This window comes from Serratia sp. HNCC26DJ206, from assembly GCF_057180605.1.
Genome location: NZ_JBXUGP010000011.1, coordinates 1 through 56,283, shown reverse-complemented (window position 1 = coordinate 56,283; position 56,283 = coordinate 1). Strand labels below are relative to the sequence as shown.

Annotated in this window: 57 protein-coding genes and 1 pseudogene (1 of these 58 only partly in view); 42 read left to right on the top strand and 16 right to left on the bottom strand. The window is 52.6% G+C overall.

What is annotated here, in order from left to right; genetic code table 11:
* Nucleotides 1–110, bottom strand: partial view of an FAD:protein FMN transferase ApbE gene (gene apbE, locus AC2A1E_RS09315; RefSeq protein WP_484383502.1) — the 5' end (the start) only. 916 nt of this gene lie to the left of the window's left edge; 110 of the gene's 1,026 nt are visible here — the first part of the coding sequence; it begins with the start codon at nt 108–110; the stop codon falls past the left edge of the window.
* A gap of 139 nt (nt 111–249) precedes the next feature.
* Between apbE and AC2A1E_RS09310 the strand changes: the two genes are divergently transcribed.
* Nucleotides 250–1,353: an SLC13 family permease gene (locus AC2A1E_RS09310; RefSeq protein WP_484383501.1), complete on the top strand. Its 1,104-nt coding sequence runs from the start codon at nt 250–252 to the stop codon at nt 1,351–1,353.
* Nucleotides 1,354–1,381: 28 nt separating this feature from the next.
* On the opposite strand, the gene pepT is transcribed toward AC2A1E_RS09310, so the two are convergent.
* Together pepT and pdxR are read right to left on the bottom strand one after the other, a co-directional pair.
* A complete protein-coding gene (gene pepT, locus AC2A1E_RS09305; RefSeq protein ID WP_484383500.1) occupies nt 1,382–2,614 on the bottom strand; it encodes a peptidase T in 1,233 nt (410 codons plus the stop codon).
* Nucleotides 2,615–2,684: 70 nt separating this feature from the next.
* Entirely contained in the window at nt 2,685–4,118 is a 1,434-nt protein-coding gene (gene pdxR, locus AC2A1E_RS09300; protein ID WP_484383499.1) for a MocR-like pyridoxine biosynthesis transcription factor PdxR, read from the bottom strand.
* Nucleotides 4,119–4,211: 93 nt separating this feature from the next.
* On the opposite strand from pdxR, the gene AC2A1E_RS09295 reads away from it, so the two are divergent.
* A complete protein-coding gene (locus AC2A1E_RS09295) occupies nt 4,212–4,664 on the top strand; it encodes a rhodanese-like domain-containing protein (protein WP_484383498.1) in 453 nt (150 codons plus the stop codon).
* Here the strand turns inward: AC2A1E_RS09295 and flk are convergent.
* Nucleotides 4,661–5,683: a flagella biosynthesis regulator Flk gene (gene flk / locus AC2A1E_RS09290; RefSeq protein WP_484383497.1), complete on the bottom strand. Its 1,023-nt coding sequence runs from the start codon at nt 5,681–5,683 to the stop codon at nt 4,661–4,663. The genes AC2A1E_RS09295 and flk overlap by 4 nt on opposite strands.
* 181 nt (nt 5,684–5,864) lie before the next feature.
* On the opposite strand from flk, the gene AC2A1E_RS09285 reads away from it, so the two are divergent.
* The 4 genes from AC2A1E_RS09285 to AC2A1E_RS09270 are packed head-to-tail and all read left to right on the top strand — an operon-like array spanning nt 5,865 to nt 9,495.
* A complete protein-coding gene (locus AC2A1E_RS09285) occupies nt 5,865–6,230 on the top strand; it encodes a copper resistance protein (protein ID WP_484383496.1) in 366 nt (121 codons plus the stop codon).
* Nucleotides 6,231–6,279: 49 nt separating this feature from the next.
* Complete coding sequence (locus AC2A1E_RS09280) at nt 6,280–8,301, top strand: protein-disulfide reductase DsbD family protein (RefSeq protein WP_484383495.1); 2,022 nt, start codon at nt 6,280–6,282, stop codon at nt 8,299–8,301.
* On the top strand, nt 8,298–9,002 hold the full coding sequence (locus AC2A1E_RS09275; protein WP_484383494.1) for a DsbA family protein: 705 nt from the start codon (nt 8,298–8,300) through the stop codon (nt 9,000–9,002). Before AC2A1E_RS09280 ends, AC2A1E_RS09275 begins: the two co-directional genes overlap by 4 nt.
* On the top strand, nt 8,995–9,495 hold the full coding sequence (locus AC2A1E_RS09270) for a protein disulfide oxidoreductase (protein WP_484383493.1): 501 nt from the start codon (nt 8,995–8,997) through the stop codon (nt 9,493–9,495). Before AC2A1E_RS09275 ends, AC2A1E_RS09270 begins: the two co-directional genes overlap by 8 nt.
* A gap of 276 nt (nt 9,496–9,771) precedes the next feature.
* Here the strand turns inward: AC2A1E_RS09270 and AC2A1E_RS09265 are convergent, their stop codons facing one another.
* Complete coding sequence (locus AC2A1E_RS09265) at nt 9,772–9,903, bottom strand: hypothetical protein (RefSeq protein ID WP_484383492.1); 132 nt, start codon at nt 9,901–9,903, stop codon at nt 9,772–9,774.
* Between the two features lie 11 nt (nt 9,904–9,914).
* On the opposite strand from AC2A1E_RS09265, the gene AC2A1E_RS09260 reads away from it, so the two are divergent.
* A complete protein-coding gene (locus AC2A1E_RS09260; protein WP_484383491.1) occupies nt 9,915–10,751 on the top strand; it encodes a DUF2971 domain-containing protein in 837 nt (278 codons plus the stop codon).
* Between the two features lie 87 nt (nt 10,752–10,838).
* On the opposite strand, the pseudogene AC2A1E_RS09255 reads toward AC2A1E_RS09260, so the two are convergent.
* From AC2A1E_RS09255 to AC2A1E_RS09240, 4 genes and pseudogenes are all read right to left on the bottom strand, one after another.
* Nucleotides 10,839–11,055: pseudogene (locus tag AC2A1E_RS09255) on the bottom strand (transposase); the annotation flags it as partial.
* A 120-nt stretch (nt 11,056–11,175) separates the two neighbouring features.
* Nucleotides 11,176–12,696 (bottom strand): tripartite tricarboxylate transporter permease, encoded by a 1,521-nt coding sequence (locus tag AC2A1E_RS09250; protein WP_484383490.1) that lies wholly within the window; start codon nt 12,694–12,696, stop codon nt 11,176–11,178.
* 11 nt (nt 12,697–12,707) lie between these two features.
* On the bottom strand, nt 12,708–13,139 hold the full coding sequence (locus AC2A1E_RS09245) for a tripartite tricarboxylate transporter TctB family protein (protein ID WP_484383489.1): 432 nt from the start codon (nt 13,137–13,139) through the stop codon (nt 12,708–12,710).
* Between the two features lie 14 nt (nt 13,140–13,153).
* Nucleotides 13,154–14,134, bottom strand: a complete 981-nt coding sequence (locus AC2A1E_RS09240; protein ID WP_484383488.1) for a Bug family tripartite tricarboxylate transporter substrate binding protein — start codon at nt 14,132–14,134, stop codon at nt 13,154–13,156.
* 122 nt (nt 14,135–14,256) lie between these two features.
* On the opposite strand from AC2A1E_RS09240, the gene tctD reads away from it, so the two are divergent.
* Complete coding sequence (tctD, locus tag AC2A1E_RS09235) at nt 14,257–14,931, top strand: transcriptional regulator TctD (RefSeq protein WP_484383487.1); 675 nt, start codon at nt 14,257–14,259, stop codon at nt 14,929–14,931.
* A complete protein-coding gene (locus tag AC2A1E_RS09230) occupies nt 14,918–16,330 on the top strand; it encodes a sensor histidine kinase (protein WP_484383486.1) in 1,413 nt (470 codons plus the stop codon). Before tctD ends, AC2A1E_RS09230 begins: the two co-directional genes overlap by 14 nt.
* Nucleotides 16,331–16,345: 15 nt before the next feature.
* Here AC2A1E_RS09230 and AC2A1E_RS09225 read toward each other — a convergent pair whose 3' ends face one another.
* Entirely contained in the window at nt 16,346–17,245 is a 900-nt protein-coding gene (locus AC2A1E_RS09225; protein ID WP_484383485.1) for a DMT family transporter, read from the bottom strand.
* A 108-nt stretch (nt 17,246–17,353) separates the two neighbouring features.
* On the opposite strand from AC2A1E_RS09225, the gene AC2A1E_RS09220 reads away from it, so the two are divergent.
* The 15 genes from AC2A1E_RS09220 (at nt 17,354) to hisP (ending at nt 31,805) form a co-directional block, all read left to right on the top strand.
* The gene (locus AC2A1E_RS09220; RefSeq protein WP_484383484.1) at nt 17,354–18,127 is read left to right on the top strand and encodes an AraC family transcriptional regulator; all 774 of its coding nucleotides are present in this window, start codon (nt 17,354–17,356) and stop codon (nt 18,125–18,127) included.
* A gap of 199 nt (nt 18,128–18,326) precedes the next feature.
* Nucleotides 18,327–19,448 (top strand): DUF3410 domain-containing protein, encoded by a 1,122-nt coding sequence (locus tag AC2A1E_RS09215; RefSeq protein ID WP_484383483.1) that lies wholly within the window; start codon nt 18,327–18,329, stop codon nt 19,446–19,448.
* Nucleotides 19,449–19,537: 89 nt separating this feature from the next.
* Complete coding sequence (locus AC2A1E_RS09210; protein ID WP_484383482.1) at nt 19,538–20,548, top strand: aspartate-semialdehyde dehydrogenase; 1,011 nt, start codon at nt 19,538–19,540, stop codon at nt 20,546–20,548.
* The gene (truA, locus tag AC2A1E_RS09205) at nt 20,548–21,369 is read left to right on the top strand and encodes a tRNA pseudouridine(38-40) synthase TruA (protein WP_459401977.1); all 822 of its coding nucleotides are present in this window, start codon (nt 20,548–20,550) and stop codon (nt 21,367–21,369) included. Before AC2A1E_RS09210 ends, truA begins: the two co-directional genes overlap by 1 nt.
* A gap of 80 nt (nt 21,370–21,449) precedes the next feature.
* Nucleotides 21,450–22,112: a DedA family protein gene (locus AC2A1E_RS09200; protein WP_484383481.1), complete on the top strand. Its 663-nt coding sequence runs from the start codon at nt 21,450–21,452 to the stop codon at nt 22,110–22,112.
* Between the two features lie 233 nt (nt 22,113–22,345).
* Complete coding sequence (accD, locus tag AC2A1E_RS09195) at nt 22,346–23,254, top strand: acetyl-CoA carboxylase, carboxyltransferase subunit beta (protein WP_484383480.1); 909 nt, start codon at nt 22,346–22,348, stop codon at nt 23,252–23,254.
* A 120-nt stretch (nt 23,255–23,374) separates the two neighbouring features.
* Nucleotides 23,375–24,640 carry a bifunctional tetrahydrofolate synthase/dihydrofolate synthase gene (gene folC, locus AC2A1E_RS09190; protein ID WP_484383479.1) on the top strand — a complete coding sequence of 422 codons (1,266 nt, stop codon included), beginning with the start codon at nt 23,375–23,377 and terminating at the stop codon, nt 24,638–24,640.
* The gene (gene dedD, locus AC2A1E_RS09185) at nt 24,641–25,366 is read left to right on the top strand and encodes a cell division protein DedD (RefSeq protein ID WP_484383478.1); all 726 of its coding nucleotides are present in this window, start codon (nt 24,641–24,643) and stop codon (nt 25,364–25,366) included.
* A gap of 291 nt (nt 25,367–25,657) precedes the next feature.
* Nucleotides 25,658–26,158, top strand: a complete 501-nt coding sequence (cvpA, locus tag AC2A1E_RS09180; RefSeq protein ID WP_459401982.1) for a colicin V production protein — start codon at nt 25,658–25,660, stop codon at nt 26,156–26,158.
* A 21-nt stretch (nt 26,159–26,179) separates the two neighbouring features.
* Nucleotides 26,180–27,697 carry an amidophosphoribosyltransferase gene (purF, locus tag AC2A1E_RS09175; RefSeq protein ID WP_484383477.1) on the top strand — a complete coding sequence of 506 codons (1,518 nt, stop codon included), beginning with the start codon at nt 26,180–26,182 and terminating at the stop codon, nt 27,695–27,697.
* Nucleotides 27,698–27,863: 166 nt separating this feature from the next.
* Nucleotides 27,864–28,436 carry a UbiX family flavin prenyltransferase gene (locus AC2A1E_RS09170; RefSeq protein WP_484383476.1) on the top strand — a complete coding sequence of 191 codons (573 nt, stop codon included), beginning with the start codon at nt 27,864–27,866 and terminating at the stop codon, nt 28,434–28,436.
* 308 nt (nt 28,437–28,744) lie between these two features.
* Nucleotides 28,745–29,527 carry a histidine ABC transporter substrate-binding protein HisJ gene (gene hisJ / locus AC2A1E_RS09165; RefSeq protein ID WP_473187827.1) on the top strand — a complete coding sequence of 261 codons (783 nt, stop codon included), beginning with the start codon at nt 28,745–28,747 and terminating at the stop codon, nt 29,525–29,527.
* 96 nt (nt 29,528–29,623) lie between these two features.
* Nucleotides 29,624–30,310, top strand: a complete 687-nt coding sequence (locus AC2A1E_RS09160; RefSeq protein ID WP_459401986.1) for a histidine ABC transporter permease HisQ — start codon at nt 29,624–29,626, stop codon at nt 30,308–30,310.
* Nucleotides 30,307–31,014: an ABC transporter permease gene (locus AC2A1E_RS09155; RefSeq protein WP_459401987.1), complete on the top strand. Its 708-nt coding sequence runs from the start codon at nt 30,307–30,309 to the stop codon at nt 31,012–31,014. Before AC2A1E_RS09160 ends, AC2A1E_RS09155 begins: the two co-directional genes overlap by 4 nt.
* Before the next feature lie 17 nt (nt 31,015–31,031).
* Entirely contained in the window at nt 31,032–31,805 is a 774-nt protein-coding gene (hisP, locus tag AC2A1E_RS09150; RefSeq protein ID WP_459401988.1) for a histidine ABC transporter ATP-binding protein HisP, read from the top strand.
* A gap of 17 nt (nt 31,806–31,822) precedes the next feature.
* Here hisP and AC2A1E_RS09145 read toward each other — a convergent pair whose 3' ends face one another.
* The 5 genes from AC2A1E_RS09145 to AC2A1E_RS09125 form a co-directional block, all read right to left on the bottom strand.
* Entirely contained in the window at nt 31,823–32,728 is a 906-nt protein-coding gene (locus tag AC2A1E_RS09145; protein WP_484383475.1) for a TIGR01777 family oxidoreductase, read from the bottom strand.
* A gap of 27 nt (nt 32,729–32,755) precedes the next feature.
* Entirely contained in the window at nt 32,756–33,133 is a 378-nt protein-coding gene (gene folX, locus AC2A1E_RS09140; RefSeq protein ID WP_459401990.1) for a dihydroneopterin triphosphate 2'-epimerase, read from the bottom strand.
* 115 nt (nt 33,134–33,248) lie between these two features.
* Nucleotides 33,249–33,878 carry a GSH-dependent disulfide bond oxidoreductase gene (gene yfcG / locus AC2A1E_RS09135; protein ID WP_484383474.1) on the bottom strand — a complete coding sequence of 210 codons (630 nt, stop codon included), beginning with the start codon at nt 33,876–33,878 and terminating at the stop codon, nt 33,249–33,251.
* 194 nt (nt 33,879–34,072) lie between these two features.
* Nucleotides 34,073–34,396 carry a cupin domain-containing protein gene (locus tag AC2A1E_RS09130; RefSeq protein ID WP_459401992.1) on the bottom strand — a complete coding sequence of 108 codons (324 nt, stop codon included), beginning with the start codon at nt 34,394–34,396 and terminating at the stop codon, nt 34,073–34,075.
* Between the two features lie 26 nt (nt 34,397–34,422).
* Nucleotides 34,423–35,589, bottom strand: coding sequence for an oligogalacturonate lyase family protein (locus AC2A1E_RS09125; protein ID WP_473187821.1), 1,167 nt, complete (start codon nt 35,587–35,589; stop codon nt 34,423–34,425).
* 449 nt (nt 35,590–36,038) lie between these two features.
* Here AC2A1E_RS09125 and AC2A1E_RS09120 point away from each other — a divergent pair, with 449 nt between their 5' ends.
* The 12 genes from AC2A1E_RS09120 to AC2A1E_RS09065 all read left to right on the top strand — a co-directional run bounded on the left by AC2A1E_RS09120 (nt 36,039) and on the right by AC2A1E_RS09065 (nt 49,130).
* The gene (locus AC2A1E_RS09120) at nt 36,039–37,610 is read left to right on the top strand and encodes an MFS transporter (protein WP_484383473.1); all 1,572 of its coding nucleotides are present in this window, start codon (nt 36,039–36,041) and stop codon (nt 37,608–37,610) included.
* 67 nt (nt 37,611–37,677) lie between these two features.
* Nucleotides 37,678–39,741, top strand: coding sequence for a right-handed parallel beta-helix repeat-containing protein (locus AC2A1E_RS09115; RefSeq protein ID WP_484383472.1), 2,064 nt, complete (start codon nt 37,678–37,680; stop codon nt 39,739–39,741).
* A gap of 323 nt (nt 39,742–40,064) precedes the next feature.
* Entirely contained in the window at nt 40,065–40,826 is a 762-nt protein-coding gene (gene kduD / locus AC2A1E_RS09110; protein ID WP_473187818.1) for a 2-dehydro-3-deoxy-D-gluconate 5-dehydrogenase KduD, read from the top strand.
* A gap of 43 nt (nt 40,827–40,869) precedes the next feature.
* Entirely contained in the window at nt 40,870–41,514 is a 645-nt protein-coding gene (locus tag AC2A1E_RS09105) for an RpiB/LacA/LacB family sugar-phosphate isomerase (RefSeq protein WP_484383471.1), read from the top strand.
* A 94-nt stretch (nt 41,515–41,608) separates the two neighbouring features.
* Nucleotides 41,609–42,160, top strand: coding sequence for a phosphodiesterase (gene yfcE / locus AC2A1E_RS09100; RefSeq protein ID WP_484383470.1), 552 nt, complete (start codon nt 41,609–41,611; stop codon nt 42,158–42,160).
* Nucleotides 42,161–42,320: 160 nt separating this feature from the next.
* Nucleotides 42,321–42,896, top strand: coding sequence for an NUDIX hydrolase YfcD (gene yfcD / locus AC2A1E_RS09095; RefSeq protein WP_484383469.1), 576 nt, complete (start codon nt 42,321–42,323; stop codon nt 42,894–42,896).
* Between the two features lie 408 nt (nt 42,897–43,304).
* Nucleotides 43,305–43,673 carry a hypothetical protein gene (locus AC2A1E_RS09090; RefSeq protein ID WP_484383468.1) on the top strand — a complete coding sequence of 123 codons (369 nt, stop codon included), beginning with the start codon at nt 43,305–43,307 and terminating at the stop codon, nt 43,671–43,673.
* 74 nt (nt 43,674–43,747) lie between these two features.
* A complete protein-coding gene (locus AC2A1E_RS09085) occupies nt 43,748–44,638 on the top strand; it encodes a carbohydrate ABC transporter permease (RefSeq protein ID WP_484383467.1) in 891 nt (296 codons plus the stop codon).
* On the top strand, nt 44,631–45,545 hold the full coding sequence (locus AC2A1E_RS09080; RefSeq protein WP_459402002.1) for a carbohydrate ABC transporter permease: 915 nt from the start codon (nt 44,631–44,633) through the stop codon (nt 45,543–45,545). The genes AC2A1E_RS09085 and AC2A1E_RS09080 overlap by 8 nt, the downstream gene beginning before the upstream one ends.
* 13 nt (nt 45,546–45,558) lie before the next feature.
* On the top strand, nt 45,559–46,686 hold the full coding sequence (locus AC2A1E_RS09075) for an ABC transporter ATP-binding protein (protein WP_459402003.1): 1,128 nt from the start codon (nt 45,559–45,561) through the stop codon (nt 46,684–46,686).
* A 15-nt stretch (nt 46,687–46,701) separates the two neighbouring features.
* The gene (locus AC2A1E_RS09070) at nt 46,702–47,991 is read left to right on the top strand and encodes an ABC transporter substrate-binding protein (protein ID WP_484383466.1); all 1,290 of its coding nucleotides are present in this window, start codon (nt 46,702–46,704) and stop codon (nt 47,989–47,991) included.
* Nucleotides 47,992–48,434: 443 nt separating this feature from the next.
* Nucleotides 48,435–49,130 (top strand): oligogalacturonate-specific porin KdgM family protein, encoded by a 696-nt coding sequence (locus tag AC2A1E_RS09065; protein WP_484383465.1) that lies wholly within the window; start codon nt 48,435–48,437, stop codon nt 49,128–49,130.
* Between the two features lie 142 nt (nt 49,131–49,272).
* Here AC2A1E_RS09065 and AC2A1E_RS09060 read toward each other — a convergent pair whose 3' ends face one another.
* The gene (locus AC2A1E_RS09060; RefSeq protein ID WP_484383464.1) at nt 49,273–50,292 is read right to left on the bottom strand and encodes a LacI family DNA-binding transcriptional regulator; all 1,020 of its coding nucleotides are present in this window, start codon (nt 50,290–50,292) and stop codon (nt 49,273–49,275) included.
* Between the two features lie 301 nt (nt 50,293–50,593).
* Here AC2A1E_RS09060 and AC2A1E_RS09055 point away from each other — a divergent pair, with 301 nt between their 5' ends.
* The 6 genes from AC2A1E_RS09055 to AC2A1E_RS09030 all read left to right on the top strand — a co-directional run bounded on the left by AC2A1E_RS09055 (nt 50,594) and on the right by AC2A1E_RS09030 (nt 56,049).
* Nucleotides 50,594–51,037, top strand: a complete 444-nt coding sequence (locus tag AC2A1E_RS09055) for a PTS sugar transporter subunit IIA (RefSeq protein ID WP_484383463.1) — start codon at nt 50,594–50,596, stop codon at nt 51,035–51,037.
* Between the two features lie 218 nt (nt 51,038–51,255).
* Nucleotides 51,256–51,537 carry a PTS sugar transporter subunit IIB gene (locus AC2A1E_RS09050; RefSeq protein ID WP_076941594.1) on the top strand — a complete coding sequence of 94 codons (282 nt, stop codon included), beginning with the start codon at nt 51,256–51,258 and terminating at the stop codon, nt 51,535–51,537.
* A 23-nt stretch (nt 51,538–51,560) separates the two neighbouring features.
* Nucleotides 51,561–52,940 (top strand): PTS ascorbate transporter subunit IIC, encoded by a 1,380-nt coding sequence (locus tag AC2A1E_RS09045; RefSeq protein WP_484383462.1) that lies wholly within the window; start codon nt 51,561–51,563, stop codon nt 52,938–52,940.
* 14 nt (nt 52,941–52,954) lie between these two features.
* Nucleotides 52,955–53,800, top strand: coding sequence for a transketolase (locus tag AC2A1E_RS09040; RefSeq protein ID WP_484383461.1), 846 nt, complete (start codon nt 52,955–52,957; stop codon nt 53,798–53,800).
* A complete protein-coding gene (locus AC2A1E_RS09035; protein WP_484383460.1) occupies nt 53,793–54,758 on the top strand; it encodes a transketolase family protein in 966 nt (321 codons plus the stop codon). The genes AC2A1E_RS09040 and AC2A1E_RS09035 overlap by 8 nt, the downstream gene beginning before the upstream one ends.
* Nucleotides 54,759–55,524: 766 nt before the next feature.
* On the top strand, nt 55,525–56,049 hold the full coding sequence (locus AC2A1E_RS09030) for a fimbrial protein (protein ID WP_484383459.1): 525 nt from the start codon (nt 55,525–55,527) through the stop codon (nt 56,047–56,049).
* Nucleotides 56,050–56,283: the final 234 nt, after the last annotated feature.

Below are 56,283 nucleotides of genomic sequence, written 5' to 3'. Positions count from 1 at the left end.
GTGCCCATGGTTTTGCCTTCAAGGTCGATTTGCGGGCGTGTCTCGGTGTCATTACAGGCGGCAAGCAGGGTGAGTGCTGCGGCCAGCAGTAACCGGTTGGCAAAAGTCATGGGCGGATCCTTAAAAGTAAATAGAGATGATGGATATAGAACAAAGCATGGCAAATGAAAAGCTTTTTAAGTGGCGTAATTTGCGCGCTTCGGCTAACGTCTTTGGCCTGCATTCTGGCTGTTTTGATAAGCGAAAAATATGAGTTCAAATGCTGTAACCCGCCTGTTGAGGCCGTTTCTTTACGATCGCTTTTTGCACGCGTTGCTGCTGATCGGCGTAGTGCTGTTTGCTATCAAACCGCAGCCGCTGGTGCAGTTTATCGACTGGCGCACCATTATCACTCTGCTAGGTCTAATGCTGCTGACCAAGGGCGTGGAGGTGAGCGGCTATTTCGATTTTATTGGCCGCCAGATCGTCAACAGGCTGCGCAGTGAGCGCTGGTTGGCGCTGTTTCTGGTGTTTTCCGCCGCGTTGCTGTCATCATTTCTGACCAACGATGTGGCGCTGTTTATCGTGATTCCCCTGACCATCACGCTGAAAAAACTCTCTTCGTTGCCGGTTAATCGGCTGATTATCTTCCAGGCGTTGGCGGTGAATGCGGGTTCATTGCTGACGCCGATCGGCAATCCGCAAAACATCCTGCTGTGGAGCAAGTCATCACTGTCATTCCTCGGGTTTATCGGCCAGATGGCTCCTTTCGGCGCGGTGATGATGCTCAGCTTGCTGGTGGTGACCTGGTTCAGTTTCCCGGCGCGCGATATTGTTAAAAAGGCCCAAGCCCAGAGTTACCCTTACCAAAAGCACCTGTTGCTCAGTTGTGTGGGGTTGTATGGGGTGTTCCTGGCCTGTCTGGATTTTGCGCTACCGCTTTACGGGCTGTTGGCGGTGTTTGTCGGTTTCCTGCTGTTGGCCCGGCGGGTACTGCTGCAAATCGATTGGAGCCTGATTTTTGTATTTATCGCCATGTTTATCGATGTCGGGTTGTTCACCCGGTTGCCGGTGATGCAGCCGTGGTTTAACCACATCGCCGCGCTGCCAGAGGGGGCAGTCTATGCGTTGGGCATTGGCCTGTCACAAATCATCAGTAATGTGCCCGCCACCATTTTGCTGCTCAACTATGTGCCTTCCAGCGCCTTGGTGGCCTACGCGGTGAACGCCGGGGGCTTCGGGTTGGCGATCGGTTCCTTGGCCAACCTGATTGCGCTGCGTATGGCGGGGGATCGGCGGATCTGGCTGCGTTTCCATTATTATTCGCTGCCGTTTCTGGCATGGGCGGCGTTGGTCGGCTGGTTACTGTTGTGACGCCGCGGGTGGCCCCGCGGCTTGAGGGTTAACCGCGTGCGGCCAGCAGGCAGATGCTGCGGGTAACCTGATAAGACTTCACAAAGGAGCTGATTGGCAGGAACTCGAAGCGCGAATGGAAGTTGTGCGCGCCGGTAAAGTAGTTCGGCGTGATCAGGCCACGGCTGGAAAGCGCCGCACCGTCGGTACCACCGCGCATTGGGATCACTTTCGGCGTAATGCCATGGGCGGCCAGTGCACCAAAAATCAGCTCGATGGCGCGTTTGTCCTCGCCGATGGAGTTGCTGATATTGCTGTAAATATCCTGCACCGTGCAACTGACCTTGGCGCGCGGATAGTTGGCTGCCACCTGCTGCACCACTTCTTGCAAACGCGCCTTACGCTGGTTGAAGGCGGCCAGATCAAAATCGCGGATCGACACTTTCAGCGTGGCATTATTCGAATTAGCCACCATATCGTTGAACCAGAAATAACCTTCGCGCCCTTCGGTGTGCTCTGGCGTATCCTGAATATCAAACTGGTTGATGATATCGGTGGCGATGCGGATTGGGTTAATCAGCACGTTTTTTGCCGACATCGGGTGCGCCGTCACGCCCTCAATGCGGATTTCCGCCCCGGCGGCGTTGAAGTTTTCATACACCACTTCGCCCAGTTCGCAGCAGTCGATGGTATAGGCGAAATCAACGTCAAAGCGCGCCAGATCCAGCGCTTTAGCCCCGCGCAGGCCGACTTCTTCGTCCGGCACGAAAGCCACCACGATATCGCCGTGGCGATCGGTAGCGCTCAGATTCGCCAGCAGCGTCATCACCACGGTCACCGCCGCTTTATTGTCGGCACCGAGCACGCTGGTGCCATCGCTGAAAATAATCTCTTCATTAGGATAAGCCAGAATTTCCGGGTGCTCGGTGGTGCGCAGCCAGATATCCTGCTCAGCGTTCAGGCACAGATCTTCGCCGGTAAAGCGCAGGCGCTGTGGGTGGATCTCGGCGGCCAAACCTACGTCAACGGTATCAATATGGGTGATAAAACCGATGCGTGGCGCGCCGGGCTGATTGCCGGGCTTGCGGGCGGTGACGGTGGCGTGTTCGTCGACCAGCACGTCCTCCAGCCCAAGCTGACGCAGCTCAGTGGCTAACAGTTGCGCCATATCATGCTGACCCGCCGTGGTGGGCAGTGTAGTGGCCGCGGCATCACTTTGGCTGGTGACCGCCAGATAACGGAAAAAACGTTCGGTAAGTTGTTCGGCAATAGCGTTGCTCATTAAGGTTCCTCGTGATCGGCAATACAAAGGTTTTAAAGCCAAATCAGTCGGTTGTCCAATGCAATAATGGTTAGCCACGGGCAATTTTGCTCAGTTGCTCAACGGCTGCGCTGATTTCTCCCGGCGTCAGGGCCGAGAAGCCCAGTAGCCAACCGTCGCGCCTGGCCTGTGGCGTCATAAACAGTGCTGTCAAGCCGGGGGTGATCACCCCCAACTGTTGTGCTTGCCGGGTTAAGCTAGCTTCCTGGCCGGGCGGCAGCCAAAGGGTCAGTTGCAAGCCACCGCTTGCCGGTTGTGGTGTGGCGAAGTTCTTCAGCCGCTGTTCTACCTGCGTCAGCAGCCAGTCGCGGCGGCTGCGATAGAGCTGGCGCATGTAACGGATATGCGCCGCAAAATGCCCCTGCTGGATAAACTCTGCCGTCACCGCCTGCATCAGTTGGGCACTGTGGCCGTCGTACAGCGTGCGGGCGGTAGTGAATGCGGTGACCAGCTCTGGCGGCACAATCAGATAGGCCAGCCGTAGCGAAGGGAACAGCGTTTTGGAAAAGGTGCCGAGATACAGCACATTGCCGTGGCGATCCTGGCTCTGCATGGCGGGCATCGGCTGGCCGTCGTAGTGAAACTCGCTGTCGTAATCATCCTCAATAATCCAACTTTGCTCACGCCGCGCCATCTCCAGCAGGGCCAAACGTCGCGGCAAGCTGAGCGCCACCCCGGTAGGGTAATGATGAGCGGGAGTCAGATAGATCAGGCGTGGAATGGGCAATGCGCTATCGGGCCGCAGGCCTGCCTCATCGACATTGACCGGGATCAGATGGGCTCCAGCGCTGGTAAAAGCGTTTCTGGCCCCGAGGTAACCGGGTTCTTCCATCCATACCTTGTCGCCATGATCGAGTAACAGAGTGGCGATCAACTGCAATGCCTGCTGTGAACTGGTTAACACGATGACCTGCTGCGCATCACAGTTCACCCCGCGAGTTTGAGCAACGTAACCGGCAATGGCTTCACGCAGTGGCAGGTAACCTTGCGGGTCGCCGTAGCGCAGCAGCTTTTCACCGCGCACGCGCAGTTGCTGAGCGGTGAGCTGTTTCCACAGTTTCAACGGGAATGCCCGCAGATCTGGTGAACCGGCGGCAAATGGCAAGGGTTGCTGCGGATCGTGGCAGCCACCGGTTTGCAGAATCGATGTGCCACGCTGCGACAGCCGCAACTGGCCAGTCATTTTGCGTACTGCTACCGGCTTGACGATTTGGATAGCGACAAAGGTGCCTTTGCCCACCCGACGCTGTAGATAGCCTTCGGCTTCCAGTTGTGCATACGCTGCTTCGGCGGTAACACGCGAAACTCGCAGGTCTGCGGCTAACAGGCGTGAAGAGGGCAACCGTTGGCCTGCGCTTAACGCACCGCTGTGGATCGCGCTGCGCAAGGTGCTACAAACCCGTTCGCGTAGCGTAGCGGCAGCGTTTTCCGGCTGTTGAAACAGGGTCAGCAACACCTGATGCATGATCGGTCTTATCATTGAGTGAGAATTGGTATCAATGATAAGACCAAAATCGGGCATGATTGTCACTCGTCTTTCTGCACAGGAACCTTCGCTATGACCACTGTATCACTCGTTCTGGCTTTCCCCCCCGCTAGCGCCGCACAAAGCCTGGATTATCTGGCGGCCAAGCTCAGTTATTACGCCGATTCATCGGATGTGGCAGAGGATTTACGCAACGGCATCAGCGGCATAGTGGTGATCGATACCCGCGCCGAAGCGCTGTATGCCGCCGGGCATATTCCCGGGGCAGTCAGCTTCCCGCACCGCCTGATGGATGAACAGAGCACTGCCGCACTGGATCGGGGCAAGGTTTATGTCACCTACTGCGACGGCATCGGTTGCAACGGTTCCACCAAAGGCGCTTATAAACTGGCAAAACTGGGGTTTCGGGTGAAGGAACTGATCGGCGGGCTGGACTTCTGGCAACGCGATGGCCATCCGCTGACCATCGGTGTTGAAACAGGAAGTATGCAAGGGCAGAGCAACGTCGCGGAGTGCGGCTGCTAAAACAGCCAGATCAGTAGCAGGGCCAGCACCAGGAGGATGGCAATCAGCACCAGGGGTTTACTGAACGTGGCTTGCAGTGGCTGTGGCAGTGCAGCAATCAGCGAATGGATCAGCGGTTGCGGCGGCACGTTTTCATTGGTTAACGGCTGACCATGGCTTTTCTCCAGGCGGCGGGTAAACAACTGCTGAATAACATCGTTGATCTGCGTATGGGTCAGCGGTGTATTCAGGCCGCTGCTGAAACGCGTCTGGCAATAGTCGCTGAGCTGTTGCTGTTCCTGCTGGTCTGCCGGTTGTTTCAATACCACCAACAGGTTGTGCAACGTGGGGGCACTTTGTGGGCTGAGCGCTACTTTCACCTGCAAGAATTGGCTGAGTAGCTGGAAATGGCGCGCGGGCAGCGGATCGTTGGTGTTTACCCCCACCAGGTCGAACAGCGCCTGCCAGATTTTGAGCGGCGCTTCACCGGTAGCGGCGCTGAGTTTGGTCACCTGCTGTTGCAGATGCTGGTGTTCCGCAGGCAGTAATGGGCGATCGCTGGTGATGGTTTGCTGTGGATGAGGGATGGCCAGGCCGCCGGTTTGCAGCAGGTTCAGCACCTGTTGCAACTGCGGGGTGCTTAACTGGCTCAACACCGTGTGGCCAAACTGCTGACGGATAAAATCACTCACCGCCAAGCGGTTATTACCCTGCGGTAACAGATCGGTCAATTGTTGCAGTAATTGACGGCTGGCATGGCTTTGCTGCGCTAGGGTAAGACGGTTCTGTAACAACTGTTCAGCCGGTTGGAAATGGCGTGCCAGCAGTTCGCTGCTGTTGTCTGCCCCCAGTTCATGACGCAGGGTGGCCCAGATTTCTGCCGATTTGGCCGGGCTGAGCGCCATGATTTTTACGATCAGTTTTTCAAGCTGAGTACGCTGCGCCGGAGAGAGCGGGAGATCGTCGGAGTGCGGAACGTTGCCCTGGGCCGGAGGGTGATTAGGGGCGTTGGGGGCACCTGGCCCACTCAAAGGTTGCATATCACCAGTCCTTCGCGGCAAAGAGAATCAGTATACCCGGCGAGAAGCACAGGTTGAATCGGTCATGATACCTGTAATTCGGTGCTATCAATACCGCCATCAAGACATTTCTTTACAGGCCAATCGTTGCGTATCTGGTTTACGCCGCTAAGATAAGCGCAGATACGGGATTGGGAAGGTTATGATTAATCGTCAGCGGATTGCAAAATGGTTTTTATGCCTGGCTTGCCTGGTAATGCTCACCTGCATTACACAGCGCATGGCGGGTTTGCATGCGTTGCAATTGGCGATGGGGTTTTCCTCCGCGAGCGCCAGCCCAACACAACTGACGGATGAGGCTGAAACGGCAACCACTCCCTGTGAGTTGAGCGCCAAGTCGTTGCTGGCGGCACCGCCGGTGATGTTTGAAGCCCTGCTGTTTGGCCTCGGTATGTTGCTGGTATTACTGGCGCCCATCATTGCTCCGCGCTTGCGCATCCCACCGCCTCGGGTTATTTCCCCCACCACCCTTAGGGTCCATCTTCGATTATGCGTGTTCCATGAATGAGTTAATCCCCCGTCATATTCGGTGATTAATTAATTTATGGAGAAAAAACATGTTGAATATCATCAGGCTGGCCTTTTCCTGCCTGCTATTACTGTGGCAACCTGCGTTACAGGCGGCGGACAGCGGCTGGCTGCAAAGCCCGCAAAACCATCACGCTAAAGTCAGGCTGCGTGCCGATACCAGCAACGGCGCTGAAACCCGCGTATTGCTGTCTGTGGAACTGGAAAAAGGCTGGAAAACCTACTGGCGATCGCCGGGGGAAGGCGGTATTGCGCCCGCGATCGTCTGGCAGGGCGATCCCCCTGCGGCAACCTGGTTCTGGCCGGTTCCCCAACGTTTTGACGTGGCAGGGATTTCCACCCAAGGCTATCACGATCGGGTGACCTTGCCGATGGTGCTGAAAGGGAGCGCCCCTCAGCAACTCGCGGGCACGCTGACGCTCTCGACCTGTAACAACGTCTGTATTCTGACCGATTACCCGTTCAGTCTGGACCTTGGTGCGCCGAACGATGCGCAGTTCAACCACGATTTCGCCCAAGCGATGGGGCAGGTGCCGATTGCCAGCGGGCTGATCGACAGTATTCGTGCCGGTTATCAGCACGGCGAGCTGCAAATCAGCGCTGAACGTGCGGCGGGCTGGCAACAGCCGGAGCTGTTTTTCGACACTCTAGAGGATGCCGCTCTGGGTAAACCTAAGGTGAGCCATGATGGCGAGAACCTACAGGCGCGCATCCCGGTCAGCGACGGCTGGGGTGACGCGGCCCCCGATCTGCGCGGTAAAACGCTGCGGTTGGTGGTCAGCGATGGCGGAGTGGCGCAGGAAGCGATGGTAACCATCGGTGAGCCGCTCGGATTGTCTCCTTTAACCAGTTTCTCATTATGGCAGGCGGTGCTGATGGCGCTGGCCGGTGGCTTTATCCTTAACCTGATGCCCTGCGTGCTGCCGGTATTGGGGATGAAGCTGGGCTCGATTTTGCAGGTAGAGCACCGCGATCGGCGCAGCGTGCGTTTGCAGTTCCTGGCATCATCCGGCGGTATTGTGGCGTCGTTTATGGCGCTGGCGTTGCTGATGACGCTGTTACGGCTGAGCAATCACGCGCTCGGCTGGGGCATTCAGTTCCAGAATCCGTGGTTTATCGGCTTTATGGTGTTAGTCACCTTGCTGTTTAGCGCCAACCTGTTCGGCCTGTTCCATCTGCAACTCTCTTCCTCGCTCAATACCCGGCTGGCGACTCATAACGGCCATGGCCTGAGTGGGCATTTCTGGCAAGGGGCTTTTGCCACGCTGCTGGCGACACCGTGTTCCGCCCCCTTCCTGGGAACGGCGGTGGCGTTTGCCTTGGCGGCACCGCTGCCGGTGCTGTGGGGCATGTTTGTCGCGCTGGGGATCGGCATGAGTTTGCCGTGGCTGTTCATCGCCGCCTGGCCCGCATTGGCGCTGCGCTTGCCGCGTCCGGGCCGTTGGATGAACGGTATGCGCCTGGTGCTTGGCCTGCTGATGTTGCTGTCTTCGCTGTGGCTGCTCAGCCTGCTGAGTAATCATATTGGCATGTTACCGACTCTGATTACTGGTGCGGTGTTGATGCTGGGTCTGCTGCTGGCGGTCTGGCAACGGTTGGGATGGCGTACCGCGGCCAGCGTGGTGGTGGCAGGACTGGCACTGCTTATCGGTTCGTTCAGCGCTGGCCTGTGGCGGCAACCGCTGCATGACAATATTGCTTGGCAGCCGTTGTCTGAGCAGGCCATCACTCAGGCACTGGCGCAACACAAACGGGTGTTTATCGATGTGACCGCCGACTGGTGTGTCACCTGCAAAGTTAACAAGCTCAACGTACTGATGCGCGAGGACGTGCAACAAGCCCTCAGTGCCGAGGATGTGGTGGCGCTGCGCGGTGATTGGAGCCGCCCATCAGCGACGATCTCCGCCTTCCTGCAACAGCGCGGTAGCGCCGGGATCCCGTTCAACCAAATCTATGGCCCCGGCAGCCCTCATGGGGAGGTGATGTCACCGCTGTTAAGCCGTGACGCCGTGCTGAAAGCTCTCGCTACTGCCAAAGGAACCGAACAATGAAAGCATTACTGATTTTGCTGATACTGATAATCACCCCAACCTGGGCCGCTGAACCCTTTACTGCCGAGCAGGAGGCGCGGATTAAGGTGCTGATCCGCGAAACGCTGATTGCCAACCCGCAGATTCTGGCGGAAGCGGCTGATGCCTGGCAGCAGCAAACCAGCAATCAGGTGATCAAACAACAGGAAAAAAACCTGTTTAACGATCCAGCCAGCCCGCGTTTGGGAGCCAAAAATGCCAAACTGACGCTGGTAGTGTTTACCGACTACAACTGCCCGTACTGCAAACAGTTTGATCCGTTGCTGGAGAAGATCGTCAAGCAATATCCCGAGGTGGCGCTGGTGATGAAACTGGTGCCCTTCAAGGGCGAAAGCTCGATCGCCTCGGCCCGCGTTGCGCTAACCACCTGGCAACAGCACCCGGAACAGTTTTGGCCGCTGCATGAGCGTTTGATGGCCAAAAAAGGCTTTCACGATAATGCCAGTATTGCGGCGGCTCAGCAGAAAACCAGCGTTACGCCGGTTTCACCCAGCGAGCAGAGCATGACCACGTTGCGTGCCAACATGCAACTGGCAGAACAGTTGGGGGTGCAGGGCACGCCCGCGACCCTGATTGGCGACCAGATCTTGCCGGGCGCGGTATCCTATGAGGATCTGGAGGCACTCGTGAAGCAGCAATTGGCAAAGGTGAAAAATGGCTAAGCTAACGCGTTGGGCGCGTGAGTTGCTGGTACTTGCGATGATTGTGTGGGCTGTGATGCTGGCCATGGATTGGCTGCGTGCGCCGCAGGCTCCCCCGGCTTTCAATAACCAGATGCTGGAAACGCTCGACGGTGTGCCGGTATCACTGGCACAGCTCAGCCAAAGCAAACCGCTGCTGGTTTACTTCTGGGCCAGTTGGTGCGGCGTTTGCCGCTTTACAACGCCAAACGTCGCCAGACTGGCGGCCAACGGCGGCAATGTGCTGACCGTGGCGCTGCGTTCCGGTGATGATCGGCAGGTTGAGCAGTTTCTGGCTCACAAACAGTTACGGCTACCGGTGGTTAACGATCGGCACGGCGAGCTGTCGGCACAGTGGCAGGTGGGCGTGACGCCAACCTTTGTGGTGATTTCACAGGGCAGGGTGGTGCAGAGCACCACCGGCTGGACCAGCTACTGGGGCATGAAACTACGGCTGTGGTGGGCAGCGGTTTAATTGCTCTGCACCTCGGTGATTGCCCGGCATAGCCGGGCGATCCCTTCCTCGATTAACTCTGGCGGCAAGGTTAATACTGAGAAGGCGTGAAGGGCGAGGTAACAGCAACCATAGCCTAAGTTTTAATTATCAATGTTCTAATAACATTTTGTTTTATAATAAAAAACTGGTTTCCAGGGATTGAAAAATAAATAATCATCTATTTTGAAAATGTTACTTTATGAAGGATTGTCAGAGACTATTGATAAGGCTAAAATGGTAGCATTATGCGGGTTATTAAATTAATATTGAATTTGCATTTGCATTTGCATTTGCATTTGCATTTGCATTTGCATTTGCATTTGCATTTGCATTTGCATTTGCATTTGCATTTGCATTTGCATAATACAATTTATCATAAGCAAACATGGATACAAATTATGTCTATCATTGATAAAGAAAATGGACGATGGATTCAAAGAGGAGTGGCAAAAAGTAAGTTTCTTTATAAGTATATGGATTCTAAAAAAGAATATCATATGAATAGTTTAAAGGAAAGGAGAGTGTTTCTTAGTGCTAGGGGAAGTCTCAACGATAAATCTGAATTTTTCACGCAAGAAATAACACAAAAGAATGTTTCAAAATATCTTTCTCAATGTATTAATGTGAATGCGGATGCTATTTATAACAACTTAATTTATAGAGATATGTTAAATAGGATGTATTATGATCTTTGTTGTATGAAAAAAATACAGGAGTCGTATGGTATATATTCCATGACATCAGAACCTCGCTCGGAGAGTATGTGGGCGCATTATGGAAATCATCACAAGGGTTTCTGTCTTATAATAATCTGCAACCCAATTTGGGATGGGGTTTTTAAGGTGAGATACTCTAATTATCCACCAAGTATTAATGACATGTCAGATCGGAAACATCCATTAAAGGATACTGACGGTTTTCTTTTTCAAGGGCTGATCACAAAAAGGTTGTCATGGGAGTACGAGAAAGAATACAGACTGATAAATACGAAAATTGGTTCCGGTGGTAAATTAATACCAATTGAAAGCGTTTCTATCACTTCAAATCCAATGCGTATATGTGGTGTTATTTTAGGATGTGATATGGATAAAAATGATGAAGAAAAGGTTATTTCTTATATGGGGGAGCATGACTTGATATTTAAATGTCATCTACCATCAGGGAGAAGTGGACGATTGAGGATTTATAAATATGACAAGAGTAAAAGAATCCTTAACAAAGTCGCAATGTACTAATAATTAGTGTTAATTCATAATGTATACTAGGGGTTTTCAAAAATATAGTTTTTAGTATCTGTAGGTTATTGTAATTCCGGATGCCAGCTAACCTGCTATTTTTGGCATGATTATCGTAAATTTTTTTTGGAAATTACATCCGGAAAGTGATTTTTGTTGGTGAGGTAGCGGTTGTTCGTGTGTGTTTATTCATTATTTTCCACAATAGTTCAATCGTCGGGTTATACGGTGGTAGGTAATGCAGTTCGATATTGCTCGCATACGCCCAGTTCTTCACTAACTCAACTTTGTTATAACTCGCTCCATAAAGGCGTCCTCATTAGTAGACTTATCTCTGGATAAGAAATTAAAGCAATGCGACAAAGACGGTGAGTTGTTTTTTTATATGGGATAAAAAAGGGGCCGATTGCGGCCCCTGAGTCCATCACTCTACCTTGGCGGCCTCCACGGTAATGCTGCGGCGCTTGCGGAATTTACGCAGCACCGGCGGCAGCACCAAAACGGCAACGGCCAGCACCAGCAGGCATTGCGCAATCGTGCTGCTCCACAGGATGCCGAATTCGCCGTTGCTGATCGACAGCGCGCGACGCAGGTTCTGCTCCAACATTTCTCCCAGCACAAAACCGAGGATCAGCGGCGACATCGGGAAATGCATCTTCCGCAGCAGATAGCCAAATACCCCAAGCCCGACCATCAGCAGCAGATCGAAGGTAGTGCTGTGCACGGCATAAACCCCGACCGCAGAGATGGCGGCAATGGCGGGCACCAGGAACCACAGCGGCACGGTCAGCATGCGGGTGAACAGACCAATCAGCGGGATGTTCATGATCAGCAGCATCACGTTGGCGATCAGCAGTGCGGCGATCAGCCCCCAGACAATGTCCGGTTGCTCGGTGAACATCGCCGGACCTGGGGTGATGTTATACAGCGTCAACGCCCCCATCATCACCGCCGTGGTGCCGGAACCCGGCACCCCCAGCGTCAGCATCGGGATAAACGAACCGCAGGCCGACGCGTTGTTGGCGGCTTCCGGCGCGGCCACGCCACGAATATCCCCTTTACCAAAGGAGTCGCTGTTGCCGCTGATCCTTTTCTCGGTCATATAGGTCAGCGCACTGGCAATGGTGGCCCCAGCGCCCGGCAGGATGCCGACGAAAAAGCCGATAAATGAGGAGCGCAGGGTAGGGCCAACGCATTCGGCAGCTTCTTTGCGATTGAACAGCAGACGGCCGGTTTTACGGATCAGTTTCTGGCCGGAACTGGTGCTTTCCAGCATCAGCAGGATCTCACTGACCGAGAACAGACCAATCACCACCACGATAAACTGAATACCGTCGGAAAGGTGCACGCTATCGAAGGTGAAGCGGTAAACACCGGTATTGGCATCCACCCCCACCGTCGCCAACCCTAGGCCGATCAGCGCCGCCAGCAGCGATTTCAGCGGGTTTTCGCTCATCATGCTGCCAAGGCAGGCGATAGCAAACACCATCAGTGCGAAGTATTCCGCCGGACCAAAGGCCAGCGACCAACGCGCCAGCATCGGAGCGAACAGAATGATCCCGATGATGGCAATCAGTGAACCGACAAAAGAGCTGACCGCCGAGATCGACAGCGCCACACCGGCACGCCCTTGCTGTGCCATCGGGTAGCCATCCAAGGCGGTCATGATCGCGGCGGCATCGCCCGGCACGTTGAGCAGAATCGACGAGATACGCCCACCATATTCACAGCCGATATACACCGTAGCCAGCAGGATCAGCGCCGATTCTGCGGGTAATTTCAGCGCGAACGCCAGCGGCAGCAGGATCGCCACGCCGTTGATCGGCCCCAGACCGGGCAGCAAACCAACGATGGTGCCAACGAAACAGCCGATCAGAGCGATAACCAGGTTCTGTGGCAGCAGCGCCACTTCGAACCCTTGCGACAAATACATCCAGGTTTCCATTATCGTCTCCGTTAGCTCAGCCAGACGCCGAGTGGCAGCGTGACATCGAGTAAATAATCAAAGGCGAAGAACAGCGACACGCCCATCACTGCGCCAGAGATCAACGCGGCCATTATCGTGGCCTGGAACAGCAGACCGATGCTGAAGGTCAGCAGCGCCGTCGCCAGCGGGAAGCCGAGCCATTCAAATCCCCAGGCGTACAGCACCAGCGTCACGATCAGCACCAGCAAACGCTGTAGCACTTTTTTATTGGGCCATTCGATAATCTGTGGCCTGCGCACCAGCAGCAGTGCTGCACACAGAGCCATCAGGCCGAGGATAGCCAACGGAAAGGGGCGTGGCCCCAAGGGTTCATAGCTGTATTCGCTTTGAATGCCCCAGCCGATAAACAGGCCGCCGAGGCATAACAACAGCCAGATACAAGCAAAAATACGATCGCTCATAGGGTGCCTCGGGGTTATTTGGCCAGACCGAACGCTTTTGCCTGTTCACGGTACTGGTTCACCTGATTTTTCACGTAGGCATCCAGTTCCTGACCGGTCATGTTGAACTCAAACAGACCGCGCAGATCGCGTTGTTTCTTGAATTCGTCGGTGGCCATGGTTTTTTTGAAGGTGTCGATCCACCACTGATACTCTTCTTCGCTGACTTTCGGGCCAACGTAGAAACCACGGATGATCGGCCAGACCAGATTAAAACCTTGCTCCTTGGCGGTAGGCACGCTGGCCAACTCACCCGGCAGGCGCTCTTCGGCATACACCGCCAGCACGCGGATTTTATCGCCCTGTAGGTGGGGCACCATCTCGCTCAGATCGCCGGATACCGCCTGAATGTGGTTGCCCAACAGCGCGGTGACCGGTTCGCCGCCGCCTTCAAACGCCACGTAACGCATCTTGTGTGGATCGATACCCACTTCGCGCGCCAGCAACGCGGTTTTCATCCAGTCCTGGCTGCCGATGGAGGCACCGGCACCAAATACCACGCTGTTCGGATCTTTTTTGAATGCCGCCATCAGATCTTGCAGCGTTTTGTAAGGCGAGTCGGCACGAACCGCGATCATGCCGTAATCGGTACCCACGGCGGCCAGCCACTTCACGTCATCCACGTTGTAGCGGCCAAACTTCCCTTGCGACAGGTTCAGCAGTGAACCGCCAGAGAAGGCCACTACGGTGCCGAATTCCGCCGGGCGCTGAGCGACGATGGCGTTATAGGCGACGGCGCCGACGCCACCGGGCATGTAGGTGACACGCATCGGCTTGTCGATCGCCTTGGTTTCCTGTAATGAAACCTGGATCAGTTTGCAGGTAAGATCGAACCCGCCGCCGGGTTTGGCCGGGGCGATACATTCAGTGCGGCTCGGAGCTTCAATGGCGAATGCCTGGTTAGCGGCAAGCAGCAGCGCAGTAGCGGTCAGTGTACGGGTAATTATTGTTTTCATTGCTTTTCCCATCAGTTTTGTTTTGGATTGTGAGAGTCCCCGCTGACACGGGGTTGCTGAATTGTTAAAACAATAACCTTTCATTTACCTTTCACCGGGCTGCAAAGTTTACAGGATGTGATATGCGTCTCTTGTTAGTAGAAGATCACCCCGAGTTATCTCATTGGCTGCAAAAGGCCCTGACCGGCTTGGGATTTGCGGTGGATGTCGCCGCCGACGGGCTGATCGCCGATCACCTGCTCTTGCACGAAAGCTATGCGCTGGTGGTGCTGGATGTGGCGTTACCGCGGCTGAATGGTCTGGAGCTGCTGGCACGGCTACGCAAGCGCGGGCAGGAGCTGCCGGTGCTGTTGTTGACGGCGCGGGCCGACGTGGCCGATCGCGTTAAAGGGTTGAACCTGGGTGCTGATGACTACCTCACCAAGCCGTTTGAACTGAACGAGCTGGAAGCGCGCATTCGGGCGCTGCTGCGCCGCAGCGTTGGTAGTATGCAGCGGGCGCTGAAGTTCGGTGCGCTGACTTATCACGACGAAGGGTATTTCCTGCTGGGGGAAAAACCGTTAGCGCTGACGCCGCGTGAGTTGGCGGTGCTGACCGCCTTGATGCATCGCCGTGGCCGCCCGGTCGCCAAGCAACAACTGTTTGAGCAGATATTTACCCTGTCTGATGAAGCCAACCCGGAAAGTATTGAGCTGTATGTGCACCGGGTACGCAAAAAGCTACAGGGCAGTAACGTGATGATTGTGACGTTGCGCGGCTTGGGCTACAGCCTGGAGTTATGCGATGAAGTGGTTTAAAGCGCCGCGCTCGCTGTTTAACCAGTTGCTGCTGTTCTTTGGCTTGCCGTTGCTGGCGTTGGGGGGGATCTCAATCTACACCCACTATTTCAGTGCGATGAACGCCGCAACGCTGGCTTACGATCGCACGCTGCTGGCTTCGGCGCGCACGGTGGCGGAACGGCTGGTGGTGCGCAATCAGCGGCTAGAAGTGGATGTGCCTTACGTGGTGCTCGACAGTTTTGAACGCAACATGAACGATCAGCTTTACTATCAGGTGATCTCCCCAGAGGGCAAAAGTATCTCCGGCTACAGCGATCTGCCCGAGATGCCTGCCTATATTCCACGCTCCAATCTTTACCCGGCGTTAGTGCATTTTTACGATGGTGACTACCGTGGCCGACCGATCCGCGTTGCGGCGCTGTTCCAACCGGTGAATGAATCCGGCGTGGTAGGGATGGCGACCATAATAGTGGCAGAAACGCTGGAATCCCGGCGCTATCTGGCGCGGCAGATGCTGCTGGCGGCGTTGCTGAGCCAGGGAACGGTGGTGGTACTGACCCTGATCCTGGCTTATGTGCTGCTGAAAAAGGTGCTGAAGCCGATGCGCAAGCTCTCCGGCATTATGCTGCGGCGCGATCCGGGGGAGTTAACCCCTTTGCCGATGGTGTTGCCGTGGTCCGAAATGCAGCCGTTGCTGCTGGCGTTCAACCGTTATATTGAGCGGCTGCGGGTGATGGTGGCACGTCAGGAGCGCTTTAGCGCCGATGCCTCTCACCAGCTCAGAACGCCACTGGCGGTGCTGAAAACTCAGGTGGGGGTGGCACTGGCCAGCAATCGGCCCGAACAGTGGCGGGAAAGCCTGGAGGGGATGAGCACCACCTTGGACAGTACCGTGGCGTTGACCGATCGCTTACTGCATCTTTCACGCCTGAAGGCGCATGAGCGAGATGCCGATCGCCAACTGCAACCGGTCGATCTGGCGCAGGTATTGCGCGATGCCTGTTTCTCACGTTTGCCACAGGCGCGCAGCAAGCGCATCGATCTGGGCTATGAAGGCGCTGAACAGTGCATGGTCGCCGGGGAGGCCTTGTTGCTCACTGAACTTTGCGCCAACCTGCTCGACAACGCGCTGAAATACACCCCGCCTCAGGGCATCGTGACCGCGCGTTTGGTGCTTGAAGGAAAACAGGGCGTGCTGGAGATTGAAGACAGCGGGCCGGGCATTGCTGCCGAACAGACCCAAGCGGCGCTCCAGCCGTTCCATCGGTTGGATAACGTGGGCGCTCAACCGGGGGCAGGATTGGGGCTGGCGTTGGTGAAAGATATCACCCATTACCACCGCACCCGCCCGGAACTGTTGACCTCTACTCTGCTAGGCGGTCTGCTGGTACGGGTGCGTTTTGAGTTGTTACTTTGATGTTTGGCCCGAAAGTCACTCTTTACAGGTAGCTGGCACTTTTTTCCGCCCCAGCGGAGTACGCAGGCGCTGCGAGAGGATCACGCCCAGCAGGGTAATGCCACCGCCAATCAGGTGATAGCTCTGCAAATGTTCTTGCAAGAACAGCACGGCGATAATAGCGGTGAATACCGGTGCCAGATTCATAAAGATCGAGGCGGTATTGGCCCCCAGGCGCATCACGCCTTGGATCCACAGGAACGGCGCAAGAATAGACGCCGGAATACCGGCAAACAGCACCAGCGGGATGTTTTGGCTGTTAAGCTGTACATCCGGCGTCAGCAGGAAGTTAGGCAGCAACAGCAGCACGCCGAACAGGATCTGCACGTACAAGGATTGCCAGTTTGGCAAGGCGATCGCCCAACGTTTGGTGAGCACGCCGTACAGTGCGTAAGACGCCGAAGCGGCAAACATCATCAGTTCGCCTGGGCCGATACCATGCTCCAGCAAGCGCCCCGGTTGACCGGCGCTCACCAGCCACACCAGACCACCCAGCGACAGAACAGTGCCCAGCGCGATGCCGACGGTAGGGGCGACACGTAGCACGACAATGCTGATTAACACGGTCAAGAGCGGGATCAGCGAGTTAAGAATGCCCATAAACAGCGCGCTGACGCTGTGCGCGGCGTAATACGCCAGGCTTTGGTACAGCACCATCCCCAACAGGCCGAGGATCAGCAGTTTCCACCAGTTGGTGCGCACCGCTGGCCAGTTGCGGATCACGCCCGGTAGTGCAAAAGGCGTCAGAACGATTAACGCCAGCAGCCAGCGGTAGAAGGAGATCGCCGCCGGATCGATGGCGGTTGCGGAAACTTTGCTGACGACGGCATTAATCGACCAAATCAGTACGGCCAGCAAGGGGAAAAGCATGTTCATGATAATTATTCTCAACAACGGATTACCTGCTGGCTAGTCTACCGGTGTCCGGTTTATTATATATAGTGATAATCAGACACTCTTTCGCGAAATCAAGACAACTTCACTATGGCTGAAACCCGCAATTATCCCACTGCACAGGTTACCGCACCGCACACCTTGTTCTTTCACTGCGAAGAGACCAATGCGGATACCGAATATTTGCCGCATAGCCACGACTGGGGGCAGTTGATTTGCGTAAAAACCGGCGTGATCGCCTTGAACATCGCCGGGCAGCGTTTTCTGGCACCACCGGAGTTTGCGGTCTGGCTGCCGATCGGCATGGAGCATTCCAGCTATAACCGCAAACCCGCACTGTTTCGCTCAATCAATATCGCCAAATCGCTGTGCGTTGGCTTGCCGGAACAGGCCTGTTTGATCAACGTGTCGCCGGTGTTCAGTGCGATTGTCGAAGATTGCCTGGCGCGGCGGATGTTGGAACCGCAGACCGAAGAGGATTTGCGTCTGTGCCGGGTGTTGATCGACCAACTGCGTATTTCGCCGATCCAGCAAACCTATCTGCCGACCTCACAGGACAAATTCCTGGCTCCGGTGCTGCAAGCGCTGGAACGTTGCCCATCGGATAACACCTCGCTGGCGGTATGGGCCGGGCGGGTGTATACCACTGAAAGAACCCTATCGCGTCGCTGCCAGCAGGAGCTCGGAATGTCGTTCAGCGAATGGCGCCAGCGCCTGCGCTTTTTGCACGCACTTTCGCTGCTCGAACAGGGGAAAACCGTGCAGGAGGTGGCGCTGGATGTCGGCTACAGCTCGGCTTCCGCGTTTATCGTGATGTTCCAGCAGGTTGCCGGCACTACTCCAGAGCGTTTTCGTCGCGCGTAACAACGTTTGGGGTTCTGTACCCTTCATACTTCAAGTTGCTTGGGTGTTGGCTGCCTTCGTTCACCCCAGTCACATAGTTATCTATGCTCCTGGGGCTTCTCTCCGTTGCCGCCTACAAGCAACTTGAATTATTTTGGGTATACGCCATTCGGTGGCACACTATTTTGCAGCTTGAGCGCCAATCCCGTCGGAGAATAACGTGAAGATTTTAGTTGATGAAAATATGCCCTATGCGGTGGAACTGTTTGGCCGCTTAGGTGAAGCGCTGGCCGTGCCTGGCCGCCCAATTCCGCGTAATGCGCTGGCCGATGCCGACGCGCTGATGGTGCGTTCGGTGACCAAGGTGAACCAGGAACTGCTGGCGGGCACCGGTATCGGTTTTGTCGGTACCGCCACCGCAGGCACTGACCACGTTGATGAAGCGTGGTTGCAACAGGCCGGTATTGGTTTCTCGGCGGCACCCGGTTGTAACGCCATTGCGGTGGTCGAATATGTCTTTTCTGCCCTGATGTTGTTGGCCGAACGGGATGGTTTTTATCTGCGCGATAAAACTGTCGGCATCGTCGGTGTGGGCAATGTGGGTTCCCGCCTGGATGCCCGCCTGAAAGCGCTGGGGGTGCGTACTCTGCTGTGCGATCCGCCGCGTGCCGATCGCGGTGATGCGGGTGAATTCTGGCCATTGGAAAAGCTGGTGGCTGAGGCCGATGTGCTGACTTTCCATACCCCACTCAACAAGTCCGGCCCGTATAAGTCGCTGCACTTGGCTAACGCGGATCTGCTCGACGCCTTGCCGGATGACCGTATTCTGATCAACGCCTGCCGTGGTGCGGTGGTGCATAACGCCGCCTTGCTCAAGGTGCTGGAACAGGGCAAACGGCTCAGCACGGTGCTGGATGTGTGGGAGCCGGAGCCGGAGCTTTCTCTGCCGCTGCTCGATTGGGTGGATATTGGCACCGCCCATATCGCCGGTTATACGCTGGAGGGCAAAGCGCGCGGTACCACCCAAGTGTTTGAAGCCTTCGCTCAACACCTGGGGCAACCACAGCAGATCGCGCTCGCTTCGCTGCTGCCGGTGCCGGAATTCAGCGAAGTCCGCCTCAACGGGCCGCTGGATGAAGGCAAGTTAAAACGATTGATGCACTTGGTGTATGATGTGCGCCGCGATGATGCGCCGCTGCGGAAAGTGGCTGGACTGCCGGGTGAGTTTGATCGTCTGCGCAAGCATTATCAGGAACGCCGCGAATGGTCTTCGCTGCGGGTGCTGTGTGATGACAGCGCCAGTGCAGAACTGCTGCACAAGCTGGGTTTTGGCGTTCAATAAGGTTGCCTTAAGCAAATGGGATTAACCTCTTTTATCCGGGCGGTGGTTTCACCGCCCGCTTGCAAATGAAATACTCTGGAGATGACCCAATGTCTGACGGCTGGAATATCGCTCTGCTTGGCGCGACGGGCGCAGTAGGTGAAGCGTTGCTGGAATTGTTACAGGAACGCCAGTTCCCGGTGGGTGAGCTCTATCCTTTAGCCAGTGAACGCAGCGCGGGTGCGACGGTGCGTTTTAATGGTAAATCCCTGTTGGTGGAAAACGCCGAGGAATTTGACTGGTCCCAGGCGCAGTTGGCGTTTTTCGTCGCCGGGACGGAAGCGGCCGCTCGCTATGCGGAGGAAGCGGGCAATATGGGCTGCCTGGTGATTGATACCAGCGGCCTGTTTGCTCTGGAACCGGATGTGCCACTGGTGGTGCCCGGCGTTAATCCGCAGGTGCTGGCGGATTACCGCAACCGCAATATCGTGGCGGTGGCCGACAGCATGGTGAGCCAACTGCTGACGGCGATTAAACCATTAACTGAACAGGCCGGGCTTTCTCGTTTGCACGTCACCACGCTAATGTCGGCTTCGGCACGCGGCAAAGTGGCGGTGGACGATCTGGCAGGCCAAAGCGCACGTTTGCTGAACGGTATTCCTGCCGAACCGGGCGTGTTTGCCAAGCAACTGGCGTTCAATATTTTGCCTTTGATGGCCGATGAGCAGGGCAGCGTGCGTGAAGAGCGCCTGATCGTCGATCAGGTGCGCAAAGTGCTACAGGACGAAGGGTTGCCGATCTCGGTAAGCTGCGTCCAGTCGCCGGTATTCTACGGCCACGCGCAGGTGGTGCACTTGGAAGCGTTGCGCCCGATCGCCGCAGAAGAGGCACGCCACGAACTGGAGCAGGCCGAAGATATTCAACTGAGCGAAGAAGACGATTATCCGACCCAGGTGACGGAAGCCTCCGGCAGCGATGTGCTGTGCATCGGTTGCCTGCGCAATGATTATGGCATCCCTGAAATACTGCAGTTCTGGTCGGTGGCCGACAACGTGCGCTTTGGCGGTGCGCTGATGGCGATCGAAACCGCTGAACGCCTGTTGCAGGAGCAGATGTACTGATGTCTGAAGTGGAGTTACCAACCCCTCCAATGCTGAAAATTGCGTTGGGGATTGAGTATGACGGCAGCCGTTACTATGGCTGGCAACGTCAGCAGGAAGTCACCAGCGTTCAGGCTTGCCTGGAAAAAGCGCTGAGCAAGGTCGCGGATGCGCCGATCGGCGTGTTCTGCGCCGGGCGTACCGACGCCGGGGTGCATGCCACCGGCCAGGTGGTGCATTTTGAGACCGCTGCGCGCCGCAAGGATGCCGCCTGGACGATGGGTGTTAACAGCCACCTGCCGCCGGATATTGCAGTGCGTTGGGTAAAGGAAGTCAGCAGTGATTTCCATGCACGCTTTAGCGCCACCGCCCGCCGTTATCGTTACATCATCTTTAACCATCGTTATCGCCCGGCGGTATTGCAGCAGGGGGTGACGCATTTTTATCACCCGCTGGATGCCGATCGTATGCATCGTGCGGCACAGGCGCTGTTAGGGGAGAACGATTTCACTTCTTTCCGCGCCGTGCAGTGCCAGTCGCGTACTCCGTGGCGCAACGTAAAGCAGGTTAAAGTGACGCGCTACGGCGAATATCTGGTGGTCGATATCAAGGCCAATGCGTTTGTGCATCATATGGTGCGCAATATCGTCGGCAGCCTGATGGAAATTGGCTGCGGCAATCAGGATGAAAACTGGATGGCTGAACTGCTGGCGTTGAAGGACCGCAATCTGGCGGCCGCAACGGCGCGGGCAGAGGGGTTGTATCTGGTCGCTGTCGATTATCCTGAGCAGTTTGCTTTACCCCGGCCACCGATGGGGCCGCTGTTTTTAGCTGACGATTAAGCCGCCTGATGGCAGATTAATGCGTTGTTCACTGGTGCAAGCGCTGGGTGGGAGAGACACTCGGTTAGACGAGAGAATTTATGGACATCATCAAATTTATCATTGATTTCATTTTGCATATTGACGTGCATTTGGCAGAGTTGGTGGCGCAATATGGCATGTGGGTGTACGCCATTCTGTTCCTGATCCTGTTCTGTGAAACCGGGCTGGTGGTGACGCCGTTCCTGCCGGGAGATTCTCTGCTGTTTGTCGCCGGTGCGCTGGCAGCACTGCCGTCTAACGATCTCAACGTGCACACCATGGTTGTTTTGATGGTGATCGCGGCAGTGATCGGTGATGCGGTCAACTATACGATTGGCCGGTTGTTTGGCGAGAAGTTGTTCAGCAACCCGGATTCAAAGATTTTCCGCCGTAGCTATCTGGATAAAACCCATCAGTTTTATGAGAAGCATGGGGGTAAAACCATTATTCTGGCGCGATTTGTGCCGATCGTACGGACATTTGCGCCGTTCGTCGCCGGGATGGGGCATATGTCCTATCGTCACTTCGCTGCGTATAACGTGATTGGTGCGCTAATTTGGGTGTTGCTGTTCACTTATGCTGGTTACCTTTTTGGCGACTTGCCGATCGTGCAGGAAAACTTGAAATTGTTGATCGTTGGGATCATCTTTGTTTCAATTCTGCCGGGCATTATTGAGATTTGGCGCCACAAACGCGCGGCTGCCCGCCAGCAAAAACAGTAAAAACAGCGCTTAACCTATCGGTTCGACCAGTTTTTTATCCACAGGACCGGGCCGATATGGTTTAATGAGCGACATTTATGGTCTGTTCCTGCGAACAACCTTGAAATCAGTGCCTCGGCAGCGCGCAGGTCGTGCTTGGTTCGGGGGCTTTTTCATTAGGTCTGTTTTCGGGGGGATTGTTACAGCATGAACAGCGGACTGGCGTCTGCCAGGTTCAAACAGAAAGGTCATCGATGAGCTGGATTGAACGAATTCTTAACAAGAGCAATATTACACAAACCCGTAAGGTGAGCATTCCCGAAGGGGTTTGGACCAAATGCGATAGCTGCGGCCAGGTTCTCTATCGTGCCGAGCTGGAGCGTAATCTTGAAGTCTGCCCTAAGTGCGATCACCACATGCGTATGTCGGCGCGTATGCGTTTGCATACCCTGCTGGACGAAGGCAGTGAAGTGGAACTGGGCAGCGAACTGGAGCCGAAAGACGTTCTGAAGTTCAAGGATTCCAAAAAGTATAAAGACCGCTTGGTGGCCGCACAGAAAGCGACCGGCGAGAAAGACGCGCTGGTGGTGATGAAAGGCACGCTGTACGGCATGCCGATCGTTGCGGCCTCTTTCGAATTCGCCTTTATCGGTGGTTCGATGTCTTCCGTGGTTGGTGCGCGCTTTGTGCGTGCGGTTGAGCAGGCGCTGGAAGATAATTGCCCGCTGGTCTGCTTCTCCGCCAGCGGTGGTGCGCGTATGCAGGAAGCGCTGATGTCGCTGATGCAGATGGCGAAAACCAGCGCGGCGTTGGCTAAATTGCAGGAGCGCGGTCTGCCGTACATCTCTGTACTGACCGATCCGACCATGGGCGGTGTTTCCGCCAGTCTGGCAATGCTGGGCGATATCAATATCGCCGAACCGAAAGCGCTGATTGGCTTTGCCGGCCCACGCGTGATCGAGCAGACCGTGCGTGAAAAACTGCCGCCGGGCTTCCAGCGCAGTGAGTTCCTGATCGAAAAGGGTGCGATTGACATGATCGTGCGCCGTCCGGTGATGCGTCAGACATTGGCAAGCATTCTTTCCAAGCTGACCAACCAACCGCAGCCGCAGTTTGATGATGCAGCCCCGGTTGCCGCACAAGAAAATCAGGCTGATGCCTGATCCGCAAAGGAGCGGCCGCACCGGTAACTGACCGGTGCGGTATTTCAATCGCTATGTTGTGGCTAAGCGCGGTTGAAAACGCAAAGCGTCGCCTTACGGGTATATGAAGCGATGGAATCCATGCAAAACCACTCAATTCCCCAAGCCACGTCGCCATTGAGCTCGTGGCTTTATTATCTGGAACGCTTGCACAGCCAGGCGATCGAACTCGGCCTGGAGCGCGTGCAGCGCGTTGCGGCACATCTTGATTTACTCACTCCTGCTCCCACGGTCTTCACCGTTGCCGGTACCAACGGCAAAGGCACCACCTGCCGCACGCTGGAAGCCATTCTGCTGGCCGCCGGGTTGCGCGTCGGTGTCTACAGTTCGCCGCACCTGGTGCGTTACACCGAACGGGTACGCGTTCAGGGTGAGGAGCTGAGCGAAGCGGAGCACAGCCGTTCATTGTCGGCCATCGAAGCCGGGCGCGGTGAAACTTCCCTGACGTACTTCGAATTCGGCACGCTGTCGGCGTTGCAACTGTTCAAACAGGCTAAGCTTGACGTGGTGATCCTGGAGGTCGGATTGGGCGGGCGCTTGGATGCCACCAATATTGTTAATCCGGACGTGGCGGTGGTGACCAGTATTGCTTTGGATCACACCGATTGGCTGGGTAACGACCGCGAGAGTATTGGCCGTGAGAAAGCGGGGATTTTCCGCAGCGGCAAACCGGCGATCGTCGGCGAACCGGATATGCCACACAGCATTCAGCAGGTGGCTGAGAGTTTGGGCGCTTCACTGTTTCGCCGTGGCGATGCCTGGAACTTCAGCGAGCAGGGTGAACGTTGGCAATGGGAAGGGTGTGGCACCCGGTTGACCAACTTGCCAATGCCGAACGTGCCGCTGGCGAATGCGGCCACCGCGTTGGCGGCGCTGCACTATGCTGCGCTTGAGATAGATGAGAAAGCAATTTTTGCCGGGTTGCAGCAGGCAGCATTGCCGGGGCGCTTCCAGATTGTGCAGCGGGACCCGCTGCTGATCCTGGATGTTGCGCATAACCCGCATGCGGCGGGCTATCTGGCCGGGCAACTGGCAAAATTACCGCGTAATGGTGGCAAGGTGCGGGCTGTGGTGGGCATGCTGTCAGATAAAGACATCGCCGGTACGCTGGCTTGCCTGAGCGGACAGGTGGATGCCTGGTACTGCGCCCCGTTGGAAGGCCCACGCGGTGCCAGCGTTGAGCTGTTGGCGCAGTATTTAACGGAACCGCAGCAGTTTGCCGACGTCCAAACGGCATGGCGTCAGGCAATGCAGGATGCAGATATTCAAGACATTGTGATCGTCTGTGGATCGTTCCACACCGTTGCCCATGTGATGGCGGCGCTAGACGAGAGGCGGGGAGTGTGAGTGGCAAGTAAATTTCAGAACCGACTGGTTGGCACTGTGATTCTGGTTGCCCTGGGGGTCATTATCCTGCCGGGGTTGCTGGACGGAAAAAAGAGACATTATGAGGATGAATTTGCGGCCATTCCTCTGGTGCCGAAACCGGGTGATGCGCACGAAACCGACGTGATACCGCCGGTGAATCAGCCGTTGCCAGCCCAGCCGCCGGAAGGTGCGGGAGCGCTGGTCGAGCAGCAGGCCGCGACCGAAGCAGCAACCCGGCAGGCGGCGAATCAACGGGGACAGCAGCAGGAACAGCAGCAGCCCGTGTTGGTGGCACCACCGCCGATCGAAACCAAACCGGTACAACAGCCCAAGCCGGTAGAAACCAAACCGTTGGAAGTGAAGCCAAAACCGGTAACACCGCCGAAGGTTGAACCTAAGCCGGAAGTGAAGCCGGAGACTAAGCCAGAACCAAAACCAGCGGCTGAGGAAAAAGCGCCGGTAGGGCAGGCTTATGTGGTGCAATTGGGGGCGCTGAAAAATGCCGCCAAGGTTAACGAGATCGTCGCATCGCTGCGTTTGTCTGGCTACCGAGCCTATACCGTGCCTTCAACGCCGGTACAGGGGGAGATTACCCGGATCTTCGTCGGCCCGGATGCATCGAAGCAGAAGCTGCAAGCGTCACTGCCTGCACTGAATGGCATCAGTGGCTTGAGCGGGCAGGTAAAGGCTTACAGCGCACGCTGAGTTGCTCCAGCTCACTCTTCTTCGGGGAGATGGGGCTGGAGAAACATCAGTAAAACTGTGCCTTTCAGCGACGAAACAACCTATGTAGGCGCGGCGATTAAGAAATTTTTTATCGCCGTTTTTTATTTGTTACGTGGCGGGAAATCCCCTACGCAAACGTTTTCTTTTTCTGTTAGAATTCGCCGCGAATTGGTCATACCCGATAACATTCGAGCGGTATCAGGGCAGTTAACGCTGATGCAGCCTGAAGGATAAAGGGGATGCAAGGGGCGATTCATTATTGGAATGGTCATGGTCTGGATTGATTACGTCATTTTAGCGTTGATTGGATTTTCGGCTCTGGTGAGCCTGATCCGAGGGTTTGTGCGTGAAGCCTTGTCACTGGTGACATGGGGATGTGCGTTCTTTGTTGCCAGCCATTTCTACCCTTACCTTGCAGCCTATTTCACTCGTTTTGAAGATGAACTGGTACGGAACGGCATCGCGATTGCCATTTTGTTTATCGCGACGCTGATTGTAGGCGCTATCGTTAACTATGTGATTGGTTCACTGGTAGAAAAAACCGGATTATCGGGCACCGATCGGGTGTTGGGCGTGTGCTTCGGCGCACTGCGCGGCGTACTGATCGTGGCGGCGATACTGTTTTTCCTGGATACCTTTACCACCCTGTCGCAAAGTGCGGACTGGAAACAGTCACAGCTTATCCCCCAGTTCAGCTATATCATCAGATGGTTTTTTGACTATCTGCAGAGCACGTCGAGTTTCTTACCGTCTCACTTACCGGGGCGGTAGCGGCTTAGAGGAAAAGACAACATGTGCGGTATTGTCGGTATCGCCGGTTTCATGCCGGTAAACCAGTCGATTTATGATGCGTTGATGGTGCTTCAGCACCGTGGGCAGGATGCCGCAGGCATCGTCACCATTGATGACCATAACGGGTTCCGTCTGCGTAAGGCAAACGGCCTGGTGAAGGATGTGTTTGAAGCACGCCACATGCAGCGTTTGCAGGGCAATATGGGGATCGGCCACGTGCGTTATCCGACGGCAGGCAGCTCCAGTGCTTCAGAGGCGCAACCTTTTTATGTCAACTCGCCGTTTGGCCTGACTCTGGCTCACAACGGCAATCTGACCAACGCCCATGAACTGCGCCAGAAGCTGTTTGAAAGTGGCCGCCGTCATGTCAATACGACCTCCGATTCCGAGATCCTGCTGAACGTGCTGGCTACCGAGCTTGACCGTTTCCAACATTATCCGCTGGAGTCAGATAACATTTTCACCGCGGTGGCGGCGATGCATCAGCAACTGCGCGGTGCTTACGCCTGCGTGGCGATGATTATCGGCCACGGCCTGGTTGCGTTCCGCGATCCGAACGGTATCCGTCCGTTGGTGATCGGCAAGCGTGAACTGGAGGATGGCCGCTGTGAATACATGGTGGCATCCGAGAGCGTCGCGCTGGATACGCTGGGCTTTGAGTTCCTGCGTGACGTTGCGCCGGGTGAAGCGGTGTACATCACCGAAAAAGGCCAGTTGTTTACTCGTCAGTGCGCCGAGAATCCAAAGAACAATCCGTGCCTGTTCGAATACGTCTATTTTGCCCGTCCTGACTCCTTTATGGACAAAATTTCGGTCTACAGCGCCCGCGTGCGCATGGGGCAGAAGCTGGGCGAAAAGATTGCCCGCGAATGGGAAGACCTGGATATCGACGTGGTGATCCCGATCCCGGAAACCTCTTGCGATATCGCGCTGCAAATCGCGCGTATTCTGGATAAACCCTATCGCCAGGGCTTTGTGAAGAACCGCTACGTTGGCCGCACTTTTATCATGCCGGGCCAGCAGGCTCGCCGCAAATCAGTACGCCGTAAGCTGAATGCCAACCGTGCCGAGTTCCGTGACAAGAATGTGCTGTTGGTGGATGACTCCATCGTTCGTGGCACCACCTCTGAGCAGATTGTGGAAATGGCGCGCGATGCCGGGGCAAAACGCGTTTATCTGGCTTCTGCCGCGCCAGAAATCCGTTTCCCGAACGTTTACGGTATCGACATGCCGAGTGCCACCGAGCTGATCGCCCACGGGCGTGAAGTGGACGAAATCCGTCAACTCATCGGTGCCGATGGCCTGATCTTCCAGGATCTGAACGATCTGATCGAAGCCGTGCGTGAAGAGAATCCGGATATTACCCAGTTTGAATGCTCAGTGTTCAATGGCATTTACGTGACCAAAGACGTTGACCAGAGCTATCTGGAATATCTTGAAACGCTGCGTAATGATGATGCCAAAGCATTACGCGGGCAGGCGGAAGCGGAAAACCTGGAAATGCATAACGAAGGCTAGGTTGCATTTTGGTTCTGCCAAAAGAGCTCCTCGCCAAAAAGGTGCACCGTGGCGTCCGCCGCGGTGCACACCTTTCTTCCCCCCGGCTTGCTTATCGATAAAGCTTGCTGCAAAGTCTGCGCTGATTCGACTATTCTAACCAGATATCCCCGCAGAGGCCCATTTCATGAAAAGACTCATTATCGGTATTTCCGGCGCCAGCGGCGCAATCTACGGCGTACGTTTGCTACAGGTATTACGTGGCGTCGAAGATGTGGAAACCCACTTAGTGATGAGTCATGCAGCGCGGCAGACATTGGCTCTGGAAACCTCGCTGAACCTGCGTGATGTGCAGGCATTGGCCGATGTGGTGCATGACGTGCGCGATATTGCCGCCACTATCTCTTCTGGTTCCTTCAAAACGCTGGGAATGGTAATTTTACCTTGCTCAATCAAAACCTTATCCGGTATTGTCAATAGCTATAGCGATGGTTTACTGACGCGAGCCGCCGATGTGGTGCTGAAAGAACGTCGGCCTTTGGTGCTGTGCGTGCGTGAAACACCGCTGCATCTTGGGCATTTGCGCCTGATGACGCAGGCGGCGGAGATGGGCGCGGTGATCATGCCGCCGGTGCCTGCTTTTTACCATCACCCGCAGAGCGTTGAGGATATTATCGATCAGACGGTTAACCGCGTGGTCGATCAGTTTGACATCGAGTTGCCGCAGGATTTATTTACGCGTTGGCAGGGTGTGAATTAACAAGCTAGCATCTAATTTAATACATTTGTGCAACCAAGCACTGATTTAGTGCGAAGTATGCACCATAATGATCCTGCTTCACCACGCTCACTGTTTCAGGGTTAGGTTTTTTGCGGGTTACGCATGGCGCGGCCTGTGCTGGCCGATCAATTTTTGCGGTTATCGTCCCAGGAAACAGTTTTCAACAGGTCGGAGTCGTTCCCTCCGTCTTGTAACAACCAATGTGGCACGATTACTGCAAATTGATTTTGGTGGAACGCAGTCTAAAGCCTGTAGCGGCATCAAAAAAATCAATTTGAGGGTAATTTATGAAAAAGCGGGTTTTGATTCTTCCTTTAGTCTTGGCTTTAAGCGCGATCGGCAGTGCATTTGCGGCTATACCGTCAACGCTGAAAGTGGGCACCGATCCAACCTATGCGCCGTTTGAGTCTAAAAACGCTCAAGGGGAGTTGGTAGGTTTTGATATCGATCTGGCTAAAGAGTTATGCAAACGTATAAATACCCAATGTACTTTTGTGGAAAGCGATTTTGATGCGCTGATCCCTTCTCTCAAGGCGAAGAAAATTGACGCCATCATCTCTTCTTTATCCATTACCGAAAAACGCCAGCAGGAAATCGCCTTTACCGACAAACTGTTTGCGGCCAACTCCCGCCTGATCGCCCCAAAAGGTTCAACGCTGCTGCCAAATGTTGAATCCCTGAAAGGCAAGAGCGTCGGCGTGCTGCAAGGTACCACGCAGGAAGCTTACGCCAATGCCCTGTGGCAGCCAAAAGGGGTCACGGTAGTGCCTTACCAGAACCAGGATCTGGTGTATGCCGATTTGGCATCCGGGCGTATTGATGCGGCATTCCAGGATGAAGTGGCGGGTAGCGATGGCTTCCTGAAACAACCTCCAGGCAAGAATTACGCTTTTGCCGGTGAATCGGTGAAAGACGATAAATTCTTCGGCGTGGGTACCGGTATGGGGTTACGCAAGGATGAAACCGAGCTGAAAGCTGCGCTGGATAAAGCGCTGGCTGAAATGCGCAAAGACGGCACTTACGATAAGTTCGCGAAAAAATACTTCGATTTTGACGTTTACGGCGGTTAATTCCCGTCCCGTATCATGCTGGCTGCGGGTCCGGCTTGCCGGGCCCGTTCAAGCCTCATGCAGTGTTCGGGATCAAATAACGACAGGATGAAGTAGATGCTGCAAGGCTATTCCCAATTGATATTCGAGGGTGCTCTGGTGACGCTGGAGTTGGCCCTCAGTTCTGTTTTGCTGGCGGTGGTGATTGGTTTGATCGGCGCCGGTGGTAAACTTTCACAAAATCGCATTATCTCAACGATATTCGGCGCTTATACCACCCTGATCCGCGGTGTGCCGGATCTGGTGTTGATGCTGCTGATCTTCTACGGCCTGCAGATTGCTCTGAACAGCCTCACTGAATTAGTCGGTTTCTCGCAGATTGATATCGATCCGTTGAGCGCGGGGATCATCACCCTGGGCTTTATCTATGGCGCTTATTTCACCGAGACCTTCCGTGGTGCCTATATGGCAGTGCCTCGCGGCCAGGTTGAGGCGGCAACGGCTTTTGGTTTATCCAGCAGCCAGATTTTCCGCCGTATCCTGTTCCCGGCGATGATGCGTTTCGCATTACCCGGCATTGGCAATAACTGGCAGGTTATCCTGAAGGCCACGGCGCTGGTGTCGATTCTTGGCTTGAACGATCTGGTAAAAGCAACCCAGTTGGCGGGCAAAGGCACCTATCAGCCTTTCTTCTATGCCTTGGTTGCCGGGATGGTATATCTGGTTTTCACTACCGTTTCCAACGGCGTGTTGCTGTGGCTTGAACGGCGTTATTCATTGGGCGTCAAAAGGGCCGAATTATGATCGATATTTTGCATCAGTATTGGCAGTCGCTGTTGTGGAGTGACGGCTATCGTTTTACCGGGGTCGCGGTTACGTTATGGCTGCTGATTTCATCGGTGGTGATGGGCGGATTGCTGGCGATCCCGATGGCGGTGGCGCGGGTTTCTTCTCTTCCCTGGCTGCGCCTTCCGGTGTGGTTTTATACCTATATTTTCCGTGGCACCCCGCTGTATGTGCAGTTGCTGGTGTTTTACTCCGGTATGTACAGCCTGGAAATTGTGCGCGGCACCGAATTCCTGAATGCGTTTTTCCGCAGCGGGCTGAATTGCACCATTCTGGCGTTGACGCTCAATACCTGCGCGTATACCACCGAGATCTTCGCCGGAGCCATTCGTTCTGTGCCGCATGGGGAAATTGAAGCGGCCAATGCCTATGGTTTTTCGCGTTTTAAAATGTATCGCTGCATTATTTTGCCTTCGGCGCTGCGCACCGCATTACCGGCGTACAGCAACGAAGTCATTCTGATGCTGCATTCGACGGCGCTGGCCTTTACCGCCACCGTACCGGACCTGCTGAAGATTGCCCGTGATATTAATGCGGCAACTTATCAGCCGTTCTATGCGTTCGGCATTGCAGCGGTGTTGTATCTGATTATCTCCTATACGTTGATCAGCCTGTTCCGTAAGGCAGAGAAACGTTGGATGGCACACGTAACTCATCGATGAATGACGGGAATAACACCATGTCTGAAAATAAATTAGCCGTCACCGAACTGCACAAGCGTTATGGCGACCATGAAGTGCTGAAAGGCGTTTCCCTGGCAGCGAATGCGGGCGACGTGATCAGCATTATCGGTTCTTCCGGTTCAGGTAAAAGCACCTTCCTGCGCTGTATTAACTTCCTCGAGAAACCGAGTGAAGGTTCGATCAGCCTGAATAATGAAGATATCCGCATGGTGCGCGACAAAGACGGTCAGTTGAAGGTGTTCGATAAGAAACAACTGCAATTGCTGCGTACCCGCCTGACCATGGTCTTCCAGCATTTCAACCTGTGGAGCCACATGACGGTGCTGGAAAACGTTATGGAAGCGCCGGTGCAGGTCTTGGGTTTGAGCAAGGCAGAGGCGCGCGAGCGTGCGGTACGTTATCTGGATAAGGTCGGTATTGACGAGCGTGCGCGGGGCAAATATCCGGTGCACCTTTCCGGTGGCCAGCAGCAGCGTGTGTCGATTGCGCGCGCATTGGCGATGGAGCCGGAAGTGTTGTTGTTTGATGAACCAACCTCAGCGCTGGATCCGGAATTGGTGGGCGAAGTGCTGCGTATCATGCAAAAGCTGGCAGAAGAGGGCAAAACCATGGTGGTGGTAACGCATGAGATGGAGTTTGCGCGCCACGTATCGAACCACGTGATCTTCCTGCATCAGGGGTTAATCGAAGAACAGGGGCCACCAGCCGAGGTTTTCGGTAACCCGAAAAGCCCGCGTTTGCAGCAGTTCCTCTCGGGTGCCCTTAAGTAAGGGCACCGCATATTACTTTAGGCCTGCTGGTTGATCACATCATCCAGCGCCTGTTCCAGCTCAAAAAAGCGGAAGCTGAAACCCGCTTCTTCCAACCTTCTGGGCACCGCGCGTTGGCCGCCCAGCACCAGCACCGCCGCCTCTCCCATTAGCAGCCGCATAGCGAATGCCGGTGCGCGTAAAAACGCCGGGCGATCTAATACCTTGGCCAAGGTGGCGGTGAACTGTTCATTATGTACCGGATAGGGCGCAACCATATTGAACGGGCCGCGCAGGTTGCTGTGATCCAGCAGGTAGATGATGCCGTTAACCATATCGTCGATATGGATCCATGGCAGATACTGGCGACCATTACCGATCGGCCCGCCAAGGCCCATACGGAAAGGCGGGAGCATTTTGGCCAGCGCGCCACCCTTGGGAGCCAGCACCACACCGGTACGTAGCAGGCAGACACGGGTCGTGCTACTTTGCGCCCGCAGCGCCAATGCTTCCCAACGCTGGCAGAGCTGATGGGTAAACTCATCGTGCGGGGTTTCATCTTCGGTCACCACCGCCTGGCCCTGATCGCCGTAATAGCCGACGGCAGATCCTGATATCAGCACCGCAGGCGGTGTGGCGCTGGCATTGATCAGCGCCGCCAGCTTTTCGGTCAATTCCCAGCGGCTGTGGCACAGGTGGTTTTTCTGGGCTTGGCTCCAACGTTTGTCAGCAATGGGCTCACCCGCCAGATTGATGACGGCATCAAAGCCGTCCAGAGAGTGTCGATCGCTGAGTGAAGGCCAATAGTTGACCTGCTCGCCAAACTTGGCGTGCGCACGTTTTACATCACGTGACAGCACGGTAACCTCATGTGAAAGGTGCAGCAGTTGTCGAGTCAGGCTGCTGCCAATCAGCCCTGTCGCGCCGGTAATCAGGATACGCATGGTCGGCCTCCCTGAGCGGTATAAGTATTATGCGATGTCGCTACGATAGCTCATGGTCATAGAAACCGAATCGGCGTAACGCAGAGCCAGCAATTTATCTATCTCTACTTCAGCATAGGTTACCCAGGGATGTTGTTTCACGATATCGAGCACATCCTGAGTTAATTTTTCCAGCAAAGCGAAGCGGTTACCTTCAATGTGATGAATGATCGCCTTGGTAATGGTGCGGTAGTTCAGCGCATCGTCAATGTCTTCGCTGTTACGCGCTTTATCCGCTGGGTAATGGATCGTCACGTTGATCAGGATATCCTGACGGTTATTGATTTCTTCTTCCTTGATACCGATGAAAGTACGTAACCGCAGGTTTTTAATACGGATAATGGCATCGGGTTGGCGAGATGGCATCAGAGATTCTCCAGAGGTCTGAATGTTTGCGTCCAGAATACACGGAAACGAGAGAGATGATAACGCAGCCAAGCGGTTAAAGAGAGCCACAGGGAGGTGGCTCACAGTAAATTGGTTAAGCCTGGTCTGCCAGCTTGTAGGCTCGCTTGGTGGCTGGGCGGTTGCTGATACGTTCGAACCAATTACGTACCGCCGGGTAATCAGCCAGATCGATACGCTGTCGGGGGTGAGAAACGACCCAGGGATAGGTGGCGATGTCGGCGATGCTGTAATTGTCTCCACCCAGGTAAGGATGTTTTTGCAATTCGGCATCCAGCACGCCATACAGGCGCTTGGTTTCTTGTTGGTAACGCTCAATGGCGTAAGGCACCGGCTGTGGGGCGTAGTGGTTGAAGTGATGGTTTTGGCCGAGCATTGGCCCAAATCCGGCAACCTGCCAGAACAGCCACTGCAGCGTTGCTGCGCGATCTCGCAGCCCTTTACTCAGCAGTTTGCCGGTTTTTTCTGCCAGATAAAGCAGGATTTCACCTGATTCAAACAGGCTGATAGGAGCACCGCCGTCAAGCGGTTGCAGATCGACGATGGCCGGGATTTTGTTGTTAGGAGAGATGGCCAGAAACGCCGGTTGGAACTGATCGCCAGCACTGATATTTACGCGGTGAATACGGTAGGGTAGGCCAACTTCCTCAAGGAACAGAGTAATTTTGTGGCCATTAGGAGTAGGCGCGTAATACAGGTCAATCATAATTTATCCTACGACAAGGTGATCTGTAAGTTATTGCACGTACATTACTGCGGTCTGCACTACAGGCAAAGATATATCAGATTTTCATCAAAGAATAGCGCTTAACAAGAGCGGGTTGTGGGCGATTTGAATGGTATTTGTGGGTGTGAAGCAGAAATCCCCGGAACTTGCGTGCCGGGGATTGAAGGAAAGGCTTAGCTCAGGAAGTCTGCGCGCTGTGGAGTAAAGGTATCCAGCAGCGTTCCGGCTTCCAGGCAGACGCAGCCGTGCACGACGTCAGGTTTCTTGTACAGGGTATCCCCGGCACTCACCTCTTTAGTGACACCGTCAATGGTGAAACTGAAGCGGCCAGACAGCACGTAAGTCAGCTGCTCGTGCGGGTGGCTATGCAACGTACCGACGGCATCTTTGCTGAAGTTGACTTCCACTGCCATCATGGTTCCGCCGTGAGCGAGAATACGCCGCGTGATGCCGTTCCCCAAGTCCTCAAGCGCGCATTCTTGTTTGTAGATGAACATGACTTTTCCTCAGTAATAAACCGTAATTAAGCAAACAGATTTTCAGGCAATTTGGCCAGATAGAGTGCGGGTTCACCTTCAAAATCTGAGGTAAACAGCACTTGGCGGTTGTCTGGCGTAAAGGAAGGATGCGGGTGCGTAACCTGACGATCGCCCTTCAACACGCGCCATGAACTGTTGTGCGCCGCCAGACGAGCCTGGCGCTTATTCTTGGCATCAAACACGTAAAGCCAAGGATCGTTCTCGATGGTATAACCCGCGGAATCCTTGATATCTACCGGGGATGCAGAACCGTCACCCACCAGCATGCTACCGTCGTGGTTGCTCATCAGGTGAGAACAGGCTGGCATGCTCATCACAATTTCATTCACACCGCTTTCTGGATCGAAACGGTAAATGTTGCGATCCTGCTGGCCTTTCATATAGGAAACGTACATCAATGCTGAACCATCTGGTACCCAGAATTCGTGGGTGCAGCTTTCACCTTCGGCGTGGGTTTTCACCTTGCGCATATTGGTGCCGTCTTCATTGATCAGCCACATACGAGCATCCACCAGATCGTGCGGGCCTTCGTGGCAGAAGGCAACGCAGTTATCGTGGTAAGGACGATAAATCGGGTGGCCCAGCCAGACGTTATCCTGATAGATCACGCGTGAGTCGCCGCTATGGAGATCGACACGCAGCAGGCGGCAACGCGGATTCTTGGTGAAGAAGGTGTGGAAAATTTTCCAGTCGGTCAGCGGTTCCCAGTCGTTGCGATCGATTTCGATGCCCACCAGACTGGTGCATTCGCTGTTGGCGACCCAGGTACCGTAACCCACCCACTCTTCAGGCACCTGATAAACCGTCTGCTCATGGCAGTTGCTGAGTTCAACCCGGCGCAGCTCGCGTTCATTTTTCACGTAGTAGAGGAAACGATCGTCTGGCGATAAGAAACCCCCGAACGTATTGTCGCCTGTGCCTTCGGTCAGTTGAACTGCCTGCTGTTTTTCCAGATCCAACAGGTAATAGTTACGGTTACCGTCAAATTCCCCAGCGAACAACAGCTTGCGCCCGTCATTGGTGAAGCATTTCTGGTAGAAGTAATTCCGGTGGCACAGTACGTCTGGCGGCGTTAAGCGAGTGATTTGTGCGCCGGTACTCGCATCGGTTGAACGGTGAAAATTGAATTCGAGGATTGAACCTTTAGCCACGATGGCCTCCCTTAAACTGATTGATGAACCGCCAGAGACTGAACAGTTCCTTAATTACTAAAACGTTGTTTCATTAAATTAGAAAAATGATATCAAAGTGACGCAGCAGGCCAACCCATACGGGTGATTTATGCGACCGGCATCGCATAAATTGCTTCTCTCATCGTAGTTTTACTCAAGATACCTGTTTGCATCATGGTTTGCGGGTGCATAACTGTGCATTCTGTGTCGCTATTCAGCGTAAGCCACTTTACGGTTGGGAAAACCAACATCGCTCAGAGAAGGGGCTGTAGCCGGATACTGCCCATGCTTAAAAACGCCGCAGTTGATTACCCTTACTTTTTTTCTGTGATTTCTGTCACATCAATATCGCTCTTCGACCAGTATAAAACATCATTCCTAAAAAAATGAAATAATAGTTCATTTTTAGTAGCGAAATGAGACGGTAGATGAGAGCAACGAGTATTAAGCCTTTGGGAGAAGGTCGGGCGGTCACGCTGGGGCACCAGTTGGCATATGGTGGTGGCAACCTGTTGGGCAGTGGTGCTCTGGCAATCAGCGGAGCTTGGTTACTGTATTTTTACACTACATTTTGTGGGCTGACGTTGTTGGAAGCGTCGTTTATCTTTTCTGTGGCCAGCGTTATTGATGCGATCAGTAACCCGGTGATGGGCTACCTGACCGATAACTTCGGCAATACCTGGCTCGGCAAGCGTTTTGGTCGGCGTCGTTTCTTCGTGTTGATTGGCGCACCGCTGATGATTTTCTATCCTCTGCTGTGGGTCGAAGGTTTCGGCTTCTGGTACTACCTCGCGACTTATGTGATTTTTGAACTGATTTACACTTCGGTGATGGTGCCTTATGAAACATTAGCCACCGAGATGACCGATGATTTTGCCGTGCGCTCCAAGCTGACTGGCTACAAAGCCATCTTCGGCAAAATGGCCAACTTCCTGGCCGCCTTTATTCCTGGGCAATTCATCCTGATCTACGGTAAAGAATCGGCGCAGCCCTTCCTCTATACCGGTATCACCTACGGTGTGATTCTGTTTATTGCTATTGGCGTGCTTTATCTGTTCTCTTGGGAGCGAAAAGATGAAGGGGTGGCGATCGTGAAGCAGAAACAATCGCTGCTGAATACGCTGATCTCTCTGGCCAGAGATATGCAATCCACTTTCTATCTGCGGGTGTTCCGCAAGCATTTGGGTATGTACCTGTTCGGCTTTGGCGCCGAGTGGCTGTTTGCTTCTGTCTTTACCTATTTCGTGATCTTCGTGCTGCAATACGATCCGGCGATTCTGGCCGGGCTGAACAGCCTGAACGCCATGCTGCAATTGTTCTCCACGGCGCTGTTTATTGGTCTGTGCGTGAAAAAAGGCTTCAGCAAACCGTACAGTTGGGCGCTCGCTATCGTTATTTTTGCCGTCTGCTGTTACTCGTTGCTGCGCTTCTTCAACCTGCCAGCACATTATGCGACCGCTGCCATCATCGGGGTGACGGTGATCTTTGGCCTGGGAACCGGCGGGGTGTATTACATTCCCTGGACGGTATATACCTTCCTGGCCGATGTGGATGAAGTGTTTACTGGCCGCCGTGAAGGGATCTACGCGGGTGCCATGACCTTCTCTGGCAAAATTGTCCGCTCAATCATTGTTTTCACCATGGGGGCGATCCTCAGCTACTACGGCTTCCAGTCGAAATCCCATACTCAACCGGAAACTGCCATCACGGCTATCTCCTGGGTGTTCTTTGCTGGCGTGATCATGCTGGCGCTGGTGGCCATCGTCTTTAGTGGGCAGATGACGCTGAATCGCCAAACCCATCGTGTGGTGCTGGACGAGGTTGCGCGCATCAAGGCCGGTGGAGAACTGGGCGATATTCAACCCGAAGTGCGCCTGGTGATCGAAAAGCTGGTGGGCCTGCCCTATGAGCAATGCTGGGGTAACAGCGAGATCTGCCAGAAGATGAATATTGTCCCTGAAGTGAAAGCCACCGTGCGTGAAGCCGTCTCACAGGCCTGATGTTCCCACGATTCATTGATGAAACCTTCCTGCATTTGCGCAGGAAGGGTAATAAAAGGAAAGGGAAATGAAGAACGTTCCTCTGTCGTTATGCCTTGCTCTGGTCAGCATCTGCAACAGCAGTGGCGCCGCGTCATTGCCCGTTCCTAATGAATTGGTATGGCAGGCGATCGCTTTTGGCCAGTCAATCGATGTCAACTTTGCTACCAACGTGTTGCCGGGCAAGGTGGGCACCAATCAGGTAACGTTGGCCAGTGGCCAGCCATTACCTGCCGGGCCATTGAACACGCCGTTTCACATTGAAAGCCGTGGCGGAAAGATTGGTAACAGCCACGATGGGTTAACGTTCTATTACACGCGTATCCCGGCCAGCGCCAATGTGCTGCTGGAAGCGGACATTACGGTCGATCAGTTTGGCCCGGAAACCGGTGCGCTACCTGCCGGGCAGGAAGGGGCGGGATTGTTGATCCGCGATATTCTTGGCAAACCCCGGTTGGAAAAAGTGCAGCCGGGATATGAGGAGTTTCCGGCCGCGGCCAACATGGTGATGAACGCCATCATGACGCAGGATAAGAAAGACCATCATCGGGTGAAGATGATGTTGATTTCGCGCAACGGTGTGATCAATTCCTGGGGTAACGCCGGTATTGAGATCAAACGTGCAGGTTACCAACCGGAGATCGATCTCAAGAAAACGCCTCGTTTCCGTTTACGCTTGGCCCGCACCGATGATGGTTTTGTCGCGGCCTATGCGCCAGAGGGTAGCGATAACTGGACTAGCCAGACGATCGGAGATGCGCATCGTGTCAGCGTGCTGGAACCTGAAGGCTATTACGTCGGCTTTTTTGCTTCGCGTAACGCGCGTATCACCGTGAATCAGGCAAGCTTGACGCTGAGTCAGAGCAATCTACCTGCGGCGGAGAAATTTGTCGCCAAAGCGCCAGCGACACAAATCGAAGTGGCCTCAGCAGCGATAGCTGCCACGGATGATTATGTTTTCCAACTGCGTAGCAACGAGCAAGGCACCCTGACCGTCAGCAAAGACGGCATCGTCGTGGCCAGTGAGCGCGCGGTAAAGCCGGGTGAAATGCTGGCGCTGAATATCCCGTTGACCAAACCGGAAACCCGGCTGGATTACCGCTTCACCACGCAAAACGACAGTACCCTCGATAACCACCTGGAAGTACGCAAAGTCGGCTATGCCGATGCCAGTAACCTGTATGTTGCTGCGCAGGGTAAGGCTGGCAACGATGGCAGCCAGCAGCATCCGCTCGATCTCATCACGGCCGCGCAAGCGCTGGCTCCCGGTGGCGTGCTGTGGTTGGCGGAGGGGGATTACCCGCACAGCGTCTTGCCCGCTTCCGCTAGCGGAACCGCAGCGCAGTTGAAAAAGCTGCGGCCATTGGGGCGTAATGTGGTGCTGCATGGGCTGAATCTGGATGCCAGTTATTGGGACATCCAGGGAATTACGGTGACCGAGAAGAGTTTCAGAATTGCCGGTAGCCATAACCGTATCGATCGGGTGGTGGCACATCATGCCGATGATACCGGCATCATTGTCTCCTCTCCGGCTGATACTGATCGGCCGCTGTGGGCCAGCCATAATCTGATTTCCCATGCGGAATCCTACGGCAACAAAGATCCCGGTTTGATCAATGCCGATGGTTTTGCCGTCAAAATGCGCGTGGGCGAGGGTAACCGGCTGGTGGCTTGTTTCTCGCACGATAACGTGGATGACGGTTTCGATCTGTTCAACAAGATTGAAGATGGCCCGAACGGGCGAGTGATTATTGAAAACAGCGTTGCGCTGCGCAACGTCAACAATGGCTTCAAACTGGGCGGCGAAGGGTTACCGGTCGATCATCAGATTTCGGGCAGTATTGCCATGGAAAACGGTATGGATGGATTTACCGACAACTTTAATCCTGGGGCATTGCAGCTCACCAACAATACCGCCATTGATAATCATCGGTTTAACTATATTTTCCGTCCTGGCCCTTATACCACCAAGGAAAAACAGGGCGTGTTCAGCGGCAATGTCTCCCTGCGTACCAAGCCGGGGGAGTATGCCGACGCCGTCGTGGGCCAGATCGCTGGGAATAACGCCTTTATCTTGGCAGAGAACAAATAGCAGCGCACCAGGCTCGTTTTATGGCAGGCCAATAATTTCCGCGTTTCTGTGGCTCCGTTGCTTAGATTGGAGCCACAATCTTCACTGCTATTATGTCGATCGCCATCAAATAAATGAAAAATACCTTTCACAAAAATCAAAACATCGTTTCAATTTAATTGATTGCCATGGGGATAAGCGCTAGACTTGCCGCATCATGATGACAGGGACGGGCAATAGCGCCCGCTCTGTGCGGCAGCAAGCTGCGAATACTGGCGGGATTGCACTGTTATCCCCACTTTTTGATAAGGGCCGATGATGCCCTGAGTACTAAGGAAAAGAGCATGATTCTCGATAATTTCTCGTTGCAGGGTAAAGTGGCTGTCGTGACCGGTTGTGACACCGGTCTGGGTCAAGGCATGGCACTTGGGCTGGCGCAGGCGGGTTGTGATATCGTCGGCATCAACGTGGTTGAGCCAACGGAGACCATCGCGAAAGTTGCAGAAATTGGGCGTCGTTTTCTGAGCCTGAAAGCTGACCTGAGCAACCTGGACGTGCTGCCTTCCCTGGTTGAACGTGCCGTGGCTGAATTTGGCCATATCGATATTCTGGTGAATAACGCAGGTATCATCCGCCGTCAGGACGCGCTGGAGTTCAGCGAAAAAGACTGGGATGATGTGATGAACCTGAACATTAAAACGGTCTTCTTTATGTCTCAGGCCGTAGCGCGTCAATTCATTGCTCAGGGTAAGGGCGGCAAGATCATCAATATCGCTTCCATGCTGTCTTACCAAGGTGGTATTCGTGTGCCTTCCTATACGGCGTCGAAGAGCGCGGTAATGGGTGTGACTCGTCTGTTGGCTAACGAATGGGCCAGCCATGGCATCAACGTGAACGCCCTGGCACCGGGTTATATGGCAACTAACAACACCCGCCAACTGCGCGACGATCAGGCTCGCAGCGAAGCGATCCTTGAGCGTATTCCTGCTGGGCGTTGGGGCCTGCCAGAAGATCTGATGGGGCCGGCGGTATTCCTGGCTTCACCGGCTTCAGATTACATTAACGGCTTTACCCTGGCGGTAGACGGCGGCTGGTTGGCGCGCTAAGTCTGAAAAATAACGCATTGATTTTATTTGCAGAGAGGAAACGATGAATATTGCACTGATGATGGAAAACAGCCAGGCGGGTAAAAATGCGCTGGTTCTCGAACAACTGCAGGCCGTAGCGGCTGACAATCATGATGCGGTGTTCAACGTCGGCATGAGTGACGAGAAAGATCACCATCTGACCTATATCCACCTGGGGATCATGGCCAGCATCCTGCTGAACGCAGAAGCGGTTGAGTTTGTGGTTACCGGTTGCGGCACTGGCCAGGGCGCAATGATGTCACTGAACGCCCACCCAGGTGTGGTTTGCGGTTACTGCATCGAGCCTGCGGACGCCTTCCTGTTCGCCCAAGTCAACAACGGTAACGCGCTTGCTCTGCCGTTCGCCAAAGGTTTTGGCTGGGGTGCAGAACTGAACATTCGTTACATCTTTGAGAAAGCATTTACCGGCCGTAGAGGTGAAGGCTACCCTGTCGATCGTAAGGAACCTCAGGTACGCAACGCTGGTATTCTGAACCAGGTTAAGCGTGCAGTGAGCAAAGATAACTATCTTGATACGCTGCGTGCTATCGACCCGGAATTGGTGAAAACCGCCGTCAGCGGCGCACGTTTCCAGGAATGCCTGTTCTCACATGGCAAGAAAGCCGAAATCGTGGCATTCGTAAAAGATATTATCAACCGCGCTTGATTTTTTCTTCAGGTGGCCGCTCGTCGGCCACCTGCTTCATCGGTTACCGTTACTGCGTTAGAATGGGTTTCCTATTCCGTACCAAGGGAAGCTTATGAAGCTGATGTTCGCCTCTGACTTACATGGTTCACTTTCCGCCACTGAAAAAATTCTTGAGCTGTTTGAGCAAAGTCATGCCGACTGGCTGATTCTTTTGGGTGATTTACTCAATCACGGGCCGCGCAATGCGCTGCCAGATGCCTATCAACCTGCCCAGGTTGCCGAGCGGTTAAATCTCTATCGCGATAAGATCATTGCCGTTCGTGGCAATTGCGACAGCGAAGTCGATCAGATGCTGCTTTCATTCCCCATTACCGCTCCGTTTCAGCACGTGTTGCTGCCAAACAGACGGCTGTTTTTAACCCATGGTCACCTTTATCATCCCGGCCTATTACCACCTTTATCTCTGGGTGACGTGTTGGTGTATGGTCATACGCACCTGCCACAGGCAGAACGGCAGGGGGATATTTATTGCTTTAATCCAGGTTCGGTCAGCATACCCAAAGGGGGCTTTCCTGCCAGTTATGGCATACTGGAGCAGGATGTTTTGCGCGTGATCGATTTGCACGGTAGCAAGGCGGTTGCAGAGCTGGCATTAACACACTAGTTTATATATCCAATGGCTTTAGAGTGCAGAGTTATGGATTGGGCGTCGGTGCTTCTGCAACTTTAAAGGTGAAGAATGTACGCATATTAAAAATCATAAGTACATTCATTAATTAACCAATGCGCGGCATTCATCGCGCCAAAATAGAAGGTCTTAGAGGATGGCGGAACAGGGTCAGGCTGCGGATACCGAATGGGTGGATATCGTCAACGAGCAAAACGAAGTGATTGCTCAATCCAGTCGTCAACAGATGCGTGCTCAACGGCTGCGTCACCGTGCTACCTATATTGTGGTGCATGATGGAATGGGGCGAATTTTGGTGCAGCGTCGCACTGAAAACAAAGACTTCTATCCGGGCTGGCTGGATGCCTGTGCCGGTGGAGTGGTGCAAAGCGGTGAGAATGTGCTTGATTCCGCCCGCCGCGAAGCGGAGGAGGAGCTGGGAATTGCCGGTGTGCCGTTTGCCGAACATGGCATGTTCTATTTTGAAGAGCATCAGTGCCGCATTTGGGGGGCTTTATTCAGCTGTGTGTCACACGGTCCTTTTGCCCTGCAGGAAGAGGAAGTTGCTGAAGTAAGCTGGATGATGCCGGAGGAGATCACCGCGCGCTGCGACGAGTTTACCCCAGACTCGCTGAAGGCGCTGTCACTGTGGCTGACGCGTAACAACGATCAGGATTACGGTAAACCCCTGCCGCGCGAAAGCAAAGTAGAGTCGGGTGAAGAGAACCTCTAGCCACGTCACTGGCTGTGTTTTTGCGTTGTCTTGCAATAACACAGCCTGATTTCCCGTATCGGGATCCTTTCTTAACCTCCACTCAAAAAATATATTACCCTACCTGATGTCCTCCAGGCAGATCACGTTCTGCTGATTTTACCCATAACACAATTGGCTAACCAATTTCCCACAAATCAAGATCGTTATTGCCACAATCGGTATTCATTATTTTATTGTTTATTTTCAATTGGTTAGTGTGTTCATGTGCTGTTTTTTTTAATTAGCATGCGAGCTAGTCAAAAAAAATAAAACAACGTTCCTACTTTGGTCACACTTTTGCCATCCGCCCAATGACGCTGAGAAAAATTTAGATATAATAATTTGAAATAGTGTTTCAGTTTGTTGGCTGAGGTGTGGAGACCGAAAATGGACTTAACGTGCTGCACTCAAGTGATCGACAGAGTCATGATGGATCAACCATCAGCGTTTTGTCGACGGCTTAGCCAAGCCAAAGCGGGCCGACAAACTCAACTTGCGCCTTTGTGGAATGGATTTGTTCTGTCTTTCCATTTTATCTATGACTTGTATCAACACCATGCACAGGGAGCACATGGTGCAAATGCCTTAGAATTTCATATACGAAAATTATTATTCATTTGTTTAGGGTATGCATTGCGGCTGCACATCACTTTTGTTGGTGATGAGCAGTTACAAAAGCAGGGTGATTCACTGCTTCAGCGCGGCATGTTGTTATCAGAGCGGAGGTTAAAACACACTACCTTGGGTTGTATCTGATTGCTGTCGAGTCTTTTTATAACGCTAATTAAATTTTTCTTTATTTAATTTTTCTATCTCTATGGGTAATAACCATGAATGAAAACAGAATGCTGGGGTTAGCCTATATATCACCTTACATTATAGGGTTGATCATATTTACGGCGTTTCCTTTTGTGTCATCATTCTTGTTAAGTTTTACAGAATATGACCTGATGAATCCGCCGGTGTTTAACGGGATCGAAAACTACCGTTATATGCTTACGGAAGATCACCTCTTTTGGAAATCCATGGGCGTAACCTTTGCTTATGTGTTTCTGACCATTCCTTTAAAATTGGCATTTGCGCTGGGTATTGCTTTCGTTCTTAATTTTAAGCTGCGTGGTATTGGATTTTTCCGAACTGCGTATTACATTCCTTCGATTCTTGGCAGCAGCGTTGCTATTGCCGTGTTGTGGCGTGCGCTATTTGCCATTGATGGCCTGTTAAACAGCTTTATCGGCATATTTGGCGCAGACCCAATCAACTGGCTGGGTGAGCCTTCGCTGGCGTTGATGTCGGTGACTTTACTGCGCGTATGGCAATTTGGTTCTGCCATGGTTATTTTCCTGGCGGCATTGCAGAACGTTCCGCAGTCACAGTATGAAGCCGCGATGATCGATGGCGCTTCGAAATGGCAGATGTTTATGAAAGTCACCGTGCCACTGATTACGCCGGTTATTTTCTTTAACTTCATCATGCAAACAACGCAGGCGTTCCAAGAGTTTACCGCACCTTATGTCATAACGGGTGGTGGCCCAACTCACTATACCTACCTGTTCTCACTGTATATTTACGATACCGCATTTAAATATTTTGATATGGGTTATGGCGCTGCGCTGGCTTGGATACTGTTCCTGGTCGTGGCCTTGTTTGCCTCAATCGCCTTTAAATCATCGAAGTATTGGGTCTTCTACTCAGCGGATAAGGGAGGCAAAAATGGCTGATATGCACCAAGACAACGTAATCATGAGCGATGCTCAGAAAGTTGCTGAGCAAGAGGTACAGCGGACGTTACGCAAAGAGAAAGTCAGTGCGTTTATCCGTTATATCGTCCTGCTGTTTGTGGGCTTGCTGATGCTTTATCCACTGGTGTGGATGTTCTCTGCATCGTTCAAGCCTAACCATGAGATCTTCACGACGTTAGGATTGTGGCCTGATAATCCAACCTCAGACGGTTTTGTTAATGGCTGGAAAACCGGGACGGAATATAACTTTGGTCACTACATGCTTAATACCTTTAAGTTTGTTATTCCTAAAGTCATATTGACCATTATCTCTTCAACCATTGTGGCCTATGGATTTGCACGTTTTGAAATTCCATGGAAGAAATTCTGGTTTGCAACGCTGATCACCACCATGTTGCTGCCGAGCACGGTATTACTGATCCCTCAGTACATCATGTTCCGTGAAATGGGGATGCTGGACAGCTATCTGCCGCTGTATTTACCGTTGGCATTTGCCACTCAGGGTTTCTTCGTCTTTATGTTGATCCAGTTTTTGCGTGGTGTACCACGTGATATGGAAGAAGCCGCCCAGATTGATGGTTGTAACTCTTTCCAGGTGCTGTGGTATGTGGTGGTACCGATTCTGAAACCGGCGATTATTTCTGTTGCCCTGTTCCAGTTTATGTGGTCGATGAACGACTTTATTGGACCACTGATTTACGTGTACAGCGTAGATAAATACCCTATTGCCCTGGCGCTGAAAATGTCCATTGACGTCACCGAAGGTGCGCCGTGGAATGAAATTCTGGCAATGGCGAGTATCTCTATTCTGCCGTCTATCATCGTGTTCTTCCTGGCCCAACGCTATTTCGTGCAGGGTGTTACCAGCAGCGGTATTAAAGGTTAATTGAGGATTTATCATGGCTGAAGTCGTATTCAATAATTTAGAGAAAGTGTACACCAACGGTTATAAAGCCGTTCATGGTATCAATTTAACCATTGCCGACGGTGAGTTCATGGTCATTGTCGGGCCATCCGGCTGCGCCAAGTCAACCACTCTGCGTATGCTGGCGGGGCTGGAAACTATCAGCGGTGGTGAAGTTCGCATCGGCGATCGCGTGGTTAACAACCTGGCACCTAAATCCCGTGGTATTGCCATGGTGTTCCAGAACTATGCGCTTTATCCGCATATGACGGTGAAAGAGAACCTGGCGTTTGGCTTGAAGCTGAGCAAACTTCCTAAAGAGCAGATCGAAGAGCAGGTAACCGAAGCGGCAAAAATTCTGGAACTGGGAGAATTACTGGATCGTTTACCGCGCCAGCTGTCTGGTGGTCAGGCACAGCGCGTGGCCGTTGGCCGCGCTATCGTCAAGAAACCCGATGTCTTCTTGTTCGATGAGCCATTGTCCAACCTGGATGCCAAATTACGTGCATCAATGCGTATCCGTATTTCCGATCTGCACAAGCAATTGAAAAAGAGCGGCAAACCGGCGACCACTGTTTATGTTACCCATGACCAAACAGAGGCGATGACCATGGGTGACCGTATCTGTGTCATGAAGCTTGGTCATATCATGCAGGTTGATACGCCGGATAACCTTTATCACTTCCCGAAAAATATGTTCGTCGCTGGCTTTATCGGTGCGCCAGAAATGAATATCAAACCTAGCAAGCTGGTAGAACAAGACGGCAAAATCGGTTTGACCGTGGGGAGTTACACGCTGACGCTGAATCCGCATCAGCAGGAGAAAGTGGCTGGCCATGTAGGCGAAGACGTATTCTTTGGTGTTCGTCCTGAGTTTATTACTATTTCAGAATCACCTTTCGAGGGGAATCACTCTCAGGGTGAGTTAGTTCGTGTTGAAAACATGGGGCACGAGTTCTTTGTCTACCTCAAGGTTAATGATTTTGAACTGACCTGTCGTATCCCATCTGATGATGTTAAACCTATCCTCAAAAATGGGCTGCATCGTCCTGTTTACTTTAAATTTGACATGAATAAATGCCATATATTTGATGCGAAAACAGAAAAAAATATCTCTCTTTAACAGGAGTTGCAGATAATGAAAAAAAGATTATTACAAGTTTTGATTGCTTCATCTATTGCTATGTTTGCGCACCAGTCATTTGCTGCTGAACAGGTTGATTTGCGTATGTCTTGGTGGGGCGGGAATAGCCGCCATCAGATGACGCTGAAAGCGATTGAAGAGTTTCAGAAACAAAACCCGGATATTAAAGTTAAATCAGAATATACCGGTTGGGATGGCCACCTTTCTCGCTTGACCACGCAGATCGCGGGTGGGACCGAGCCGGATGTGATGCAGACCAACTGGAACTGGTTACCGATTTTTTCAAAAGATGGCGGTGGCTTCCATGATTTGAATAAAGTCAGTGAGTATCTGGATCTGACCCAGTTTGCTCCAAAGGAACTGAAGACCACCACGGTTAATGGCAAACTGAACGGGATCCCGATTTCAGTGACCGCGCGTGTTTTCTACCTTAATGACGTTACCTGGAAAAATGCCGGGGTAGCCTATCCTAAGACCTGGGATGAATTACTGGCTGCGGGTAAGAAGTTCCAAGAAGTATTGGGTGATAAATATTATCCCGTGGTGCTTGAGCACCAGGACTCTTTCGCCCTGCTACGTTCATATATGATACAGAAGCATAATATCGATATCGTAAATGAAAGTAAGAAGAAATTTAACTACACCGAGGATCAGTGGGTCGAATTCTTCCAGATGTATAAAGATATGGTCGATAGCCATGTGATGCCTTCATCCAAATATTTTGCCTCCTTCGGTAAGAGCAATATGTATGAAATGAAGCCATGGATTGCGGGTGAGTTTGCAGGAACTTACATGTGGAACTCCACCATTAAAAAATATTCCGATAACCTGAAGCCGCCAGCAAAACTGGAATTGGGTAATTACCCGATGCTGGAAGGCGCCACGGATGCCGGTCTGTTCTTTAAACCAGCTCAAATGTTCTCGATTGGTAAAAGCAGTAAGCATCCGCGTGAGGCTGCCATGCTGATTAACTTCTTGTTAAACAGCAAAGAGGGCGTTGAAGCACTGGGACTGGAACGTGGTGTACCACTGAGTAAAACAGCGGTTACCCAATTACGTGAAAGCGGTGTGATTAAAGATACCGATCCGGCCGTTTCTGGGTTGAATCTGGCTCTGTCTTTACCACATGCAATCAATGCTTCACCTTATTTCGATGATCCGCAGATTGTGGTGTTGTTCCAGGATGCCATTCAATCAATCGACTACGGTAAGAAGACGGTTAAAGAAACGGCGGCTGATTTCCAATCACAGGGTGATCGTATCCTGAAAAGGGCAATGAGATAACGAGTTGCTGATAATAACTCCACCATGATACGTGGTGGAGTTATTATAAAATAAATAATTTGAATTAGTCGTGAATTTATTGCTTTATTGATTTGCTATTTTAAATAACGATGATATAACACAATAGAGATTTAAATATTTTATTGTATAAATTAACGCTTCTTTAATAGGGGGTATTACTTCGTCTACTTTGAAGGGTGAAAACACGTAATGCTTTACCTTGCTGGTAATCAGAAGGGCTAGATGTGTTTTATTCAAAGCGAGATTAAACTAAATATCTATACCCTAAATAATTCGAGTCGCAGGAAGGCGGCCAACGCACATGCAACTTGAAGTATGACGGGCATATATAAATTACTCACTGTGGTTTTCAATACTTCTGGGGACCTTTTTTATTCTAGGGCATAGTTTCTTGTATAATTAAATTATAAGGGATGGGAATAATGAAATTAAAATTATTAACTCTGGTGATGACTTCAGTAATTAGCCTCAGCGCCGCGGCGGTAACAATTGATTATCGACATGAGCTTATGGATACTGGCAAAGGCGATCATAAAGATCGTTTGTTGATGTCACATCGCTTTGCCAATGGTTTTGGTTTATCTTTAGAAGCCAAATGGCGCCAGGATCCTTCAGATACTACACCAAATAAACTTTACCATGAACAGGTGAGTAATGGGACTGAAGTGGTCGCCAGCTATCAGCAAAGCCTGACGGATGAGTTTTCTTTACAGCCAGGTTTCTCGCTGGAATCCAACAGCAATAATAACGGTTACCGGCCTTTCCTGCGTGCGCAGTATAATCTGACCAAAGAACTGTATGTTGCGACCAGATACCGTTATGAGTACAAGCGTACCACCTCAAAAGGTTCTGATGCAGATGAAAAAACCAACCGTGGTGATTTCTGGTTAGGCTATACCTTCCTCAAGGATTGGCAGGCAGAATATAACTACGTCTATAAGAGTAGCAACAAAGTTATTTTCGATGATGGTAAAACAGATTACGAACATAACGTAAAACTGGCTTATAAGTGGGATAAAAACTGGAAGCCTTATATTGAAGTCGGTAACGTAAAACAAGACAGTAAGAACGATAATCGCCAGACTCGTTACCGTGTTGGTGTCTCTTACAGTTTCTAATTATACACGCAGGGCCGTTATTACCGCCTGATGTTGAGATACATCAGGCGGTTCCCCGTCCCCGATGCTGTTGTGTTAAGGCAGCATCGGGATAAAACTCGTCAACTGCCTCATATTGCCTGCCGCACTGCGGAGCTAATGCTCAGCAACTATCGCGGCGACACAGTGCCGAAGGGATTGTACCTTCAGGCTGCCATTCCTCATCATTCAGGCGTGCCAACAGCGCTTTACCGGCCTGAATCCCGATCTCTTTGTGTGGCACCGTCATGGTGGTCAGCGGTGGTTGGCATACCTGGCTGACGTCGCTATTACCAAAGCCCACTACCGCCAACTGATCCGGCACCTTGATTCTGCGCCGCTGGCATTCATACAGCGCACCGCAGGCCAGCTCATCAGACGCACACACCAAGGCATCCAGTTCAGGCCAGGCTAGCAGAAATTCTGGCAGCTGCTGTGCGCCGGTGCTAAAACTGGCCGGTTGTGCGGCGTTGATCACCCGGTGCGGTGACATGTGATTGCGTAATAATGCTTTGTGCCAACCCTGCAAATGTTGTTGAAAAATCCACTGTTCCTGATTGGCACATAACAAACCCACATTCTGGTAACCACTGGCAATGATCGTTTGGGTCAATTGATACATTGCCGCGACATAATCAATACCAATATTCATATCGATCGGATCGGTACGTATGGCACCAATCTCTACCACGGGAATATGGGCAGCCATCAGCGCCTGACGCGTATTGGGTGAATGCTCGACGCTAAGCAACACGGCGGCGGCCAGGTTGTAGGAAAGCAGCGTCTCCAGCAGCTTTTCTTCACGCTCCAGATGGTGCTGTGATTCGGCCAACATGATCTGGTAACCCGCCGGTTGCAGCACGCGCTGTAATCCAGCAAACATGTCTGCACAACCTGATTCGGAGAAGCTCGGCACCACCATGGCGATGGTATAAGAGGATGCCGAAGCCAACGAACTGGCGGCCAGATTAGGCAAGTAACCCAACTCACTGACCGCGGCCTCAATTTTTTCTCTCAGCTTGTCTGAAACCTGCTCTGGCGTGCGTAATGCTCGCGATACGGTCATGCTACCCACGCCCGCCAATTGGGCAACGTCGGCCAGCGTAACCCGGCCAGTGCTGCGTCGTTTTTTACCGATCGACATTCGTAATCCTGACTGAAATGCGCTAAGGGTCCGAAACCCGATTATCGGTGGTTCGGCAATCCTGCTTTGGCTGACATTCTAACCCGTTCTCTGGGCGAGGGATAAAAAAACTGCGTTAGGCGATGATCGCGTCCGGCTATTTGATAGCGCTATCACAAATCTGCACGATAGATTCTTGGTAGCGCTATCTTTGTGGCTTTGATCACGGTTGATACCCTGGCCGTTGATTAAAGTTTTATCGTCGCCGAAGAATGACACACCGGTAACACCTAATCGTAACCAGGTTATCTGAGGGGGAAACGTGCTCAACGACTGGCTGAATGCCGATCATATTCAACTGTGCGATCACGTCGCGGACTGGCAGGAAGCGGTAGCGCTGAGTGCCCAACCGCTGTTGCAACGCGGCATCATTACTAACGACTATTTGGCGGCAATATTCCGCCAATATCAGGCGTTGGGACCGTATTTTGTTTTGGCTCCCGGTATTGCCATGCCACATGCCAGACCGGAAGAGGGGGCGAAAGCGTTAGGCCTTTCGCTGTTAAAAATTAACCAGGGAGTGCATTTTCATTCTGAAGATAATGATCCGGTGTTTGTGGTGGTGATGCTTTCTGCTCCAGATAGCAGCAGCCATATCGAATTAATCTCGCATTTGGCCGAATTATTTTCAGACAATGAAGCGATGGAGAGGTTATTCCGCGCTGAGAACCGACAGCAGATCGAGGATATTATTGCCAACTATTAACCATTAACAGTTATACCCGTCATACTTCAAGCTGCATGTGCGTTGGCTTTCCTCGCTCACCCCAGTCACTTACTTGGGTAAGCTCCTGGGGATTCTCTGCGTCGCCGCCTTCCTGCAACTCGAATTATTTAGGGTATAGGCCAATTAACTACAGCAAATAACATCAGATAACTCTCTGGTGATGCTATCTCTTATTCGAAATTCAGCGGGTGAACATAATGAAAATCATGGCTATTTGTGGTTCAGGGTTGGGCAGCAGCTTTATGGTGGAAATGAATATCAAGAAAGTGCTGAAGAAAATGGCGATTGAAGCAGAGGTTGAACACTCCGATCTCTCTTCCGCCACGCCGGGCGCTGCGGACATTTTCGTGATGGCAAAAGACATCGCCGATAGCGCCAGTGTCCCGGCCAGCCAACTGGTGGTGATCAGTAACATCATCGATATTAATGAACTCGAAGCCAAGTTGCGTGCTTACTTCGAAGCTCACTCCATCATTTAATCAAACCAGTCGGCGAGGTGGATATGTTTATCCAGGAAGCGCTTAAATTTGTGGTTGATATATTAAAAGTGCCTGCCGTATTGGTAGGGGTGATTGCATTAATCGGTTTGTTAGCGCAAAAGAAATCATTTTCTGATGTGGTAAAAGGTACGGTAAAAACCATTCTCGGTTTTATTGTGCTGGGCGGTGGTGCCACGGTATTAGTCGGGTCACTTAACCCGCTGGGGGGTATGTTTGAACACGCCTTTAATATTCAAGGTATTATCCCCAATAATGAAGCCATCGTGTCTATCGCCTTGGAGAAATACGGTGCCGCCACCGCGATGATTATGGCGTTCGGTATGGTGGCTAATATTATCGTCGCTCGCTTTACCCGGCTGAAATATATCTTTTTGACCGGTCACCACACCTTCTATATGGCCTGTATGATCGGCATTATCCTGACGGTCGCCGGTTTTGAAGGGGTACAACTGGTGTTTACCGGTGCGCTGACCTTGGGCTTGGTGATGGCGTTCTTCCCGGCCATTGCTCAGCGCTATATGCGCCGCATCACCGGCAATGATGATATCGCTTTCGGCCATTTCGGCACGCTGGGCTACGTACTGGCCGGTTGGATCGGTGAGCGCGTTGGCAAAGGCTCACGTTCCACCGAAGAGATGAACTTGCCAAAGAACCTCAGTTTCTTGCGTGACAGCTCCATTTCTATCTCGATGACTATGATCATTATCTATCTGATCCTGGCGATTTGTGCTGGGCAGACCTACGTCGAAAGCCAGCTCAGCGGTGGGCAGAATTATCTGGTTTATTCGATTATTCAGGCAATTACCTTTGCCGCCGGGGTGTTCATCATCCTGCAAGGGGTGCGGCTGATCCTGGCGGAAATCGTTCCGGCTTTTACCGGCTTTTCAGAAAAACTGGTGCCCAACGCGCGCCCAGCGCTGGATTGCCCGGTGGTTTATCCCTATGCGCCTAATGCAGTGCTCATCGGTTTCCTATTCAGTTTCCTCGGTGGGCTGGTTGGTCTGTTCCTGCTCGGGCAAATGAAAATGGTGCTGATCCTGCCGGGCGTAGTCCCTCATTTCTTTACCGGTGCGACCGCTGGGGTATTTGGTAACGCCACCGGCGGGCGCCGTGGTGCGATGTTGGGGGCATTTGCCAATGGCCTGCTGATTACTTTCTTGCCGGTGTTGCTGTTGCCGGTCTTGGGGGCGCTGGGCTTTGCCAATACTACCTTCTCTGATGCCGATTTCGGCGTAATCGGGATCTTACTCGGCAACATGGCGCGTTTCCTGACCAAAGAAATGATCATGGTGGCAATCGTCGCCATCTTTGCGCTGCTGGTTGCGCATAACTTTTTGGGTAAACGCAAGGGCGCTCCGGCGGCAGGTCGCGTTGAGAAATAAGTGAGGGCGGTTTGATGAACAATACAGTGACTGATATTGGCGAACTGCGCGCGCTGGCGCGGGCGATCCGCCTGGAGACGTTGAAAGCCCTCACTGGGCTGGGCTTTGGCCACTATGGGGGCTGCATGTCGGTGGTGGAAACGCTGGCGGTGTTGTATGGCGAAGTGATGCATATCGATCCGGCGGATCCCGACTGGCCTGAACGTGACTACTTTGTGCTGTCAAAAGGCCACGCTGGCCCGGCACTTTACAGCACGCTGGCGATCAAAGGCTATTTCCCACAAGAAGAACTGAAAACGCTGAACCAGAATGGCACCCGTTTGCCAAGCCACCCGGACCGCCTGCTGACCCGTGGTGTAGATGCCACCACAGGTTCGCTCGGGCAGGGGGTTTCCATTGCTGCCGGGATAGCGCTTTCGCACCAGTTGGCCGGCAGGCGCAATCGGGTATTCAGCATTCTGGGCGATGGTGAACTCAACGAAGGGCAGTGTTGGGAGGCTTTCCAGTTTATTGCCCATCATAATCTGCATAACCTGACGCTGTTTATCGATTACAACAAGCAGCAGTTGGATGGCGCGTTGGATGAGGTGATCAAACCCTTCGATCTGGCGGGTAAATTCACCGCCTTTGGTTTTGACGTGCAAACCGTTTTGGGGGATGACATTGCTGCTATTCGTGATGCGGTGCTGCCGGTGCGCAGCGGTGAACAACGCCCGCTGGTGGTGATTTTAGACAGCGTTAAAGGGCAGGGCGTGGCCTATCTGGAGAGTTTACACAACTCTCATCACCTGCGTTTGACGCCGGACGTACAGCAGGCAATCGAAAAAGCCATTGCCGATCTGGAGGTTGCTCATGTTTAACGTGGTAACACAGCTGGAAAAAGACGGTATAGAGATGCGCAAAGTGTATGCCGGCATGATGCGTCAGCAAATCGAGGCGGGCAAACCGGTTATTGCGTTGGAAGCCGATCTGATGAGTTCGATGGCGATGGATGGCGTGCATAAGGATCACCCGCAGCAGGTGATCAACTGCGGCATCATGGAGGCCAATGTGATCGGCGTTTCCGCTGGATTGTCGCTGACTGGGCGTATACCCTTTGTGCATACGTTTAGCGCATTTGCCAGCCGTCGCTGTTTCGATCAGCTTTTTATGTCGTTGGACTATCAGCGCAATAACGTGAAGGTGATCGCTTCGGATGCGGGGGTAAGCGCCTGCCATAACGGCGGTACTCATATGTCATTTGAAGATATGGGTATTGTGCGCGGGTTGGCGCATTCGGTGGTGCTGGAAGTGACCGATGCCACGATGTTCCAGAATATTTTGCAGCAGTTGGTGGATTTGAAAGGTTTCTACTGGGTACGCACTATTCGTAAACAGGCAACGCGTATTTATCAGGACGGCTCGCGCTTTACCATCGGTAAAGCCAATCTGTTGCGTGATGGGAGCGACATCACGCTGATTGCCAACGGCATTATGGTGGCCGAAGCGTTGAAAGCGGCACAGGTTTTGGAGCAGCAAGGGATCAGCGCAGCGGTTATCGATATGTTCACGCTTAAACCTATCGACCGTGACATCATTAAAACCTATGCAGCGAAAACCGGCAAAATGGTGACCTGCGAAAACCACAGCATTCATAACGGACTGGGCTCAGCCGTGGCGGAGGTGCTGGTAGAAGAGTGCCCGGTGCCGATGTGGCGGGTTGGGGTGAAAGAGCGTTATGGGCAAGTAGGGACTCAGGAGTTTTTACAACAGGAATACGGCCTGACGGCAGAACATATTCTGCAGGCGGCAAATCAGTTGCTGGATTGTGTGCCGTAATTGCAGGTGAACACTGCTAGCGCTTAACGGGCTCACCGCACCATTTGTGCTGTGAGCCCTCATCGAAATGATACGAGAAAATACCGAGAATTGCTGAGTGTGAAGCAATCCCGCATTTACGCTTATCATCGCTCAGTGATTTGAATAAAGCATGATAGTTAGCGTATAACTTGAGCAGAAAATTTGAATTATCCTGTGCTAGTTGATAAATGACGCTGTGTTTATTAGTGGAAAAAATGGTGAGGTATAATCTTAAAATGCCTTAAAGCGTATACCGTTTAGGTATGAAAGTGGTTTTTTTTAATGCTAAAAATCAGGTGTAACATAATAATTTCTTATTTTGTAACTAAGTTATTTCTTGTTTTTTTCTTGTTAAATACTTGAGTGTGCAATTAAATTTCTTTAGATTCATTTAGTTATATCAATGCCTTGTTTTGCTTTAATAAATAAAAAAATCAAAAAAACAGTAGGGCTATAAGTTTTTTAAATATTCTTACTCTTTACATTAAAGCGCATTTAACTAAAATGGGCCGCATCAGGTTAAGCTATTATCGGTTAAGTAATACGTTTTGGTGTTTCTATGCATAGCTTGTTCTATTTGCTCATCTTAAAGCCTGCTTTCCCCCTTAATAGTCATCTATGGACCTTGCGAGTTTTAAGCTAACGCTTAAATGAGATGTCTCGTCAACTTGTCTGATGCTGCAAGTAAAATAGCATTAATTTTATATAGGGCAATTTATACCCATAGGATATGGAGTTTCTAATAGTGAAAAAGATTTTTTGTGTTACTACCTTGGTTGCAGCAAGTTTAGGCCTGTCTACTGGGGCATCGGCTGATAATGGTCAGGTGAAATTTACAGGGCAACTTACGACTGAAGTTTGTCAGGTTGTTAATAATATGAGTAATCCTGCAGAAGTTAAGCTTGGAAAAGTGGGATATACGGCTTTCAAAGGCATAGGTTCGACTGCAAGTGCTACGTCGTTCGTCTTGGCATTGAAAGATTGCCCACCAACAGTGGTTAGTGCCCAAGTAAGTTTTGATGGTATTGCAGCAACCAGCGATAACCGCTCGTTAGCTCTGACTACAGGGGCTAATGTTGCAACAGGAGTTGCTGTGCAAATTTCTGATGCGTCACGTACAGTGTTAGCTCTGCGAGTGCCTTCGCAGGCATACCCATTGACTGCGGGTGATAATGACTTGGAATTCGTTGCACGTTATGTTGCAACTTCTGACTCTGTGACTGTGGGCTCAGCAAACGCAGTGGCGACCTTCGACATTACCTATAACTAATTGCGCCATGGTGTTTTAAAATCAAACGGCCCGTTTATTAACGGGCCGTTTCAGACTGCTGACTAACCCCACTTTTTCAGGTGGGGTTCTTCTTTTCTAGCGACCGCAGGTCGCGATCGCGATATTTTTCCATAACCACGTCATTGGCGACGTCTGTTCGCCCAAGGCACCTTTCTGGCCTTCCCAAGACGCTTTCAACCACGTAAAAAGACCGTAAAGAAGCGCCAGCAGCGC

Excerpts from the sequence above, each read along its gene's own strand:
- AC2A1E_RS09310 (WP_484383501.1), top strand. The coding sequence starts at position 250 with ATGAGTTCAAATGCTGTAACCCGCCTGTTGAGGCCGTTTCTTTACGAT.
- pepT (WP_484383500.1), bottom strand. The coding sequence starts at position 2,614 with ATGAGCAACGCTATTGCCGAACAACTTACCGAACGTTTTTTCCGTTAT.
- pdxR (WP_484383499.1), bottom strand. The coding sequence starts at position 4,118 with ATGCATCAGGTGTTGCTGACCCTGTTTCAACAGCCGGAAAACGCTGCC.
- AC2A1E_RS09295 (WP_484383498.1), top strand. The coding sequence starts at position 4,212 with ATGACCACTGTATCACTCGTTCTGGCTTTCCCCCCCGCTAGCGCCGCA.
- flk (WP_484383497.1), bottom strand. The coding sequence starts at position 5,683 with ATGCAACCTTTGAGTGGGCCAGGTGCCCCCAACGCCCCTAATCACCCT.
- AC2A1E_RS09285 (WP_484383496.1), top strand. The coding sequence starts at position 5,865 with ATGATTAATCGTCAGCGGATTGCAAAATGGTTTTTATGCCTGGCTTGC.
- AC2A1E_RS09280 (WP_484383495.1), top strand. The coding sequence starts at position 6,280 with ATGTTGAATATCATCAGGCTGGCCTTTTCCTGCCTGCTATTACTGTGG.
- AC2A1E_RS09275 (WP_484383494.1), top strand. The coding sequence starts at position 8,298 with ATGAAAGCATTACTGATTTTGCTGATACTGATAATCACCCCAACCTGG.
- AC2A1E_RS09270 (WP_484383493.1), top strand. The coding sequence starts at position 8,995 with ATGGCTAAGCTAACGCGTTGGGCGCGTGAGTTGCTGGTACTTGCGATG.
- AC2A1E_RS09265 (WP_484383492.1), bottom strand. The coding sequence starts at position 9,903 with ATGTTTGCTTATGATAAATTGTATTATGCAAATGCAAATGCAAATGCA.
- AC2A1E_RS09260 (WP_484383491.1), top strand. The coding sequence starts at position 9,915 with ATGTCTATCATTGATAAAGAAAATGGACGATGGATTCAAAGAGGAGTG.
- AC2A1E_RS09250 (WP_484383490.1), bottom strand. The coding sequence starts at position 12,696 with ATGGAAACCTGGATGTATTTGTCGCAAGGGTTCGAAGTGGCGCTGCTG.
- AC2A1E_RS09245 (WP_484383489.1), bottom strand. The coding sequence starts at position 13,139 with ATGAGCGATCGTATTTTTGCTTGTATCTGGCTGTTGTTATGCCTCGGC.
- AC2A1E_RS09240 (WP_484383488.1), bottom strand. The coding sequence starts at position 14,134 with ATGAAAACAATAATTACCCGTACACTGACCGCTACTGCGCTGCTGCTT.
- tctD (WP_484383487.1), top strand. The coding sequence starts at position 14,257 with ATGCGTCTCTTGTTAGTAGAAGATCACCCCGAGTTATCTCATTGGCTG.
- AC2A1E_RS09230 (WP_484383486.1), top strand. The coding sequence starts at position 14,918 with ATGAAGTGGTTTAAAGCGCCGCGCTCGCTGTTTAACCAGTTGCTGCTG.
- AC2A1E_RS09225 (WP_484383485.1), bottom strand. The coding sequence starts at position 17,245 with ATGAACATGCTTTTCCCCTTGCTGGCCGTACTGATTTGGTCGATTAAT.
- AC2A1E_RS09220 (WP_484383484.1), top strand. The coding sequence starts at position 17,354 with ATGGCTGAAACCCGCAATTATCCCACTGCACAGGTTACCGCACCGCAC.
- AC2A1E_RS09210 (WP_484383482.1), top strand. The coding sequence starts at position 19,538 with ATGTCTGACGGCTGGAATATCGCTCTGCTTGGCGCGACGGGCGCAGTA.
- truA (WP_459401977.1), top strand. The coding sequence starts at position 20,548 with ATGTCTGAAGTGGAGTTACCAACCCCTCCAATGCTGAAAATTGCGTTG.
- AC2A1E_RS09200 (WP_484383481.1), top strand. The coding sequence starts at position 21,450 with ATGGACATCATCAAATTTATCATTGATTTCATTTTGCATATTGACGTG.
- accD (WP_484383480.1), top strand. The coding sequence starts at position 22,346 with ATGAGCTGGATTGAACGAATTCTTAACAAGAGCAATATTACACAAACC.
- folC (WP_484383479.1), top strand. The coding sequence starts at position 23,375 with ATGCAAAACCACTCAATTCCCCAAGCCACGTCGCCATTGAGCTCGTGG.
- cvpA (WP_459401982.1), top strand. The coding sequence starts at position 25,658 with ATGGTCTGGATTGATTACGTCATTTTAGCGTTGATTGGATTTTCGGCT.
- purF (WP_484383477.1), top strand. The coding sequence starts at position 26,180 with ATGTGCGGTATTGTCGGTATCGCCGGTTTCATGCCGGTAAACCAGTCG.
- AC2A1E_RS09170 (WP_484383476.1), top strand. The coding sequence starts at position 27,864 with ATGAAAAGACTCATTATCGGTATTTCCGGCGCCAGCGGCGCAATCTAC.
- hisJ (WP_473187827.1), top strand. The coding sequence starts at position 28,745 with ATGAAAAAGCGGGTTTTGATTCTTCCTTTAGTCTTGGCTTTAAGCGCG.
- AC2A1E_RS09160 (WP_459401986.1), top strand. The coding sequence starts at position 29,624 with ATGCTGCAAGGCTATTCCCAATTGATATTCGAGGGTGCTCTGGTGACG.
- AC2A1E_RS09155 (WP_459401987.1), top strand. The coding sequence starts at position 30,307 with ATGATCGATATTTTGCATCAGTATTGGCAGTCGCTGTTGTGGAGTGAC.
- hisP (WP_459401988.1), top strand. The coding sequence starts at position 31,032 with ATGTCTGAAAATAAATTAGCCGTCACCGAACTGCACAAGCGTTATGGC.
- AC2A1E_RS09145 (WP_484383475.1), bottom strand. The coding sequence starts at position 32,728 with ATGCGTATCCTGATTACCGGCGCGACAGGGCTGATTGGCAGCAGCCTG.
- folX (WP_459401990.1), bottom strand. The coding sequence starts at position 33,133 with ATGCCATCTCGCCAACCCGATGCCATTATCCGTATTAAAAACCTGCGG.
- yfcG (WP_484383474.1), bottom strand. The coding sequence starts at position 33,878 with ATGATTGACCTGTATTACGCGCCTACTCCTAATGGCCACAAAATTACT.
- AC2A1E_RS09130 (WP_459401992.1), bottom strand. The coding sequence starts at position 34,396 with ATGTTCATCTACAAACAAGAATGCGCGCTTGAGGACTTGGGGAACGGC.
- AC2A1E_RS09120 (WP_484383473.1), top strand. The coding sequence starts at position 36,039 with ATGAGAGCAACGAGTATTAAGCCTTTGGGAGAAGGTCGGGCGGTCACG.
- AC2A1E_RS09115 (WP_484383472.1), top strand. The coding sequence starts at position 37,678 with ATGAAGAACGTTCCTCTGTCGTTATGCCTTGCTCTGGTCAGCATCTGC.
- kduD (WP_473187818.1), top strand. The coding sequence starts at position 40,065 with ATGATTCTCGATAATTTCTCGTTGCAGGGTAAAGTGGCTGTCGTGACC.
- AC2A1E_RS09105 (WP_484383471.1), top strand. The coding sequence starts at position 40,870 with ATGAATATTGCACTGATGATGGAAAACAGCCAGGCGGGTAAAAATGCG.
- yfcE (WP_484383470.1), top strand. The coding sequence starts at position 41,609 with ATGAAGCTGATGTTCGCCTCTGACTTACATGGTTCACTTTCCGCCACT.
- yfcD (WP_484383469.1), top strand. The coding sequence starts at position 42,321 with ATGGCGGAACAGGGTCAGGCTGCGGATACCGAATGGGTGGATATCGTC.
- AC2A1E_RS09090 (WP_484383468.1), top strand. The coding sequence starts at position 43,305 with ATGGACTTAACGTGCTGCACTCAAGTGATCGACAGAGTCATGATGGAT.
- AC2A1E_RS09085 (WP_484383467.1), top strand. The coding sequence starts at position 43,748 with ATGAATGAAAACAGAATGCTGGGGTTAGCCTATATATCACCTTACATT.
- AC2A1E_RS09080 (WP_459402002.1), top strand. The coding sequence starts at position 44,631 with ATGGCTGATATGCACCAAGACAACGTAATCATGAGCGATGCTCAGAAA.
- AC2A1E_RS09075 (WP_459402003.1), top strand. The coding sequence starts at position 45,559 with ATGGCTGAAGTCGTATTCAATAATTTAGAGAAAGTGTACACCAACGGT.
- AC2A1E_RS09070 (WP_484383466.1), top strand. The coding sequence starts at position 46,702 with ATGAAAAAAAGATTATTACAAGTTTTGATTGCTTCATCTATTGCTATG.
- AC2A1E_RS09065 (WP_484383465.1), top strand. The coding sequence starts at position 48,435 with ATGAAATTAAAATTATTAACTCTGGTGATGACTTCAGTAATTAGCCTC.
- AC2A1E_RS09060 (WP_484383464.1), bottom strand. The coding sequence starts at position 50,292 with ATGTCGATCGGTAAAAAACGACGCAGCACTGGCCGGGTTACGCTGGCC.
- AC2A1E_RS09050 (WP_076941594.1), top strand. The coding sequence starts at position 51,256 with ATGAAAATCATGGCTATTTGTGGTTCAGGGTTGGGCAGCAGCTTTATG.
- AC2A1E_RS09045 (WP_484383462.1), top strand. The coding sequence starts at position 51,561 with ATGTTTATCCAGGAAGCGCTTAAATTTGTGGTTGATATATTAAAAGTG.
- AC2A1E_RS09040 (WP_484383461.1), top strand. The coding sequence starts at position 52,955 with ATGAACAATACAGTGACTGATATTGGCGAACTGCGCGCGCTGGCGCGG.
- AC2A1E_RS09035 (WP_484383460.1), top strand. The coding sequence starts at position 53,793 with ATGTTTAACGTGGTAACACAGCTGGAAAAAGACGGTATAGAGATGCGC.